This is a genomic window from Acinetobacter sp. MB5, assembly GCF_003261585.1.
Lineage (GTDB): Bacteria > Pseudomonadota > Gammaproteobacteria > Pseudomonadales > Moraxellaceae > Acinetobacter.
In genome coordinates this window covers 1-57,155 of sequence record NZ_POVU01000007.1, presented here as the reverse complement: position 1 = coordinate 57,155, position 57,155 = coordinate 1, and the positions used below count along the sequence as shown (strand labels likewise).

At 40.4% G+C, this 57,155-nt stretch carries 62 protein-coding genes and 1 tRNA gene (1 of these 63 running past the window's edge); 27 read left to right on the top strand and 36 right to left on the bottom strand.

What is annotated here, in order from left to right:
- From puuE to C1A47_RS10295, 4 genes are all read left to right on the top strand, one after another.
- Positions 1–593: the 3' portion of an allantoinase PuuE gene (gene puuE / locus C1A47_RS10310; protein ID WP_111894959.1), read on the top strand. Its footprint begins 373 nt before the window's first position; the window shows 593 of its 966 coding nt (coding positions 374–966); its start codon lies beyond the left edge, outside the window; its stop codon occupies positions 591–593.
- A gap of 82 nt (positions 594–675) precedes the next feature.
- Entirely contained in the window at positions 676–1,179 is a 504-nt protein-coding gene (uraD, locus tag C1A47_RS10305) for a 2-oxo-4-hydroxy-4-carboxy-5-ureidoimidazoline decarboxylase (protein ID WP_111894958.1), read from the top strand.
- On the top strand, positions 1,176–1,499 hold the full coding sequence (gene uraH, locus C1A47_RS10300) for a hydroxyisourate hydrolase (RefSeq protein ID WP_111894957.1): 324 nt from the start codon (positions 1,176–1,178) through the stop codon (positions 1,497–1,499). Before uraD ends, uraH begins: the two co-directional genes overlap by 4 nt.
- 347 nt (positions 1,500–1,846) lie before the next feature.
- A complete protein-coding gene (locus tag C1A47_RS10295) occupies positions 1,847–3,124 on the top strand; it encodes a hypothetical protein (RefSeq protein WP_111894956.1) in 1,278 nt (425 codons plus the stop codon).
- 112 nt (positions 3,125–3,236) lie between these two features.
- Here C1A47_RS10295 and hpxO read toward each other — a convergent pair whose 3' ends face one another.
- Positions 3,237–4,394, bottom strand: a complete 1,158-nt coding sequence (gene hpxO, locus C1A47_RS10290; RefSeq protein WP_111894955.1) for an FAD-dependent urate hydroxylase HpxO — start codon at positions 4,392–4,394, stop codon at positions 3,237–3,239.
- Positions 4,395–4,591: 197 nt separating this feature from the next.
- Between hpxO and alc the strand changes: the two genes are divergently transcribed.
- The 3 genes from alc (at position 4,592) to C1A47_RS10275 (ending at position 6,577) form a co-directional block, all read left to right on the top strand.
- Positions 4,592–5,599, top strand: a complete 1,008-nt coding sequence (alc, locus tag C1A47_RS10285; RefSeq protein WP_111894954.1) for an allantoicase — start codon at positions 4,592–4,594, stop codon at positions 5,597–5,599.
- Complete coding sequence (locus C1A47_RS10280; RefSeq protein WP_111894953.1) at positions 5,596–6,099, top strand: ureidoglycolate lyase; 504 nt, start codon at positions 5,596–5,598, stop codon at positions 6,097–6,099. Before alc ends, C1A47_RS10280 begins: the two co-directional genes overlap by 4 nt.
- A 238-nt stretch (positions 6,100–6,337) precedes the next feature.
- Entirely contained in the window at positions 6,338–6,577 is a 240-nt protein-coding gene (locus tag C1A47_RS10275) for a DUF333 domain-containing protein (protein WP_111894952.1), read from the top strand.
- Positions 6,578–6,614: 37 nt separating this feature from the next.
- Here C1A47_RS10275 and parE read toward each other — a convergent pair whose 3' ends face one another.
- Both parE and C1A47_RS10265 read right to left on the bottom strand, forming a co-directional pair.
- Positions 6,615–8,495, bottom strand: a complete 1,881-nt coding sequence (parE, locus tag C1A47_RS10270; protein ID WP_111894951.1) for a DNA topoisomerase IV subunit B — start codon at positions 8,493–8,495, stop codon at positions 6,615–6,617.
- A gap of 4 nt (positions 8,496–8,499) precedes the next feature.
- A complete protein-coding gene (locus tag C1A47_RS10265; RefSeq protein ID WP_111894950.1) occupies positions 8,500–9,096 on the bottom strand; it encodes a YqiA/YcfP family alpha/beta fold hydrolase in 597 nt (198 codons plus the stop codon).
- Between the two features lie 200 nt (positions 9,097–9,296).
- Between C1A47_RS10265 and C1A47_RS10260 the strand changes: the two genes are divergently transcribed.
- Positions 9,297–10,643: an alpha/beta fold hydrolase gene (locus tag C1A47_RS10260; protein WP_111894949.1), complete on the top strand. Its 1,347-nt coding sequence runs from the start codon at positions 9,297–9,299 to the stop codon at positions 10,641–10,643.
- Here C1A47_RS10260 and C1A47_RS10255 read toward each other — a convergent pair.
- Together C1A47_RS10255 and C1A47_RS10250 are read right to left on the bottom strand one after the other, a co-directional pair.
- Entirely contained in the window at positions 10,640–11,548 is a 909-nt protein-coding gene (locus tag C1A47_RS10255; RefSeq protein ID WP_111894948.1) for a DMT family transporter, read from the bottom strand. The genes C1A47_RS10260 and C1A47_RS10255 overlap by 4 nt on opposite strands.
- Positions 11,549–11,649: 101 nt before the next feature.
- Complete coding sequence (locus C1A47_RS10250) at positions 11,650–12,297, bottom strand: TetR/AcrR family transcriptional regulator (RefSeq protein WP_111894947.1); 648 nt, start codon at positions 12,295–12,297, stop codon at positions 11,650–11,652.
- A gap of 123 nt (positions 12,298–12,420) precedes the next feature.
- On the opposite strand from C1A47_RS10250, the gene C1A47_RS10245 reads away from it, so the two are divergent.
- The 5 genes from C1A47_RS10245 to C1A47_RS10220 all read left to right on the top strand — a co-directional run bounded on the left by C1A47_RS10245 (position 12,421) and on the right by C1A47_RS10220 (position 16,241).
- The gene (locus C1A47_RS10245; RefSeq protein ID WP_111894946.1) at positions 12,421–13,632 is read left to right on the top strand and encodes an MFS transporter; all 1,212 of its coding nucleotides are present in this window, start codon (positions 12,421–12,423) and stop codon (positions 13,630–13,632) included.
- Positions 13,633–13,641: 9 nt separating this feature from the next.
- The gene (locus C1A47_RS10240; protein WP_111895070.1) at positions 13,642–14,406 is read left to right on the top strand and encodes an AraC family transcriptional regulator; all 765 of its coding nucleotides are present in this window, start codon (positions 13,642–13,644) and stop codon (positions 14,404–14,406) included.
- Between the two features lie 70 nt (positions 14,407–14,476).
- Positions 14,477–15,022 (top strand): glutathione peroxidase, encoded by a 546-nt coding sequence (locus C1A47_RS10235; protein ID WP_111894945.1) that lies wholly within the window; start codon positions 14,477–14,479, stop codon positions 15,020–15,022.
- Between the two features lie 222 nt (positions 15,023–15,244).
- Complete coding sequence (locus C1A47_RS10230) at positions 15,245–15,538, top strand: RcnB family protein (protein WP_111894944.1); 294 nt, start codon at positions 15,245–15,247, stop codon at positions 15,536–15,538.
- A gap of 244 nt (positions 15,539–15,782) precedes the next feature.
- Complete coding sequence (locus C1A47_RS10220) at positions 15,783–16,241, top strand: ATP-binding protein (protein WP_111894942.1); 459 nt, start codon at positions 15,783–15,785, stop codon at positions 16,239–16,241.
- Here C1A47_RS10220 and C1A47_RS10215 read toward each other — a convergent pair.
- The 11 genes from C1A47_RS10215 to C1A47_RS10165 form a co-directional block, all read right to left on the bottom strand.
- Complete coding sequence (locus C1A47_RS10215; RefSeq protein WP_227539769.1) at positions 16,238–16,546, bottom strand: hypothetical protein; 309 nt, start codon at positions 16,544–16,546, stop codon at positions 16,238–16,240. The genes C1A47_RS10220 and C1A47_RS10215 overlap by 4 nt on opposite strands.
- 201 nt (positions 16,547–16,747) lie before the next feature.
- On the bottom strand, positions 16,748–17,167 hold the full coding sequence (locus C1A47_RS10210; protein WP_111894941.1) for a F0F1 ATP synthase subunit epsilon: 420 nt from the start codon (positions 17,165–17,167) through the stop codon (positions 16,748–16,750).
- A 27-nt stretch (positions 17,168–17,194) separates the two neighbouring features.
- Positions 17,195–18,589, bottom strand: coding sequence for a F0F1 ATP synthase subunit beta (gene atpD / locus C1A47_RS10205; protein WP_111894940.1), 1,395 nt, complete (start codon positions 18,587–18,589; stop codon positions 17,195–17,197).
- Between the two features lie 29 nt (positions 18,590–18,618).
- Positions 18,619–19,488 carry a F0F1 ATP synthase subunit gamma gene (atpG, locus tag C1A47_RS10200; RefSeq protein ID WP_111894939.1) on the bottom strand — a complete coding sequence of 290 codons (870 nt, stop codon included), beginning with the start codon at positions 19,486–19,488 and terminating at the stop codon, positions 18,619–18,621.
- A gap of 73 nt (positions 19,489–19,561) precedes the next feature.
- Positions 19,562–21,106, bottom strand: a complete 1,545-nt coding sequence (atpA, locus tag C1A47_RS10195) for a F0F1 ATP synthase subunit alpha (RefSeq protein WP_111894938.1) — start codon at positions 21,104–21,106, stop codon at positions 19,562–19,564.
- A 41-nt stretch (positions 21,107–21,147) separates the two neighbouring features.
- Positions 21,148–21,684: a F0F1 ATP synthase subunit delta gene (locus C1A47_RS10190; protein ID WP_111894937.1), complete on the bottom strand. Its 537-nt coding sequence runs from the start codon at positions 21,682–21,684 to the stop codon at positions 21,148–21,150.
- 11 nt (positions 21,685–21,695) lie between these two features.
- Positions 21,696–22,166, bottom strand: coding sequence for a F0F1 ATP synthase subunit B (locus C1A47_RS10185; RefSeq protein WP_111894936.1), 471 nt, complete (start codon positions 22,164–22,166; stop codon positions 21,696–21,698).
- A 40-nt stretch (positions 22,167–22,206) separates the two neighbouring features.
- Complete coding sequence (gene atpE, locus C1A47_RS10180; RefSeq protein ID WP_111894935.1) at positions 22,207–22,446, bottom strand: F0F1 ATP synthase subunit C; 240 nt, start codon at positions 22,444–22,446, stop codon at positions 22,207–22,209.
- A gap of 80 nt (positions 22,447–22,526) precedes the next feature.
- Positions 22,527–23,402, bottom strand: a complete 876-nt coding sequence (gene atpB / locus C1A47_RS10175) for a F0F1 ATP synthase subunit A (RefSeq protein ID WP_111894934.1) — start codon at positions 23,400–23,402, stop codon at positions 22,527–22,529.
- A gap of 98 nt (positions 23,403–23,500) precedes the next feature.
- Complete coding sequence (locus C1A47_RS10170; RefSeq protein ID WP_111894933.1) at positions 23,501–23,899, bottom strand: ATP synthase subunit I; 399 nt, start codon at positions 23,897–23,899, stop codon at positions 23,501–23,503.
- A gap of 170 nt (positions 23,900–24,069) precedes the next feature.
- A complete protein-coding gene (locus C1A47_RS10165; RefSeq protein ID WP_413772959.1) occupies positions 24,070–24,906 on the bottom strand; it encodes a metal ABC transporter solute-binding protein, Zn/Mn family in 837 nt (278 codons plus the stop codon).
- A gap of 125 nt (positions 24,907–25,031) precedes the next feature.
- Here C1A47_RS10165 and C1A47_RS10160 point away from each other — a divergent pair, with 125 nt between their 5' ends.
- The 3 genes from C1A47_RS10160 to znuB are packed head-to-tail and all read left to right on the top strand — an operon-like array spanning position 25,032 to position 27,097.
- The gene (locus tag C1A47_RS10160) at positions 25,032–25,529 is read left to right on the top strand and encodes a transcriptional repressor (protein ID WP_111894931.1); all 498 of its coding nucleotides are present in this window, start codon (positions 25,032–25,034) and stop codon (positions 25,527–25,529) included.
- Positions 25,502–26,293 carry a zinc ABC transporter ATP-binding protein ZnuC gene (znuC, locus tag C1A47_RS10155; RefSeq protein ID WP_111894930.1) on the top strand — a complete coding sequence of 264 codons (792 nt, stop codon included), beginning with the start codon at positions 25,502–25,504 and terminating at the stop codon, positions 26,291–26,293. The genes C1A47_RS10160 and znuC overlap by 28 nt, the downstream gene beginning before the upstream one ends.
- Positions 26,294–26,296: 3 nt before the next feature.
- The gene (znuB, locus tag C1A47_RS10150) at positions 26,297–27,097 is read left to right on the top strand and encodes a zinc ABC transporter permease subunit ZnuB (RefSeq protein ID WP_111894929.1); all 801 of its coding nucleotides are present in this window, start codon (positions 26,297–26,299) and stop codon (positions 27,095–27,097) included.
- On the opposite strand, the gene C1A47_RS10145 is transcribed toward znuB, so the two are convergent.
- The gene (locus tag C1A47_RS10145; RefSeq protein WP_111894928.1) at positions 27,092–27,337 is read right to left on the bottom strand and encodes a hypothetical protein; all 246 of its coding nucleotides are present in this window, start codon (positions 27,335–27,337) and stop codon (positions 27,092–27,094) included. The two genes, znuB and C1A47_RS10145, sit on opposite strands and share 6 nt — an antisense overlap.
- Positions 27,338–27,359: 22 nt before the next feature.
- Positions 27,360–28,385, bottom strand: coding sequence for a DNA/RNA non-specific endonuclease (locus tag C1A47_RS10140; RefSeq protein WP_111894927.1), 1,026 nt, complete (start codon positions 28,383–28,385; stop codon positions 27,360–27,362).
- Between the two features lie 260 nt (positions 28,386–28,645).
- Here C1A47_RS10140 and C1A47_RS10135 point away from each other — a divergent pair, with 260 nt between their 5' ends.
- Complete coding sequence (locus C1A47_RS10135; RefSeq protein WP_111894926.1) at positions 28,646–28,927, top strand: hypothetical protein; 282 nt, start codon at positions 28,646–28,648, stop codon at positions 28,925–28,927.
- Positions 28,928–28,981: 54 nt separating this feature from the next.
- On the opposite strand, the gene C1A47_RS10130 is transcribed toward C1A47_RS10135, so the two are convergent.
- On the bottom strand, positions 28,982–30,862 hold the full coding sequence (locus C1A47_RS10130; RefSeq protein ID WP_111894925.1) for a potassium transporter Kup: 1,881 nt from the start codon (positions 30,860–30,862) through the stop codon (positions 28,982–28,984).
- A gap of 118 nt (positions 30,863–30,980) precedes the next feature.
- Here C1A47_RS10130 and C1A47_RS10125 point away from each other — a divergent pair.
- The 8 genes from C1A47_RS10125 to C1A47_RS10090 all read left to right on the top strand — a co-directional run bounded on the left by C1A47_RS10125 (position 30,981) and on the right by C1A47_RS10090 (position 37,465).
- Positions 30,981–31,070, top strand: a tRNA-Ser gene (locus C1A47_RS10125).
- A gap of 180 nt (positions 31,071–31,250) precedes the next feature.
- Entirely contained in the window at positions 31,251–32,429 is a 1,179-nt protein-coding gene (locus tag C1A47_RS10120) for a tyrosine-type recombinase/integrase (RefSeq protein WP_111895068.1), read from the top strand.
- Positions 32,430–32,552: 123 nt separating this feature from the next.
- Positions 32,553–33,947, top strand: a complete 1,395-nt coding sequence (gene dgt, locus C1A47_RS10115) for a dGTP triphosphohydrolase (RefSeq protein WP_111894924.1) — start codon at positions 32,553–32,555, stop codon at positions 33,945–33,947.
- A complete protein-coding gene (locus C1A47_RS10110; protein ID WP_111894923.1) occupies positions 33,944–34,522 on the top strand; it encodes a hypothetical protein in 579 nt (192 codons plus the stop codon). Before dgt ends, C1A47_RS10110 begins: the two co-directional genes overlap by 4 nt.
- Before the next feature lie 139 nt (positions 34,523–34,661).
- Positions 34,662–34,988 carry a hypothetical protein gene (locus C1A47_RS10105; protein WP_111894922.1) on the top strand — a complete coding sequence of 109 codons (327 nt, stop codon included), beginning with the start codon at positions 34,662–34,664 and terminating at the stop codon, positions 34,986–34,988.
- A gap of 11 nt (positions 34,989–34,999) precedes the next feature.
- The gene (locus C1A47_RS10100; protein WP_111894921.1) at positions 35,000–36,205 is read left to right on the top strand and encodes a PfkB family carbohydrate kinase; all 1,206 of its coding nucleotides are present in this window, start codon (positions 35,000–35,002) and stop codon (positions 36,203–36,205) included.
- Positions 36,205–36,810 (top strand): 7-cyano-7-deazaguanine synthase, encoded by a 606-nt coding sequence (locus C1A47_RS10095; RefSeq protein ID WP_111894920.1) that lies wholly within the window; start codon positions 36,205–36,207, stop codon positions 36,808–36,810. The genes C1A47_RS10100 and C1A47_RS10095 overlap by 1 nt, the downstream gene beginning before the upstream one ends.
- The gene (locus C1A47_RS10090) at positions 36,788–37,465 is read left to right on the top strand and encodes a nitroreductase family protein (protein ID WP_111894919.1); all 678 of its coding nucleotides are present in this window, start codon (positions 36,788–36,790) and stop codon (positions 37,463–37,465) included. Before C1A47_RS10095 ends, C1A47_RS10090 begins: the two co-directional genes overlap by 23 nt.
- Here the strand turns inward: C1A47_RS10090 and C1A47_RS10085 are convergent.
- Complete coding sequence (locus C1A47_RS10085; RefSeq protein WP_111894918.1) at positions 37,455–38,276, bottom strand: 8-oxoguanine DNA glycosylase; 822 nt, start codon at positions 38,274–38,276, stop codon at positions 37,455–37,457. The genes C1A47_RS10090 and C1A47_RS10085 overlap by 11 nt on opposite strands.
- Positions 38,267–38,953: a DNA adenine methylase gene (locus tag C1A47_RS10080; RefSeq protein ID WP_111894917.1), complete on the bottom strand. Its 687-nt coding sequence runs from the start codon at positions 38,951–38,953 to the stop codon at positions 38,267–38,269. The genes C1A47_RS10085 and C1A47_RS10080 overlap by 10 nt, the downstream gene beginning before the upstream one ends.
- Positions 38,954–39,097: 144 nt before the next feature.
- Here C1A47_RS10080 and C1A47_RS10075 point away from each other — a divergent pair, with 144 nt between their 5' ends.
- Positions 39,098–41,011, top strand: coding sequence for a hypothetical protein (locus C1A47_RS10075; RefSeq protein WP_111894916.1), 1,914 nt, complete (start codon positions 39,098–39,100; stop codon positions 41,009–41,011).
- 12 nt (positions 41,012–41,023) lie between these two features.
- Here the strand turns inward: C1A47_RS10075 and C1A47_RS10070 are convergent, their stop codons facing one another.
- From C1A47_RS10070 to C1A47_RS10015, 12 genes are all read right to left on the bottom strand, one after another.
- Complete coding sequence (locus C1A47_RS10070) at positions 41,024–42,034, bottom strand: HNH endonuclease (RefSeq protein ID WP_111894915.1); 1,011 nt, start codon at positions 42,032–42,034, stop codon at positions 41,024–41,026.
- Between the two features lie 6 nt (positions 42,035–42,040).
- A complete protein-coding gene (locus C1A47_RS10065) occupies positions 42,041–42,616 on the bottom strand; it encodes a class I SAM-dependent methyltransferase (protein WP_111894914.1) in 576 nt (191 codons plus the stop codon).
- 119 nt (positions 42,617–42,735) lie between these two features.
- Positions 42,736–42,963 (bottom strand): helix-turn-helix transcriptional regulator, encoded by a 228-nt coding sequence (locus tag C1A47_RS10060; RefSeq protein ID WP_111894913.1) that lies wholly within the window; start codon positions 42,961–42,963, stop codon positions 42,736–42,738.
- Between the two features lie 95 nt (positions 42,964–43,058).
- Positions 43,059–43,967 (bottom strand): hydrolase or metal-binding protein, encoded by a 909-nt coding sequence (locus C1A47_RS10055; RefSeq protein ID WP_111894912.1) that lies wholly within the window; start codon positions 43,965–43,967, stop codon positions 43,059–43,061.
- A 211-nt stretch (positions 43,968–44,178) separates the two neighbouring features.
- Positions 44,179–45,225, bottom strand: a complete 1,047-nt coding sequence (locus C1A47_RS10050) for a YqaJ viral recombinase family protein (RefSeq protein ID WP_111894911.1) — start codon at positions 45,223–45,225, stop codon at positions 44,179–44,181.
- A 159-nt stretch (positions 45,226–45,384) separates the two neighbouring features.
- Positions 45,385–46,440, bottom strand: a complete 1,056-nt coding sequence (locus tag C1A47_RS10045) for a DUF932 domain-containing protein (protein ID WP_111894910.1) — start codon at positions 46,438–46,440, stop codon at positions 45,385–45,387.
- Positions 46,441–46,451: 11 nt separating this feature from the next.
- Positions 46,452–46,772 (bottom strand): hypothetical protein, encoded by a 321-nt coding sequence (locus C1A47_RS10040; RefSeq protein ID WP_111894909.1) that lies wholly within the window; start codon positions 46,770–46,772, stop codon positions 46,452–46,454.
- Positions 46,773–46,905: 133 nt separating this feature from the next.
- The gene (locus C1A47_RS10035; protein ID WP_413772958.1) at positions 46,906–47,883 is read right to left on the bottom strand and encodes a J domain-containing protein; all 978 of its coding nucleotides are present in this window, start codon (positions 47,881–47,883) and stop codon (positions 46,906–46,908) included.
- 140 nt (positions 47,884–48,023) lie between these two features.
- Positions 48,024–48,179 carry a hypothetical protein gene (locus C1A47_RS17735; RefSeq protein WP_171294371.1) on the bottom strand — a complete coding sequence of 52 codons (156 nt, stop codon included), beginning with the start codon at positions 48,177–48,179 and terminating at the stop codon, positions 48,024–48,026.
- Between the two features lie 21 nt (positions 48,180–48,200).
- A complete protein-coding gene (locus tag C1A47_RS10030) occupies positions 48,201–48,464 on the bottom strand; it encodes a hypothetical protein (RefSeq protein WP_227539768.1) in 264 nt (87 codons plus the stop codon).
- A gap of 564 nt (positions 48,465–49,028) precedes the next feature.
- Complete coding sequence (locus C1A47_RS10020) at positions 49,029–49,907, bottom strand: inovirus-type Gp2 protein (protein ID WP_162625937.1); 879 nt, start codon at positions 49,905–49,907, stop codon at positions 49,029–49,031.
- 366 nt (positions 49,908–50,273) lie between these two features.
- Positions 50,274–51,884: a hypothetical protein gene (locus C1A47_RS10015; protein WP_111894906.1), complete on the bottom strand. Its 1,611-nt coding sequence runs from the start codon at positions 51,882–51,884 to the stop codon at positions 50,274–50,276.
- 93 nt (positions 51,885–51,977) lie between these two features.
- Between C1A47_RS10015 and C1A47_RS10010 the strand changes: the two genes are divergently transcribed.
- Positions 51,978–52,751, top strand: a complete 774-nt coding sequence (locus tag C1A47_RS10010; RefSeq protein ID WP_111894905.1) for a hypothetical protein — start codon at positions 51,978–51,980, stop codon at positions 52,749–52,751.
- Positions 52,752–52,992: 241 nt separating this feature from the next.
- On the opposite strand, the gene C1A47_RS10005 is transcribed toward C1A47_RS10010, so the two are convergent.
- From C1A47_RS10005 to C1A47_RS09995, 3 genes are all read right to left on the bottom strand, one after another.
- Positions 52,993–54,156 carry a hypothetical protein gene (locus C1A47_RS10005; RefSeq protein WP_111894904.1) on the bottom strand — a complete coding sequence of 388 codons (1,164 nt, stop codon included), beginning with the start codon at positions 54,154–54,156 and terminating at the stop codon, positions 52,993–52,995.
- Entirely contained in the window at positions 54,153–55,658 is a 1,506-nt protein-coding gene (locus tag C1A47_RS10000; protein ID WP_111894903.1) for a hypothetical protein, read from the bottom strand. Before C1A47_RS10000 ends, C1A47_RS10005 begins: the two co-directional genes overlap by 4 nt.
- A 17-nt stretch (positions 55,659–55,675) precedes the next feature.
- Positions 55,676–57,155: DUF2345 domain-containing protein (locus C1A47_RS09995; protein ID WP_162625936.1), on the bottom strand; the 1,480-nt coding region annotated here is incomplete at its 5' end.

Here is a 57,155-nt window from a genome sequence, read left to right as displayed (position 1 = left end):
ATGTGGTTGAAGCCATTAAATCTGCAGGTTATGACGTTGCATCGCATGGTCAACGCTGGATTCACTATCAGGATATGCCGATCGAATTGGAACGCCAGTATATGGATCAGGCGATCAGTGTGCTTGAAAGCCTATTTGGTGAAGCCCCAATCGGTTGGTACACAGGTCGTGACAGCCCGAATACCCGTCAACTTTTGGCTGAGTTCCCACAAATTCAATATGATAGCGATCACTATGGTGATGACTTACCATTTTGGACAACACTCACCAGTGCTGAAGGCGAAAGCCGCCCACACCTGATTATTCCCTACACTTTAGAATCAAATGACATGAAGTTTTGTTCACCAGGAGGCTTCAATAGTGGCGAGCAGTTCTATCAATATTTAAAAGATGCTTTTGATGTGCTGTATGCCGAAGGTGAAACCGCTCCGAAAATGCTGTCGATTGGCATGCACTGCCGCATTTTAGGTAAGCCTGGCCGTTTTAAAGCACTACAGCGCTTTTTAGATTATATTCAGTCACATGAACGGGTTTGGATTTGTCGCCGTCAAGATATTGCCCAGCATTGGTATCAACATCATTTCCCAAAGTAAAAAAATCTATTTAGCTCTTGCTTTTTCGGGCATGAATGCACATGTTTAAATGAGTAATAGCAACAATAAACTGGACATAATTATGCAACTTTCTGAATTCAACCAACTCTCTGAGACACAAGCACAAGAATTTTTAAAACATTGTGTCCACATTTCCTCATGGATACGAGATCTCTCTGAACAGCGTCCTTATCCGAGCAAACATACCTTGATCAATACTGCTGAAATGCAAACTGAAACATGGACATGGGAAGAAATTAAAGCTGCTCTCGACACCCATCCTCGTATTGGCGAACAAAAAGCTAAAAAAGATCTATCTGCTCAAGAACAAGCTTTTTCCGAAAAAGAACAAGCTTTGGTCTATCAAGATGTCGAAACAGCCGATGCTTTATATGAAGCCAATCTGGCTTATGAGCAAAAGTTTGGTTTTATCTTCTTAATTAAAGCGGTTGGACTGACGCATATGGATGTTTTTGAAGCATTGCAGCAGCGCCTACAAAATGATTTGGAAACCGAAAAGCAAGTGGTTCACCAACAACTGGCAGGCATTGCCCTGCATCGTCTAGAACAAGGAATTGAGGCGTGATTAGTACCCATATTTTAGATACACACTTAGGCAAACCTGCTGCGGCTGTCACTGTGAAATTATTTGATGCGGCAAACCATACTTTATTGGGACAAGGGCAAACAGATGCCGATGGTCGCTTGAAAGATTTTGGCTTAACCAATTTTCTTGCTGGTGAATATCAGCTTGAATATGAAATTGCCCCTTACTTCGCAGCAAAACAGCTCGATACTTTTTTCCCAAAAGTCTGTATCCAATTTCATGTGAACAATCCCGAAGAACACTTCCATGTTCCCCTATTGATTAGTCCATTTGCTTACTCAACTTATCGAGGAAGCTAGACGCGAACTATTGGGTATTAATATGGATCCTGCCAAGTTTCAGGATCCATACCAATCAGACCAAATGGTCAAAACAGATTCACTTCTTGCACTAAATCCAAGCAGAATGCCACATAAAATGCTCTCTTTCTCGACGAGTTCCTTACATTTTATTTTTTTAAAATTTAAAAACTCATACATTATATGATTCAAAAGATAGGCATTTTTAAGCTTAGCTGCTGCTTTTCTCAACGTTTCTCTGCGCTTTTTTCTTTGCAATAACTACATGGGATAAAAATTTGTTTAAAATTGGTCAGATTTTTGCATCTTGCTTGTAAACCAATTTATTCATGTGGGGAAATTCTACAATGAGCAACATTCGCCTTAAAAAAGCGCTTCTTTTATGTGGTATCAGCAGCCTATGCTCTTCAGTTTTTGCATTGCCATTATCGAGTGATGACGCTTGTAAAGCGGCGAATGTCAGTGATTTTTCACAGATGTTTAGCTGTGGAACCATCGAAGGTAGCTTACGTCTAGCATCTTACTCAACCAACAATGCCTATTTTGCTGGAAATGATGAAGATACAACGACTGCGGGTGGCTATGTTAACTACAAAACTGCACGCTACAACGGTTTTCAAGCAGTAATTGGCGTTGAAGGCCAAAAACGTCTTGCTCATGGCGCGCATGATGTATCTGAACTTTCTCAAGATACGTTCGGAATCGGTGAAGCGTATATCAACTGGACACAAGACAAATTCTCTGTGACTGTGGGTAATCAAAAACTTGATCTGCCATTTATGGGTGATTACTCATTCTATCGTGTACAACCATGGTTATATCAAGGCATTGATATGAAATATGGTGATGCAGATAACTTTGTTCGTGCAACCTATGTCAACAAATACAAAAGCTATGGCGATGACAGTTTTGCACACCGTGACCGTTACAACGATGACCCATATTCATCTGCACAAGACACGCGCCTTGATCATGTAACGAGCTTTGGTCTTGGTAAAAAATTCAATCTGGATGATAAATACCTGAAAACCCAAGCATGGTTAGAAAGCTATGAAGATTCATTCAACTTGTATTATGGCGAAGCTAACCTTGGTTTTGACAAAGTAAAATGGGCACCAGAAGTTAGCGTACAAGCTGCTTATGCCAATGATATTGGCGATGCACAGTTCGGTAAAGTGGACAGCACATCTCTAGGCGCTCAGCTTAAACTGAAACCAACGGACAAATTAACTTGGCGTCTTGCTTACGACCACGTGTTCAAGAAAAATGATGCTTGGGGTAACGGTACTTTACCAACACCATATGCACATAACACCTCTTCTGATCCGTACTTTGCACAGCCATTCTTCACCAGTACTCAGGACTTAGGCCCTGGTGATTTCTATACCACTGAGCTTTCTTCGCCATTTGGTGAAAATGCTTTTGTTGGTAGCCGTATCTCATACACAGACTTGAGCAATACTGAATTCAATAAAGATATGTATGAAGTGATGTTCTATGGCTTCTATAACTTTACAGGTGCTTTAAAAGGTTTGAGCTTGTCTGAGTTTATTGGTTTCCAAAAACAAAAAGGCGATTCAAATGCATTCTTGCAAAACCGTTTTGGAATCACTTACAACTTCTAAGTCTCATGGTATAACGATCACTTCAGTGATCGTTACCGCCTGATCAAGTTGTTAAAAAAGATGCCTTCAAGGCATCTTTTTTATGGGGTGAATTTTTGTTTTGTGATGCTCATTAATCCAATACATTCCCCACGATGTTACTGATAATACCCTGCATAATATGCGGTCCTTGCTCCTGACGCAGTTCGCTGTACCATGTTTGAGTCGTTTCCTCATCTTTCATATGCGTCACATCGCAACGTTTGCGTGCGCGTAACACCATTTCTTTGGTGCGTTCATTGCGCTTTTCCTGATAACGTGACAAAGCATCTTCAGTACCCAAAGTATTGACCTGTAAGGCACGTGCCAGATAAATCGCATCTTCCATCGCCTGACAACCACCCTGCCCAATATCAGGTGTGGTACTGTGTGCGGCATCGCCCACCAAAACCACATGCCCTTTATAGAACTGCAAAAACGGCTCAATGTCATGAATTTCAACCCGATTGGTTTTTTGCGGATCGAGTCGCTCAATCAAGCTTTGAACCTGTGGACACCAGCCTTTGAAATATTCTTTGAGCAGACTTTGATACTGACTACGGTCATTCTCCAAGCCCACAGGTAATGGCACATCTAAAAAGAAATAGAAACGCTGATCGGCTACGGGCATAAGCGATGCGCGTTTACCCTCACCGACATAGGTTGTCCATTGTTCCGCAGGTGCGAGGTCTTCAGAAATATCCACCAGTCCATTCCAGTTGACATAGCCTGCATAACGGCGCTGAACCTGTTCACCCAGTACATAAGCACGAGTAATCGAGTGTGTGCCATCTGCCCCAATCAACAGCTCGGTTTCAACTTCGGCACCATCCTCAAATTGCAGCTTCACCTTGCCCGCTTGTTGCTCCAAGGCCACCATACGTTTACCCAAATGAATATCTTCACGACCAAATTCATCCATGAGCATGTTTTGTAAATCGGCGCGCGATACAGGATACGGACGCTGACCGACTTCCTGAATGAGCGGCTGCAAACTAAATTGCGTCATGGTTTCCCCTGTCAAACCATCGACATAAGCCAGATCATTCATTTGCCCACCCAGTTTGGCAATTTGAGCAGACAATCCTAAATAGTTTAGGCATTTCACGCCATTTGACCATAAAGAGATCGCAGCACCAACGGGAAGAATTTTTTGTGTTTGTTCATAGATGGTTACTTTATGTCCGAACTTTTTTAGTGCAATTCCTGTGGTTAACCCCCCCATACCAGCACCGATAATGACAATTTCCATCTATAGCTCCTGTATATTTATACCGTTTGTTTTATTTTTGATGCCAAAAACGTGCCATACCCAGTATTTTGCTCTGAATTCGTTCAATTCCTGCAAAACTGCCACATTTTTGCCACTCTTTTTTAAATAATGAACAGTGCTAGTATAGGCAAAGGATTTTATTTCACGACATAAAAACACCCTAATAGGAAAAATACATGGCTACCCTACTCGCGCCTGCTTTTGAACTACCAACGCATTTGACTCACCTGACCAATCTGGCCGATGCGCGTATTGGTGCCGCCATCATTGACTGTTCTGATGAATTTTTTGCCGAAGCAAAACGCATGCTGAATGCCGATGCTCCGATTTTTGTCGAAGACAAATTTGATGATCATGGCAAATGGATGGATGGTTGGGAAACTCGCCGTAAACGTCATGCAGGCTACGACTGGTGTATCGTTAAACTCGGCGTGGCAGGCAAAATCTCAGGGCTAGACATCGACACGACGTTCTTTACAGGCAACTATCCAGCATCGGCTGCTTTAGAAGCTTGCTATGCACCCGATGGTCAGCTTGATCAAGTTGAGTGGCACAATTTACTGCCCAACAGTGTTTTAGGCTCAAGTCAGCATCATATTTTTGAGATTGCATCAGATCAGGTGTTTACCCATATTCGCCTGAACATTTTCCCTGACGGTGGTGTAGCACGTTTACGCGTGTATGGTGAAGTGCAAATCCAGCTTAAAGACAGTGAACAAACTCTCGATTTACTCGCTTTAGAAAATGGTGGACGGGTGATTGCATTTAGTGATGCACACTATGGTCACCCACGTAACCTGATCAACCCAGGGCGTGGTATCAACATGGGTGATGGCTGGGAAACCAAACGCCGCCGTGCTCCTGGTTTTGACTGGTGCGTGTTGGCGTTAGGACAGGCAGGCTCTATTGAAAAGATCGAGATTGATACTGCTCACTTTAAAGGTAACTTCCCTGCCCAAGTGTCGATTCAAGCCGTCTATGTGGAAGATGCCACCGATCCACAATTAATCCCGCAAAGTATGTTCTGGCCATTTTTACTTGAAGCACAAGACATGCAAATGGATCATGTACACAGCTATATCAATGAAGTGTTGGCTCACGAAAAAATCTCACATATCCGCGTTAACATGATTCCAGATGGTGGCATTAGCCGTATTCGTTTATGGGGTAAAGTCACAGGATGAGTGAAATCACCGTTCAGATTGAACCGTTAAGCATTGAAAGCTTCGCCGAATTCGGCGAAGTGATCGGCTGTGCAGGACATGATTTTTTTCATATCAATGATGCACATACCGAGCGTTATCACGCTTTGGTACAGACTGAAAGCGATGCAGCAGGCAAGATTGGCATCAGTATTTTCCGCAATATCAAAACCACAACTTTGCCGTTGCAAATTGATATGCTGGAACGACATCCAATTGGCTCACAAGCCTTTATTCCAATGCAGGGACAAAAATTCCTGATTGTGGTTGCACCCAATTTAAATGCTGAACAGCCAGACCTACAGCGTATTCGAGCCTTTATGTCAGATGGTACGCAAGGAGTAAATTACCGTGCAGGAACATGGCATCACCCACTTCTGACTTTGGAAAGTCCAAGTGATTTTGCTGTGGTTGACCGACTAGGTACAGGTCACAACTGTGATGTATTCAAGTTCCCTGTATCGGTACTGATTCAAGAATAGGATTCTGGTTAGGCTGTTTCGGCAGCCTGTCTTATTTTTAAATGAATGTGTTTCATCATAAAAATTCAATTCATTATTTTTAAATGCTTGGAATACTCATGATTTGCTTTGACATGCTCAAAGATTCATTGCAGAAATCCACCTTCACTTTCTCTCCTTAGTCTTTGCAAAAGCATAAAACTTTGACCATCTTCATTGGTTATAGTGAAAATCCTGTTTAGTGTGCTCACTCTCGTTTATGATGAAAAAATTGATTTTACTGAGCCTTGCCACAGCAACGGCATTTTTAACTGCGTGTAGTAGTAATCCTTCGGAAAAACAGCAAGCTATGGCTAACCCTGCCAGTAAATATTGCTTAGAACAAGGCGGTAAATTACGCCCTTTAAAAAATGCCTATGGGGATGAATCCATCAACTGTAAATTGCCACATGGGCATGAACAGGATGAATGGGATTTGTACCGACAAACCCATTCATAAAAAAAGAGGGCATTTGCCCTCTTTTTTATTCGCGAAGTTAAACCACCAAATCGGCTAAATTACCCTTTTGCTCTAACCAATGCTTACGATCTGAAGAGCGTTTTTTGGCAAGTAGCTTATCCAGCAAACTTGCAGTGAATTGAGCATCATCCAGATCCAACTGTACCAAACGGCGCGTATTCGGATCCATCGTGGTTTCACGAAGTTGGCTCGCATTCATCTCACCCAAACCTTTAAAGCGGGTAATTTGCGGATTTTTGGTTTTGATCTTGGCTAAAATACTTTCCAGCTCATCTTCATCCAATGCATAAAATACGTCTTTAGCTGCATCGACACGGAACAATGGCGGCATTGCCACAAACAGATGTCCATCTTCTACCAATGCTGGAAAATGCTTCACAAACAAGGCACACAGTAAGGTCGCAATATGCAAACCGTCCGAGTCAGCATCGGCAAGAATACAGATTTTGCCGTAACGCAATTCCGATAAATCATCACTGCCTGGGTCTACCCCAATCGCAATCGCAATATCATGGACTTCTTGTGATGCTAAAACTTCATCGGAAGATACTTCCCATGTATTCAGAATTTTCCCGCGAATCGGCATGATCGCTTGGAAATTCTTGTCACGGGCTTGCTTGGCACTCCCCCCCGCAGAATCCCCTTCGACAATAAACAATTCACTTTCTTCACGCGTTTGTCCAACACAGTCCGCCAGTTTCCCTGGCAATGCTGGCCCTGAAACAATACGTTTACGCTCAACTTTTTTTGCTGCTTTGAGGCGTCGACCTGCCTTAGCAATCGCCATTTCAGCCAGTTGCGTTGCGGTTTCTGCATTTTGGTTAAACCACAAAGCAAAAGCATCTTTGGCAATATTCTGCACAATCCCTGCCGCTTCACGGCTCGACAAACGCTCTTTGGTTTGCCCTGAAAATTGTGGTTCTTGGAACTTAAGCGACAGAATATAGTTCACACCATCCCAGACATCTTCTGCGGAAAGTTTCATGTTACGTGGCAACAAATTGCGCAGTTCACAAAACTCACGCAGTGCATCAGTCACGCCTGAACGCAAGCCATTGACATGGGTTCCGCCTTGAGCCGTTGGAATCAGGTTGACATAACTTTCCTGAATCTGCTCGCCGCCTTCAACATTCCAGCACACAGCAAATTCACAACTGGCACGCTCTGCATCGCCACGCGAAACAAAGGCAGGCTGTGGCAAAATCTCACGATCTTGCAGTTCATCCATCAAGTAGTCGACCAGACCATTTTCAAACTGCCATTCGATTTTTTCGTCATTAATCTTGTCGATATAGCAAATTTTTAAACCCGCCGCCAAAACTGCTTTGGCTTTCAGGTTATGTTTTAAGGCTTTTAAAGCAAATTTCGGATTGTCAAAATATTTGCTGTCTGGCCAAAAACGTACCAGTGTGCCTGTGGCACGTTTCGGCGCTTTACCTTCAAGCACTTCAAGCGGTGCAACAGGCTCGCCATGTTCAAAGGCCATTTTATAAAGATTGCCCTGACGCTGCACATCCACTTCAACGCGGTTGGACAAGGCATTGACCACTGAAATCCCGACCCCATGCAAGCCACCTGAAAACTGGTAGTTATCGGTGCTGAATTTACCGCCTGCATGCAGCTTGGTCAGAATGATCTCAATCCCGCTTTGACCATATTCAGGGTGAATATCGACGGGCATACCACGACCATTATCTTGAACCGAGAGTGAACCATCTTCAAAGACCGTGACACTAATCTGATTGGCATGCCCTGCCAAAGCTTCATCCACCGCATTATCAATCACTTCTTGCGCGAGATGGTTTGGACGCGTGGTATCGGTATACATTCCCGGACGGCGACGTACAGGATCTAGACCAGATAAAACTTCGAGGGATTGAGCCGTATATTGTGACACGTGATTATTTTTCCTTTGTGATCGCTAAGGCTAAAAAAGTCAGCAACATGGGAATTTTATCAGCAAAATTTTCCATGGCATGATTTCCCCCCACTTCTGTCATGATCATGCTGGGGGTTTGTGCCTGATTATAATAGCGTTGTGCTTCCCGATAATCCAAGACTTCATCGCCTTGTTGCAATAACACTAACAATTTGCTGGCATCTTGAGCAATAGGCACATCCATTGTAGCCAACTGTTGTAGCTGGGGTTCATCCAGTGCCCAGTCAGGCGTGACCTGCAACGGAATTTGTCCATGGCCAAACAAACGCATAAACAACGCATAAGGATGCACGGCGGGATTAATCAATACCGCAGGACACTTGTGTTGCAAGGCTAGATGTGTCGCATAAAAACCACCGAAACTACTGCCTACCAAAGCCACATCTTCAAGCGATTGTATATCGCGGGCAACTTGGGCAAGTACTTCTAAAGGTGGCTTATTTAAATCTGGTAAATACACATGATGATCTGGGCAGTGTTGCAGACAATACTGCTTAAGCTGCTGCCCCTTAATCGAATAAGAATGACTGCGAAAACCATGTAAATAAATAATATTCATATGAAATCAACCATCAATTTTGTATTAAATCTACGTCATTCCCTGCATGACCACCATGCAATGATTTAAACTGATCTTGTAGGACAAAAGTCCTCTCAGTATGCTCCAAAATTACGTATGTTAAGCATAGAAAAACCATAAACTATTGCTGTAACATCAGACAATACTTGGTTAACACAGTTATAGAGAGATCAAAGACTATGCCAAGTTTAACGCCACTACACGAAACTTATTGTCGTTGGGACGATACGCCACCAAGTCAGGCCGACTTGATGGAAGGCTTTGCTCAACTGATGACAACCCCAAAACAAAACTTATATGGCTTAATGCATGACATTCAAACCGAGCTATTATCCAGTTTTTTGAGGTTAAGTGAAAAACGTGTACAGCGTTTACAGCATACCTGTGTGATGAACCAGTTTAACCATGCCGTTTATGAAGTGATGAACAAGTCTGGGAGTCATTTGTTTGCACCACTTCTTAGACAAATTTTAGAAAAATACCCAAATCTTAGAGAAAAATCACTCAGTCCCATCACACAAGATGCTTTAAGTATTTTAAATGGGGTTGCAGGTGACTACTTTTTACTACAACAGAATCCTCTCGCCTTGCCGATGGTTTTATATGATCACTATGGTGCAATTCAAAAGGGTGATGTCGGTGGACGTATTGTGATTTTCGTCCACGGACTCTGTTTAAGTCATCGTGACTGGTCAAATAGCCGATTTGAAGGGATTGGTGAACGCTTACTGGCACAGCGCGACTACAACACCATGCTGTATCTCAACTACAACACTGGACGGCGTATTTCAGCTAATGGCCGCAGCTTGTCCAATTTGCTTGAAGACCTGATCGAACGCAACCCGCGCATCCAATCCATTGACCTGATTGGGCATAGCATGGGGGGCTTAGTTTGTCGTAGTGCCTTATTTTATGGCAAACAGGATTTAAAACACTGGTTTCACCGCACCCAAAACTTGGTATGCATCGGTTCACCACATCACGGCGCAGCACTAGAACGCTTTGGATTTCGGTTACAGGAAAGTCTAGGGCATTTTCCTTTGGTGAAAATTGCCCGTCATATTGTCAACTTTCGCAGTAACGGCATTTTAGACTTACGCTATGGCAGTGTGCGTGATGATGACTGGGAACACATGCCTGCACGAATTGGCTCAATGGATGACTGCCGTAAACCTGCACCATTGCCATCTCATATCAGTGCCTTCTTTATTGCTGGAACCATGGAATTCAAGACCATCAAAAATAAGACCTTGTCGATTATTGGTGACTACTTGGTGAGTGTACAAAGTGCATTGGGCGAACATCCCAATCCGCGCTTTAACCTCAATATTCCAGATTCACATAAAGCGGTGTTCTATGGTCTGAATCATTTTAATATTCAGTATCATCCAAGTGTCGCAGAGCAGATCACACGCTGGTTATATCCAGATCCTGAATTGCCTGAACAAAACTTCTTGCATCGTCATGTGGTGGATTTGGGTATCTACGAACTCGATACCCTGCTTGAAATGCAAAGTGAAGATTAAGCCTGTTTCAGCACGTTGCTCACGGTTTTCTTCTGCGCCAGTGCAATGCCCAACAAGATCATCATGCCACCTAGCGTATGGTAAATCGTCCATTGCTCATGCAACCAAATCAGCGCAATCACTGCGGTAAACACAGGCACAAGATTCATAAAAATACTGGTTCGATTTGGCCCTAAATGTTGCACTGCCAACATCCATAAAATCGGTGCAAACAAGGATGGAAACACACCTGCATACACTACACTTAACGCATTTTTGCTATTTAAGGCATCCAATCCCAAATACACAATAAATGGCAGATGAAACAGCAAAGCAAACGCAATTTGCAGATAGACACTGACCATCAAAGGCAAATTCAAACGCCATTTTTTCAGAAATACACCATAGAATGCATAGAAAAACACGGCGACTACCATCAGCGCATCACCAAAATGATGTCCTGATGTCAGCAAAGCGGAGAAATTCCCTTGTCCGATCACATACAGCAATCCAAAAAATGACAAGGCACTTCCTATCAACGCAAAACGATTGGGAATATCTCGAAGCAACAGCATCGACACAAAAATGGTAAACACAGGAATAAAGGCATTAATAATGCCCATGTTGGTCGCAGAGGTATAATGCGATGCGGTATAGGCAATACCCTGATACAACACCATACCAAATGCACCCAAAATCGCCAGTTGCCCCAAATGCTGACGGATCTGCGCTCGCACATGCCATGCCCGATGTAGCATGAACGGGGTCAGTAACACGAAAGCAATCAGCCAGCGATAAAAACTAATACTGACAGGTGAAATGAAGTCTGAAACATACCTCGTCACCACAATATTCAGTGACCAAATCAGCACAGCCAATAAGGGCAGCACCAATGCCCACCACGGGATTGTTTGGCGTTGTTGCATCACATTTTCTCTTCATCATGGATCAGACGACTATTGTGCCGAGCAGCGGATTTGATTGAAATACTGCAAACCCGACATCAATATCGCAAATACGACATGGCTTAAAATAAGTCCCAAACCCGCATCGCATGCTCAACCACTTTATGCAATTGTTCCTGTGTCGAGCCATCACGCGCTTGCAGGGTCAGACCTTGAATCACAGTGGCATAAAAATCAGTCATTTCATCAATCGGTGTATCGGCCGCCAAGTCACCATCCACAATGCCTTGTTGTAACCGCTGCTGCAATTTCTGCTTTTCTTTCAGGCGCTTCTCTAAAACTTTCTGCTGTACATCATGGGTTTGTTCCGAGCAATTGACAGCAGCAACAATCAGCATGCACCCCGCAGGTTTATTGGGCTGCAACAAGCGTTGTAAGTGGTTATATAAATAAATCTCGAAAGCGACTTTTGCTGTTTTTGCCTGCTCAAAAATCGGCACAATCGGACAGGCTTCATGTTCCAAATAATAGTCAATGCAGCGATAAAACAATGAAGCTTTATCACCAAAGCAACTGTATAGACTCGGGGCAGTAATGTGTAGAGCCTGTGTTAAGTCACTAATTGATGTCGCCTCATAACCATGCTCCCAAAACAACAACATGGCTTTTTCCAATGCCTGCTGTTCGTCAAAACACTTTGGTCGACCACGTTTTTTTTTGATTTGGACATCCGTGTCTTGTATCGCCAAATCTGTAGGGTGTTCTGTCATACAGGGAATAACCATTTTTATAACAACCGTTATAAATTAATTGACGGGAGCAATTTCTTCAACTATTTTATTTTATAGTGATCACTATAAAATTAGTTCTTATTGTTAAAACAGGATGCCTTTATGCCCACTTCCGTGGTCTCAGAACAGCAATCTTCCCCCACTCAAGGCAGTTGGCTCGCCATTTTGACGGTTGCCATTGCTGCTTTTGTGTTGGTCACCAGTGAATTTTTACCCGTTGGCGTTTTAAATAATGTTGCCAGTGATTTACAGATTTCAACAGGCACAGCAGGTTTGGTGATTACCTTACCTGGGGTAATGGCTGCCTTTGCCGCGCCACTGCTCCCTGTTTGGTTTAAGCAGCTCGACCGTCGCTATGTGTTGATTGTGCTTACGGCAATTATGGTAGTTGCCAATACCATTACCGCACTCGCCAGCAATTTTCATATTGTGTTGCTCAGTCGTTTGGTTTTAGGGATCTCGATTGGTGGTTTTTGGGCAACTGCAATCGCCTTAAGTGGCAAACTTGCACCTGCACAGTTACCGATTGCCAAAGCCACTGCGGTGGTCATGACTGGTGTTACTTTTGCAACTGTATTGGGTGTGCCAATTGGGACTTGGTTAAGTGGCTTATACGGTTGGCGTAGTGCCTTTGCCATCAATGCTGCAATTGGATTTTTAGTCCTGATTTTACAAGTCTTTTGCTTACCTAAACTGTTACCAGAATCAGCAATTCGTTTCAGCGATTTACCCGCCTTACTTCGGGTCAGCAAGGCACGACGTGGTATCGTGATTGTGCTACTAATTGGTTTAGCCCACTTCTGTGCCTATAGCTATCTCGCACCGTTCTTCAAACATATTGCAGGTTTTAGTAGTTCAACCATTAGCAGTCTATTGTTGCTCTACGGTATTGCAGGAATTTTTGGAAATGCCTTTGCAGGTTATAGCGGAAATCTCAATATTCGTTATACCCTTGCCTTTGTGGGTTTATGCTTTGCGATCGTCTTCTTCAGTTTCCCTGTATTTGCAACTGGCTTATTTGGAGCGCTGACTTTAACGGCATTATGGGGCTTTGCGTTTGGCGCATTCCCGACCACAGCCAATATCTGGATGTTCCTGCACGCAGGTGATGCGGTAGAAAAAGGTATGCCTTTATTTGTGGGGATGTTTCAGGTGATGATTGCGGTCGGTTCATTATTTGGCGGCATCGTGGTTGATCTCTATAATGAAAGTACCCTGATCTACAGTGTGCTCAGTTTTATTGTCTTGGCACTGATTGCCTTATTTACCCTGACCCGAGGATTAAACAATCCTAAAGTGAGCTGCGAATCCTGAGAGTAAATGATGAATCATCCATCAAATCTGAAAAACTTAAGTGACCTGATTGAAATTCATGAATTTTTCTTTCAAGCCAATGAACAGATTTCGATGCATTGCTGTCTGTGGGGCGACTTCAATTTTAGTCTGGATGGCATTTTACAACTGCAAATTCGAGATGAACTCTACCTAGCCCCACCCAATTATGGGCTGTGGCTACCTCCACAGACAGAACATGGTTGTCTTGCGGTTCATCAGGATGTCACGCATTTTATCTGCATTCGTATTCATCCTGATCTGGCGCAACACCTCAGTCCACAGTGTCAAACCTTGGTCACTCTCCCCCTGCTACATGCTTTGGTCAAGGAAGCACTGCTGATCCGCCACAATTACCCGCAGCAATATCAGCATCTATTACAGGTGATTTTTGATCAACTTCGCTTTGCCGACAGTTATGATCATTATCTCCCGCAAAGTAGCCACCCTGTTTTACAGCCTATTTTGGCAAAGCTGAATGAGCTATCCAATTTTCAGCATTCAATTCAAAATCTGCTTGCCCCTTTTCAAATCAGCGAACGACATTTATTACGTTTAAGTCAGCAAGAACTGCGATTATCCATTTCCGAATGGCGTAACCGTGCCAAAATTATTCATGCGGTATGTTTGCTGAAACAAGGGCAAAGCATTAAACAGATTGCCTACTTGCTTGGCTTTCGCCATAGCTCCAGTTTTATTGCATTTTTTCGACGTTATATAGGAAAAACCCCTACGGAAATGCGCGTGGAACGCTAGTCACGTAAATCTGCTTGTTTTTAACAAAAAATCATTTTAAAACATTAGTCTAATTTTTAAGGATTGCACCATGAACCAGTCTATTTATGAAATTCCTGTAAACACCATTACAGGTGAAGCAACAACGCTTGCACCGTACCAAGGCAAAGTCTTGTTAGTCGTTAATGTTGCATCTAAATGTGGTTTAACCCCTCAATACGAAGGCTTGGAAAAACTGTATCAGGCTAAACAAGCTGAAGGTTTAGAGATTCTGGGCTTCCCTGCGAACAATTTCTTGGCACAAGAACCAGGCACCGATGAAGAAATTCAACAGTTCTGTTCTGTTAATTATCAAATCGATTTTCCATTATTTGCGAAAATTTCAGTTGCTGGTGAAGATAAACACCCACTTTATCAAGCACTGATTGCGGCACAACCAGAGCGTATTGGTGAAGGCCCTTGGTGGAAAGATTTGGTTGAATATGGCTTAACACCAAATCCAAAGCCTGAAATTCTTTGGAACTTTGAGAAATTCCTGATTGGCAAAAATGGTGACATCGTGGCACGTTTTGCACCAGACATCACTGCCGATGATGAACGTATTGTCAGCGCAATTGAAGCTGAACTTGCCAAATAAAATTTTTAAATAGAGTAAATCCAAGCAGATTTACTCTATTTTTTATTGATTTATACTTTCATAAATACTAAAGAATTAATCTAAGTTTACATTTCTCGGCCATGTTTTCATGGTCTGTTCATGGTTTTAAAACTGTTCCAACATAATATTCATTGGCATCTGCCATAAATCTGTTTAAATAAAACTGTCGAAACAACAGTAATAAAACAAGTGGAGAATTCTATGAAACGTTTAGTCCAAGGAATCATTTTAACCGTATCTGCAACTTTAGCTGCTGGTTCAGTGTTTGCACATCCAAATGACCCACACTATGTCAAAAAGACCGTCACTACTACAGAATGGCGTGTTGGACATGCTGCACCACCTGCTCACTTTAAACGTGCGCACGCAGTAGATTACCGTCACTTCAAAAAATTACCACGCCCTGGACGCCATCAGCAATGGTATAAAGTCGACCACAAATATGTATTAATCAACGTTCACAACCATCATGTTGTAAGAGTAGTTCATTATTAATCTATTCTCTTAAAAAGAGGGCATTAAGCCCTCTTTTTTTATTCTGTACATCACGATTGATCTCAAAAATTTCAAATAGGCCAAGCCAATAATAAAAAGCAAATAGTCCCTCTAGAATTTTATTTGCCCTAGCAACAACCTTAAAAATTACAAGCGCCCCAACCAAAAACCACTTTAGATTTATGAGCAAAAAACTGCATAATTCCTTACATTAAACTTAATATGCCCTATTCCAACTTCTTATATGCAACTTATTCTTTTTATTGGCATTCAAGCCGCTGGAAAATCAACGTTTTATCAGCAATATTTCTATCATACACATTTACGTATTAATTTAGACATGCTGAAAACTCGGCATCGGGAAAAATTGATTTTTGAAGCTTGTCTCGCCTCTAAAACAAAATGCGTGATTGATAACACCAATGTTTCTGCTGAAGATCGTGCTCGATATATCCATCAAGCTAAACAGGCTGGCTTTCAAATCATTGCCTATTATTTTCAAACTTCTCTGGAGAGTGCTTTAATGCGCAATCTGCAACGTCAAGGCAAAGCTTGTATTCCAGAAAAAGGCGTGCGAGCGACTCATCGGCGTTTACAAGCACCTCAGTTGAGTGAAGGATTTGACGAAATTTATCAGGTGCAAATCAGCAGTACGCATGGAGAATTTTTGATTCAATGCAGACATGAAATTCCCGAAAATTAATCCTGCTTCTGCGCCTCTCGCCATTGTTTAAAGGCGGCGAAAATCGCTGCTTTTTCTTCTGCTGTCGTGTCATGCTTTTCAACAAATGAAAAGTCACCACGAAAAACTGCTGCAACAATTTGTTTGGCAAGCTCCACTATACTTTCTCGCCCCTGTTGCTGGTAAGCTTGTTGCTGCGCTTCAGTCAAATGTAAGTCCCAATTATAAGTGACAGCACTATTGTCCACGCTCACACTCAAATACAATTGTTCTTGATTTTGGTACAGTTCCCAAAAATGAGGTTCGATTTCAATAAGTTTCATCATGTTTAACCTGCCAGCATAGACTTCTCTTATACCATAGAATGATACAAATTCAGGCTCGACCTTGGCATAACACATCTAAAATTCTGTACTTAGAAACCCAATGCACCCGTGAGTGAAATCTGTAAAAATCACCAGATTTCGAACAAACGCACATAAAAAAAGCCACTCTTTCGAGTGGCTTTTTCAATCTCAAACCGCTGCTTATTGAGCGCGGTTTTTGATTTTACGGATAGTTTCAAGCTGAGCAGCAGTTTCTGCAAGTGCAGCCAATGCAGCAGCCGAGTCCAAATCACTTTTTTGGTTCGCAAGCAATTGTTCAGCGTTTTTACGCGCTTCTAAAATTGCAGCTTCATCCAAGTTGTCAGCACGGATTGCAGTATCTGCAAGCACAGTCACAACATGAGGTTGAACTTCTAAAACACCACCTGATACATAGACGATTTCTTCTGTACCATTTTCCAACTGAACACGAATCGGGCCAGGTTGGAGTAAAGTTACAAGCGGCGCATGTCCAGGTAAAATACCTAGCTCACCACCTGCACCTTTTGCGATTAACATCGTAACTTGTCCAGAGTAAATCGACTCTTTCACACTTACGACATCACATTGCATAGTCGCCATGAGAATCTCCTAAATTAGAGTAGCTAATTAAAGTTTCTCGGCTTTAGCAATCACTTCGTCAATACCACCAACCATATAGAACGCTTGTTCTGGGATGTGATCGTATTCACCAGCTAATAGACCTTTAAAGCCACGAATCGTTTCTTTAAGTGGTACTAATTTACCAGGAGCACCAGTAAATACTTCAGCTACGTGGAACGGTTGAGAGAAGAAACGTTGGATTTTACGCGCACGGTAAACAACCAATTTATCTTCTTCAGCCAATTCGTCCATACCCAAGATCGCGATGATGTCTTTAAGCTCTTTATAACGTTGCAATACGTTCTGTACAGAACGTGCAATTTCATAATGCTCAGCACCAACAACTAATGGGTCTAACTGACGTGAAGTTGAGTCAAGTGGATCGATCGCTGGGTAAATACCAGAAGATGCGATGTCACGGCTCAATACTACTGTTGCATCTAAGTGAGCAAATGTCGTTGCAGGCGATGGGTCAGTTAAGTCATCGGCAGGTACGTATACCGCTTGGATCGAAGTGATCGAACCAGATTTAGTCGACGTAATACGCTCTTGAAGAACACCCATTTCTTCTGCAAGTGTAGGTTGGTAACCTACTGCAGATGGCATACGACCTAGAAGTGCAGATACTTCGGTACCAGCCAATGTGTAACGGTAAATGTTGTCAACGAACAACAATACGTCACGGCCTTTACCGTTTTCATCTTTCTCGTCACGGAAGTATTCAGCCATGGTCAAACCAGTCAACGCTACGCGTAAACGGTTACCAGGTGGCTCGTTCATCTGACCGTAGACCATTGCTACTTTGTCAAGAACGTTAGAATCTTTCATTTCGTGATAGAAGTCGTTACCTTCACGAGTACGCTCACCAACACCAGCGAACACAGACAAACCTGAGTGCGCTTTTGCGATGTTGTTGATCAATTCCATCATGTTTACGGTTTTACCAACACCCGCACCACCGAATAGACCAACTTTACCACCTTTAGCAAACGGGCAAAGCAAGTCGATGACTTTAATACCAGTTTCTAGAAGGTCAGTAGAAGCAGCTTGTTCAGCATAAGAAGGTGCTTGACGGTGAATCGGCAAACGGTCTTCAGTTGCAACTGGACCTGCTTCATCAATAGGGCGACCCAAAACGTCCATGATACGACCAAGCGTTGCTGGGCCAACAGGAACAGAAATCGGTGCATTTGTGCTGGTTACTGTAAGACCACGTTTAAGACCTTCAGTAGATCCCATTGCGATGGTACGAACAACACCGTCACCAAGTTGTTGCTGAACTTCTAATGTAGTTTCAGTACCATCAACATGGAGAGCGTCATAGATCTTAGGAACGCTAGTGCGTTCAAACTCGACGTCGATAACCGCGCCGATGATCTGAATGATACGACCGCTACTCATTGCTGTCTCCTCAATTCAAACTAATAATGTTAAACGGCAGCGGCACCGCCAACGATCTCGGAAATTTCCTGAGTAATCGCGGCTTGACGCAGCTTGTTGTAAATGAGTTGTAGGTCTTTAATAAGCTGACCTGCGTTATCGGTTGCTGCTTTCATTGCAACCATACGTGCAGACTGCTCACAGGCAACGTTTTCGATCACGCCCTGATAAACCATAGACTCGATATAGCGAACCAACAAACCATTTAACAATTCTTCTGCTTCTGGTTCGTAGATGTAATCCCAACCATATTGACGGTTGAGGTCATCGCTTTCTTCAGCTGGTGCTAAAGGAACTAGTTGTTCAACTTTAGGCTTTTGTGTCATTGCGTTGACGAAACCATTTGAAACGAGGTAGATACGATCTAATTCGCCTTTATCAAATGCATCAAGCATGATTTGCACTGAGCCAGTTAACTGTTCCAAACTTGGTGCATCACCAATTTGGGTCGTAGCACCGAGCACTTTACCGCCGTAACTCTTAAAAAACGAAACCGCTTTTTGACCAATCAAAGCAAATTCAACTTCAATTGACTGCTCTTGTTGTGCTTTGACATGCTGCACAACTTTCTTGAACAAGTTAATGTTCAAGCCACCTGCCAAACCACGATCCGAAGACACAACGATATAGCCAACACGCTTAACTGGGCGGTCAACCATATAACGGTGTTTATATTCAGGATTCGCTTGTACCAAGTGAGCAATTACACGGCGCATATTATCGGCATACGGACGGCCCTGAGCCATGCGCTCTTGCGCACGACGCATTTTAGAAGCAGCTACCATTTGCATCGCGCGAGTAATCTTTTGCGTGCTCTTGATACTAGCTACTTTGGCGCGAATTTCTTTTAAATTTGCCATACGCTTAACCTAGTAATCGAAAGCCCTTTCGGGCTTCCGAAGGTTGATCCGTGAACCAAACCTAACTAAAAACTTAGTAAGTTTGAGTCGCTTTGAAGCTCTCAATACCTGCTTTGAATGCAGCTTCGATGTCTTTGTCATAATTGCCAGTTTCATCGATTTTTTGCATTAACGCAGCATGTTCTGAACGGAAGTAAGCAATTAACGCAGCATCAAATGCAACGATTTTCTTCACTTCTACGTCAGCCATATAGCCTTCGTTAGATGCATAAATTGAAACAGCTTGGTCTGCAATTGAGTAAGGAGCATATTGTTTTTGCTTCATTAACTCAGTTACACGTTGACCATGTTCAAGTTGCTTACGAGTTGCTTCGTCAAGGTCAGAAGCGAACTGAGCAAACGCTGCCAATTCACGGTATTGTGCCAAAGCAGTACGGATACCACCTGACAATTTTTTGATGATTTTGGTTTGAGCAGAACCACCAACACGCGATACAGAAATACCCGCGTTCACAGCAGGACGGATACCTGCGTTAAACAACGAAGTTTCAAGGAAGATCTGACCGTCAGTAATCGAAATTACGTTGGTTGGTACGAATGCTGATACGTCACCTGCTTGCGTTTCAATGATTGGCAATGCAGTCAATGAACCAGTTTGACCTTTAACTTCACCTTTCGTGAATTGCTCAACATAGTCAGCAGATACACGAGAAGCACGTTCAAGAAGACGTGAGTGAAGATAGAATACGTCACCTGGGTATGCTTCACGACCTGGTGGACGACGTAAAAGCAATGAAATTTGACGATACGCAACTGCTTGTTTAGACAAGTCATCATAAATGATCAACGCATCTTCACCGCGGTCACGGAAGTATTCACCCATTGTACAGCCAGAGTACGGAGCCAAATACTGCATTGCAGCAGGATCAGCAGCCGCAGCAGCGACAACAGTGGTGTACGCCATAGCGCCAGTTTCTTCTAGCTTGCGTACTACGTTAGCGATAGTCGATTGTTTTTGACCAATTGCTACGTATACACATTTAATGCCAGAGTTTTTCTGAGCGATGATCGCATCGATCGCCATTGCTGTTTTACCAGTTTGACGGTCACCAATAATCAACTCACGCTGACCACGACCAACAGGGATCATGGTATCAACTGATTTATAACCAGTTTGAACAGGTTCGTCGACAGACTGACGCCAAATTACACCTGGTGCTACTTTTTCAACAGCATCAGTCAGTTTTGCATCAATAGGGCCTTTACCATCAATTGGGTTACCCAAAGCGTCTACGACACGGCCAAGAAGTTCAGGACCAACTGGAACTTCTAATACACGACCTGTACAACGAGCTTTTTGACCTTCTTGAAGGCTTAGGTAGTTACCTAAAACAACGGCACCCACTGAATCCTGTTCTAGGTTCAGTGCCATACCAAATAAGCCGCCGTCAAATTCGATCATTTCACCGTACATTGCATCAGCAAGACCGTGAATACGCACGATACCGTCAGACACCATAACAATGGTGCCTTCATTTTTAGCGGTCGCGCTGGTGTCCAGATCGCTGATACGCTGTTTAATGAGCGCACTGATCTCGGATGGATTCAGTTGTTGCATTGCGCTATTCCTCAATCTTTTAATAGTTCAGTCTTTTTGCTTTAGGCAAGAAGACGAGTCCGCATTTTTTCAAGCTTGTTAAGCGCAGAGTCATCTATCACTTGATCGCCTGCACGAATCACAACTCCTGCAATGAGCGCAGGATTTACTTCAACAGAAACATTAACTGCTGCGTTAAAACGTTTTTCTAACGCATGTGCAAGCAACTGTTCCTGAACAGAAGTTAACGGGAATGCCGATTCAATTACGACATCAACCGTGTTGTTATTCTGTGATTTAAGCTGTTCATATTCTGCTGCAATTTCAGGAAGCAACGCCAAACGGTCGTTGTCCGCAAGCAATGTCAAAAAATTCGACACAGCTTGCGTTTGTTCTTCAACTAAAACTTTAGCAAAAAGCTCTACTTGCTCCACTGGAGTAAGCTCAGGGCGATTTAAATAAGCGGAAAATGCTTCGTCTTGCACCGCAGCACTGAGCACTTGTAACGCATTCGACCAATTGTCAGTTGCACCTTGCTCAGAAGCGTAAGCAAATGCTGCTTTGGCGTACGGGCGTGCCAACGTCAAGAGTTCAGCCATGTTTCCCTCGCTTAAAGTTTAGCAGCCAGCTGAGTCAGCATGGCATTGTGAGCTTCTGCGTCAACTTTCTGGTTAAGAATTTTCTCTGCACCATCAACTGCCAAAGCAGCAACTTGTTGACGTAATTCTTCGCGAGCAGAATTGATTTCTGTATCAACAGCTTCTTTCGCTTGTTGACGAATACGCTCACCTTCAGCAGATGCTTGAGTACGCGCTTCTTCGACCAATTGCGCTGCACGACGGTTCGCTTGTTCGATCAATTGAGCCGCTTGTGCTTTCGCTGCGTCTAATTCTGCCTTAACTTGTGCTTGTGCATCAGCAAGGTCAGCTTTAGCTTTTTCAGCAGCATTTAAGCCATCAGCGATTTTACGCTGACGCTCACTAATCGCATTGATTAGTGGTGGCCAAACAAACTTCATGCAGAATGCGACGAAAATCGCAAATGCAATCGCTTGGCCAATCAATGTTGCGTTAATATCCATTACTATTCCTCAAAGTTCTATGGGTTTAGAAATGAAGCTATTAACCTACAAATGGATTAGCGAAGATGAAGAACAAGCCAATACCAACACCGATCATAGGCACAGCATCAAGAAGACCTGCGATTAAGAACATACGAGTTTGAAGTTGTGGAGCCAATTCTGGTTGACGAGCAACAGCTTCCAAGAAGCGACCACCTAAAAGACCAAAACCAATCGCAGTACCCAAAGCACCGAAAGCGATTAAGATAGCAGATGCAATTGCAACTAGACCTAATACCATGAAAAATTCCTCAGAGGTTAGTTATACCAAACTAAAATATAAAAATTCGCCTAACTGTACATGACAATTAGGCAATACCATTAATGTTTTTCGCTTGCCATGCTCAAGTAAACGATGGTCAGCATCATAAAGATAAATGCTTGCAACGTAATTACGAGAATGTGGAAGATCGCCCAAGGCACAGACAATGCCCATTGAATCCAGAACGGTAATAATGCGATCAAGATGAAGATCAACTCACCCGCATACATGTTACCGAAAAGTCGCAGAGCCAATGAAACTGGTCGTGCAAGGAAGGTTACTAATTCCAAGATTAAGTTCACAGGAATTAGACACGCTTTTGCAATTGGATTACTTGGGTTAAATGGGTTAAGCGCTAATTCGCCAACAAAACCACCAATCCCTTTCTCACGAATGCTATAGAACAAGATCAACACAAATACAGATAATGACATACCAAGGGTAATATTAGGATCTGTAGATGGAACAATCTTGAAGTAAACGTGATGAGGGTCCATACCAAATACGCTTGCACCAATGTGTTGAGCTAGATAAGGAATCCAGTCAACTGGGATCAAGTCCATTAAGTTCATGAGGAAAATCCACATGAAAATGGTCAGTGAAAGTGGTGCAATTAAACGTGATTTACCATGGAAGGTATCGCGAACGCTTGAGTCAACAAACTCGATAACCATTTCGATTGCCGCTTGGAATTTTGTAGGCACGCCAGAATTGGCTGCTTTAGCAACACACCAGAAAAGCAAACAGAAAATGATACCAAGGCCGATTGACCAACCCATTGAGTCCAAGTGAATAGCAGAAAAACCCATTTCATGAGCTTCTTTCGCATTCTCAGCCAATTTCCATGTACCGTCTGGCATTTTGCCATAGGTCAAATTGGTCAAGTGATGCTTAATATACTCTGTCGAAGTAAGGGCATGTTCTTCAGCAGCCATAAATCACACCTGGTCAATGTCAATTACTAAAAAGAGTAGATGAATATCGCACGCTGCTAGATATCTCACCTTGCTCTATATATTCAATTTTTATGCGCCTATACTCGTTTTTGTTGACGTGACACCCACCAAGGAGCAACCCACGACATGGCTTGAACGAGAATAAAACCACAAAACAATGCTACCGGTGACAACGGCTTAACATTGCTTAAAATCAAAATCAGTCCAACGATCACGATAGTAAACTTACCCATCATGCCTCGATACATATTGGAGAGCACCTGCTTTGAGGCACGTGCTCCTGCAACCCGAAAAGACTGCCATGCAAAATAACTATGTGCCAGCCAACAAACCAGTCCGCCTAAGGCGACACTTTTGGCTACCACACTATCTTTCAGCACCCAAGCAATCAAAGTTGCAACAGGTATCGTCAATGCTTGCAAGAAGACCAAAGCTTTCGCCAATCGTCGGTCAATCATGCGACTTGGTCGGCTCATTATTATCCACTCACAGCATAAAAGCTTGACAAGTTAACCTGATGATCGTTTTTAATCGGTGGCATTATAGAGTCCCCCCCCTAAACATGCAATCTTTTCCCGACTTAAGACGTACGATTTTGAAATAATCTGTAGTTTTTTAATTTTCTATTAAGATTCTCTTGATTTGATTATTTATGCATATTTCTTGCACAGTTTTGGATTTTTTGCGCCAAATCTGCCCAACCTGAAATAAAGTTATTTTCACCAATCATACTTTCGTCTACCGCTTGAAAACGGAACGGTTGCAACTTCTGATACTGGCTATTCGCCTGCCCTTCTGCCAACAAACACATTTGTGGATATGGACGGTTATCACTCAAATATTTGATTTGATTGACCGTTGTTGGAATATTCGGCTCAGTACTCAGTGCACCCGCAAGTCGAAGATTTAGAGATCGCTCTAAATATTGATAAGCATCATGATATGACCAATACATGACTGTATTGTTATATCGACCAACCTGTTTACTTTTTACAAGTAACTGGTGTGCGAAGTTTTTGGCATTTGCCCAATATTCGGCTTTATGTTCAGGATGTTGCTTCGAGCGTAGTGCCGCAATAAAAAAACCAATCCGTACAGCATTATTTGGATCTAACCAAACATGGGTATCTACACTATTTGCGATTGGATTGGCCCTGACATCTCTTAATGGCAAAGTTGCCAACACGCCTGAATTCAATAATGAAATCGCTTTTGGATTATGACCCAACAGCTTATCTAATGGCGCTTCATGCGCTTTGCCCAACCAGATTACCAATTCAGCATCCTGAATTGATTTACGATCTTCTGGTGTCAACTGAACATCATGCCCTGTTTGATTGCCTAATAATAAAGTTGGTGTTTCAACCCCCTTCGTGACTTCTTTAGCAATTAGGTATAATGGATGAATAGATACAACTAAGCCTTGTGCCCATAAACTGCCACTGATACACAGCAAAGCACATGCTGCAAAAAAACGCGCCATCATGTTCAAACGATCTCTATATAGCATCACTTCGGATTTAGTGTTACACTATAACACTAAAAATAGTGATATTGTTATAAAAGAGTTAACTGATCCTGTTTTGAAGCACCATAAGTGAGATATTTATGAGTTTATGTTCGCATTCGCATGCCAATACCTTACATGAGGTACATGATCACGGCGATATTCAAGCTCGTCTAGATCAGGCTGAGGCACTATGTCTTGCAACTGGTGCACGTCTTACACCTTTACGTAAAGAAGTCCTTCACTTGATTCTAGATGCCTCTGGACCAATTGGTGCTTATGATATTTTAGCTAAAATAAAAAACACGTCAGATAAACCAGCAGCTCCACCAACGGTTTACCGTAGCCTAGATTTTTTGCTGGACAAAGGTCTGATTCACCGACTCAGCTCAATTAATGCCTTTATTCCTTGTTGTCACCCACGTGAGGGACATCAAGCTGCATTTTTAATTTGTGTGAGCTGTAAAGCCGTTAAAGAAGCATCCGCTGATGCCCTCATGGCACATCTCAATGCTCTCGCACATTCCGATGAATTTAGCATTCATCACACCATTATTGAAATTTCAGGAAAATGCCAACAGTGCACACAACGTCACTAACGCCTGCGCTCGTCTCACTTCAAAAAATTTATGTACGAATTGATGAGCGAGACATTCTCAAGCAAGTCGATTTTGAGCTATATCCTAGTGAAATCGTGACACTCATCGGCCCAAATGGTGCAGGAAAATCAACACTCATCAAGGTACTACTTGGAATTGTAAAACCCAATTCAGGTAAAATTTTAAAAGATCGCCACCTGAAGTTTTCTTATGTTCCACAAAAGTTCAACCCTTCGCATAGCCTGCCACTACGAGTTAGAGATTTACTGGCACTAGAAGTGTGTGATGCTGTAACCAAGCAGCAAATTATTGATGATACAGGCATTGAAAAACTGCAAGATGCCAAGGTTCAACAACTCTCAGGTGGGGAACGGCAACGTGTTCTTTTAGCACGTGCATTACTGCGTAAACCACAGGTTTTAGTTCTTGATGAACCCATGCAAGGTTTAGACATTCAGTCTGAAGCAGAATTGTATGAATATGTCCGCAGCCTACCTGAACGCTATGGCTGTGCAGTTGTCATGGTGTCCCACGACTTGCAATGGGTCATGCAAGGGACTCATCGTGTCGTATGCCTAAATAAACATATCTGCTGTAGTGGATCTCCTGAAAATGTACAACAACATCCTGAATACCAAGCTATTTTTGGTACGCAGCGCGCATTTTATCAACATCACCATGACCACTGTGCGCATGGTGACAGTCCAACGACTGCCTGTGAACATGACAGTCGACCTCACATTCATCCAGAACCGGAAGCTTAACCCATGATGGAATGGTTTCAACTTTTACTTCCTGCATGGGTCATGGGTGCTTTACTCATTATTTTAACCGCACCCCTCGGCTGTCTGATGCTATGGCGCAGAATGTCCTTTTTTGCCGATACCATGTCACATGGCACACTACTGGGTGTTGCCGTGGCAGGTGTTTTGCAACTGCCAATGTGGATTGGTGTTGCAGGTCTTGCCATTTTACTGGTCTGTGTTTTATGGATTTTGCATGACCGCCGATTACCCAATGATGCCTTGCTCGCACTTTGCGCCGCAACCCTACTCTGCTCAGGGCTCATGCTGATCCAAAACCTACCTGCACTACGTCCTGAACTACTCAGCTATTTATTCGGTGACTTGTTGACGATTAGCTGGTCAGACTTGCCTGTGTTTGCCGTAATTATTGTGGTTGCCGTCGGTATTTTATGGAAATTCTGGTCTGCACAAGTTCAAATTGCGATTGACCCAGATATTGCAATTAGTGAAGGAGTGAATGCCAAATTACAGCGTTTTGTGTTTATGCTGCTTTTAGCATTATTTACTGTTTTGGCGTTGCGTGCTGTTGGTTCATTGCTCATGGGTGCACTTTTGGTGATTCCAGCACTTGCTGCACGTTTGCTTGCTGACTCTCCAAAACAAATGGTGTTATATGCCTTTGTGATTGGTCAAATCGCTTTGGGTGTAGGCTTATGGGCAAGCGCCCTGCTCAACATTGCCAGCGGCTTAAGTATCGTGCTGACCATGTCGAGTATTTTCTTTGCCTTATTTTGTTTCCAGAAGATCCGTCATTCTTCATAAAAATGGATTTTCAATCTCTTGCTCGGGCTGATGTTCAATGTGCTCGGGCAAATGTTCTTCCTGCTCCAAAACCTCAACGACTTGATTAATCAAGGCCTGTAAAGCTTTGGCCGCAGCTAAGCCATGTTGATCCTTGGTGATTTGCAAGTTGCCATACAAATTGACACGGTCAAACTGATTCTCTAAAGTTAAATCGTAAATTGCGGAGGATGACTGCTCTTCAGCAAATGGTTTAAACATATCTAACTCCCTGAAAATCGATTTAAGATTTAAATAACTTTAATAAAAATTCCAGTACACTATCAAGCAATGCTTTCAACAACTTTTTGATGAAGTTATCTCCATCCTGCGTTACGGTTTTGGCCACATCATGAGTCACCTGTTGAGTCACTTCTTGTACCGCTTGCCCAAATGATTGTTGTAATGAATGAATATCTGAAGAAGCAGAAGGCCCACCACATTCACTTTGCTGATCTGTTTCTAAAAGTGCTGGTGTGCGTCCTGCTTTCACGTCCGTTGATGTCAGAGGTAAATCATAGACTTTACGCTTTTGGTCAATTGAGAGCTGTGGAAACAGGTTTAATCCTGTTTGCTGTTCAATCTTACAAACACTCACCACCTGTACCTGTTGAGAGTTATTATTTGGGGCATAATACGCACTCACCACCCCAGTCTTAGGCATGTAAATTGCTTTAAACACCGCAGTTGGCACAATCACTTTGCCCTTTCCGATTGTTTTCAAACGCTGGCCCGTAAAAACAGGGCCTGTCACTACATAAACCTCTTGTTTTTGTTTTTTAACCAGACTACGTGTTGCCTCTTCTAGCTTACGCCAAACTTCCTGATTATTTTTTGGCGCCTGTGGCACCATATTGGCTAATGAAAAACTATCATATTGCGATGTTTTAGTTGGCATGTCTGCATTTGGCGACATATGACCACGGTCATAACCCGAACCACGATAATCCGCGAGCGTTGCTCGAAACTGTTCTGGAACTTGTTCCTCTTCATGGAACTGATCTTCACGTTTAATTTTTTGACTTAAACGCGCTACAGTTAAATGCTCTGCACTCCATAAAGCTGTCTTTGACACACCTGAGTACATCACGCTGAAGCCACTAAAACACAAAGAAAATGTATTTTTATTTAAACTCTGCTTCAGCAATACAGGCGGAGTTTGTTGGTAAAACTGAGATAAACATGAATCCTGTGCAAAAGCCATATCCGCCATACCTGTTGCACATAATAAAACTAGCCCTTGAATACTGCGGTTAAGTTTCTGAGTCATATTGGTTTATCCTTGATCACTGCAAAACAGCTTAACAAGCTCATTTAAGAAAGTATATGTCGTCAATTTCAAGTGACTAATCCGTATGCTTGTAGGCTTTTTCTTTTAATTTTTACGTAACATTTTGTTGTACTTATACCATATTTATACTCATAATTTATTGATATTCCGTATACTCGATTGCAAGCGTTACTGAACTATGGGATGTTAGTAACGATTAAAACTCACACAATTTTTTTTAATAATATTGGAGTCCAAGTATGCGTAATATATTCATTGGCGTTGGGTTATTTATGGGGATGTTGACAACAACTGCCGTGTTTGCAGAGCCTGCTGTGCAACCAGGAGAAACTCTAGAAAGTTTATCTCAAGTTAAAGTAAGTACGACAGTAAACGGTCAACCAGGATCATTGGCTGATTTGATGAGTAGCGGTAAATATACTCCTGTTGCTGCGCCACAACCGACACAACCAATGGCCGATAGTTCTGCGCCAGCAGCGACACCAAACATGACTGCACCTGCACCAACTCCAGCACAATAAGAAACAATATCCTCCAAAGAAAAAACCAAGGTTTAAACCTTGGTTTTTTTATGACTAGATCTCAATCTGTCCGCCTAGCTCAACCACACGGTTGGTTGGAATTTGGTAGAAGTCACTGACAGGACTGGTATTTCTCTGCATGGAAATAAACAGCCGTTCACGCCATGGTGACATACCATCTCCCACTTTATGTACCACACGATCTCGAGAAATAAAGAAGCTAATATGCATCAGATCATATTCAAAGCCCAATTGCTCATAAGCTTGTTTTAAATCACGTGGTACATTCGGTTCATCTTTAAAACCATAAAACACTTGAATCCGATAAAAATGCTCATTCAACGTTTCGACCTGAATCCGTTCTTGCTGAGACACATAAGGTACATCTTGTACAATCACGGTGATCAGGATATTACGTTCATGTAATACCTTATTATGCTTAATGTTGTGTAACATCGCATGGGGGACAACATTTGGCGTGCCTGTTAAAAATACGGCATCGCCCTGCACCCAATGAACTGCATCTGAGCCAATACTTTTCACAAAGAGATCTATTGGTAAAGTGTCATGTTCAAGCTTGGCAAACATCAACTCTCGACCACGCTTCCACGTCATCAGAATACCAAAGGCAATACCACCGATCAGTAATGGCACCCAACCGCCTGATACAATCTTCAAAGAAGTTGCCGAAACAAGAACTATATCTAAAATTAAAAATGGGGTGATTAACAGCAAAAGTTTTGGCGCACTCCATTTCCAAGCATAAAAGATAAAGACACCAATTAACAAAGTGTCACACAGCATGGTTAGTGTTACAGCTAAACCATATGCACTTGCCAAGTTAGAACTAGTTTTAAAAATCAGGATTAAAATAATAATCGCAGCCAACAATAACCAGTTCAGGAAAGGCACATAAATCTGTCCTTCTTCAGACTCTGAAGTATGCTTAATTCCAAAACGTGGCAAATAGCCTAGCTGAACAGCCTGACGAGCCAAAGAAAAAACACCAGAAATGACTGCTTGAGATGCAATAACCGCGGCTATCGCAGCTAAAACAATACTTGGATACAATGCCCATGATGGCACAAGCAAGTAGAATGGATTTTCAATCGCGTTCGGGTCACGCAATAACAATGCACCCTGCCCCGCATAGTTCAACACCAAACACGGTAAAACTACGAAAAACCAAGCAAGGCGAATCGGTAAAGGTCCAAAATGTCCCATATCGGCATAAAGTGCTTCGCCACCAGTCACCGTCAATACCACTGCACCCATGACAAAGAAAGACATCACAGGATGAGTAAAAATAAACTCAACGGCCCAATGTGGACTAAACATACCCAATACTAATGGGGTTTTGACCACACTGATAATCCCAAAAATGCCAATGGTGATAAACCAGATCAAGGTCAATGGCCCAAAGAGCTTCCCTACAAATGCTGTACCATGTTTCTGAACCAGAAATAGCGTCACTACGATTACAATCGCGATCGGCATAATATAAGGGTCAAAAACATTGGTCGCGATAGATAAGCCTTCTACTGCCGAAAGCACTGAAATGGCAGGGGTAATAATGCCATCCCCAAAGAACAAAGATGCTCCGACAAAGCCAATCGCAATTAAATAAATTTTTTTATTTTCAGCAATTTGGGCTTTACGCAAGTTCAAGGCAAGTAATGCCATGATGCCGCCTTCACCATTATTGTCAACACGCATCACGATGGCCACATATTTGATACTAATGATCAGCGTCAAGCACCAAAAAATGATCGACAAAATACCCAAGACATTTGCAGGGCTAATTCCAAGTCCATGCGCTTCATGGAATGATTCTTTAAGTGCATAGAGTGGGCTGGTACCAATATCACCAAACACTACACCCAGCGCTGCCAGAGTCATCGCAGGCAATTTTGTCTTTTGGGTCATATTTTGCATCGCATAATTAAACCAAGATGATTTTTAATGCAATCTTAGCATTTAAATAAAATTTTTTCTGTAAAGCGGTGATTAAATCTTGGCAGCCTGCATTTTTTTGGTTACTATCGCACGCCTTGGTGAGGTGTCCGAGTGGCTGAAGGAGCACGCCTGGAAAGTGTGTATACGTTTGCGCGTATCGAGGGTTCGAATCCCTCTCTCACCGCCATTTTCTATTCTTACAATATCTCATGATGTCTTCAAAAGCTTAAACTTAAAGGGTTTAGGCTTTTTTTATGTCTAATACTATCCATTCCATCTATTGCAATCCCGATATAGTTGGGGGTATAACTGGGGGTATAATAAATTACCCCCAAAATTATACCCCCAATTCTACGGAAAAATAGCAATGCTCACAGATGCTCAAGTCAGAAAAATCAAGCCATTAGAAAAGAAAACCAAGTATTCTGATGAGAAAGGTATGTACTTGGAGGTCACACCATCGGGGGGGATGCATTGGCGAATGAAATTCCGCTTTAATGGTAAAGAAAATATTTTCAGTATTGGCACATATCCAGAAACCACACTAGCTCAGGCTCGCCGTGCCAGAGATGAGGCTCGCTTACGGCTGAAAGATGGGATTAATCCCAATGAAGCAAAGAAACAAAAAAAAATACAGGTCGATGAAAATACACTTTTTAAAGCGCTTGCTATGGAATGGATGGAAGATCGCAAAGCTGTTATTAAAGAAACGACTTACTTACGGGATTTATCTGTTTTTGAGAAAGACCTTTTCCCTGCTTTGGGTAATATGCCAATTGATCAAATTAAAGGGAAAGATGTTCTTGCCTGTGCAAAAAAAATTGAAGCGCGTGGTGCACAAGAAATGGCGAAGCGTTCTATTCCTCTAGCTGGTCGTATTTTTCGTTTTGCGATTCGTAAAGGGCTAATCGAGAATGATCCGACCCCTCACCTTCATGAAGCCTTAAAGCCTCGCAAAGTAAAACATATGGCTCGTTTGGATATTTCTGAATTTCCACCGTTTCTTGAGAGAATGGATCGCTATCATGGTAATCCAATGATCAAGACTGCTATTCAGCTGATGACTTTAACTTTTGTACGCACAGCTGAGCTTAGAATGATGGAATGGAATGAAATTGATTTTGATAATCATTTATGGCGCATACCTGCTGAAAAAATGAAAATGGCACAACCTCATATCGTTCCATTATCTAGACAGGCTATTGAACTCATTGAGGGATTGCGACCTCTGACTAGCAACAAGCAACACGTTTTCTATAATCACAGTACAGCCAAACCAATGAGCAGCAATGCACTACTCTGTGTCATTCGCACTATGGGTTATAACGGTAAAATGACAGGACATGGATTCCGTGGTTTAGCATCAACCACATTACATGAACAAGGCTATATGCATGATGCGATTGAAATTCAGCTAGCACACCGAGTTGGTAATGCTGTATCTCAAGCTTATAACCATGCTCAGCATCTAGAGTATAGAACTAAGATGATGCAGGAATGGTCTGATTTTATAGATAGTTTAAGGAAAATAATGTTACCAAAATAAATAGAGTACTTTAAACTCAAAGTCTTTACAGATAAAACAGCCTTTAAACGATGACATCAATAAACTATACTCTACGTTAAAATTTATCGAAGCAAATCTTTTCTTTATAAAACTAAATGACTTATGAATAAAATATCTAAAACTCAAATTGACAATTTACTTGCATTCATCCAGCCAATACGCTTAAGAGAATCTAGCAAAGGTGTCGAAACTCTTTTAGAAGCAACTGAAAGTGATAAAGGTCGAGTTATTAACTCCTCTGCATTTAGGAGATTACAACAAAAAGCTCAAGTTTTTCCACTAGAAGCAAATGCTTCAGTTCGCAGTAGATTAACCCACTCAATTGAAGTATCACATATAGGACGCTATATCGCACAAGAGATAATCTCAATTATTCAAAATGATCACGAAATAAAAGACTTAGCGTTTGATAAAATAATCGCCTTCATAAATACAGTGGAAACCGCCTGCTTACTACATGATATTGGCAATCCTCCATTTGGACATCTAGGAGAAACAGCAATTCAACAATGGTTTGACAAACCTGAGATTAAAAAAATTATAGATCATGATTTACATGAATTTGATGGCAACCCACAAGGCTTTAGATTAATTAGGCTTTTAAGTGGCAATGATTCATATGGATTAAATTTGACCTGCTCTTTACTACTATCTACAGTTAAATATCCATATACAATAGATGAAAAAGTAGATGGAAAAATTGGTCTCTTTAAACTTTGTAAGGCAAGCTATGAAGATGCTTGTAAAGCAATAAAATGGGGATATGGAAAATACTTTCCTTTAATGTTAATTATGGATAGTGCTGATTCAATTGCATATTCAATGAGTGACTTAGAAGATGCTATAGAAAAGCAAATTATATCAGAAGAAAAAATAATCACTGATTTCTCTAGTTTTTTTGCTTCCGCTAACATAGACACTCAAAATATTTTTAATATTCCTATTCAGGAATTCAACTCAGAGCATATTAAATTCCTCAGTTTTAAAACATCAATTATTAACGCTGCTGTAAAAGAAGCAGCAAAAAACTTCTGCTTAAATCTCAATGAAATCTTAATAGGTGATAATCGCACAGACCTTATCACAAAAGATTCTGATATATATAACGTTCTCAATGAAGTTTTTTCTTTTGCAAAAGAGAATATTTACTCTCATGAATCAGCAGAAAAAATTGAATTAGCTGGAAGAAATATTATTCAAGGCCTATTAAAACACTTTGAATCACTAATGCATTTATCTCAAGATCAATTTAACTGTTTGATAACAGGTAAAAATTCCGAAGGTGTAGGCCCAAGAAAGTTAAAATTAGACTTTGAGTTGCGATTATACAGATGCTTACCTAAAAATCATGTAAAAAAATATACATACTGTGTCACGATTGATAAAACAAATGAAATTCTATACAGATCACACTTAATTGTTGATTATATTTCAGGTATGACAGATGACTTTGCATTGGAAATGTACCAACTATTAGAAGGAATAAGAATTCAATGATAAATGATGATCATCCCTATTTTTTCATAAATTCATTTTTAGATAATGAGTCTACTTACTCATTATCTAAATATATTTATTTACCAGATAGTCTATCTGATGAAAGAATCACTCATCAAGTAGATGGTCTTAATTTTAACTTAGAATATTTAGCTAATACACTTAAATCATTAGAAAAAAATCAAGAATTAGCCTTCCACTCTATTATTAAAACAAAATATGGAAAAACCTACCATATACCAATGATTGACTTTTATACTGAAAAATTAAATATTGATGTCTATTATAGGCTTAAGAATTTTATAGATTATAAGATATTATCAAATATGACATTTTATCGAAGTGGAAATTCTTTTCACGGATATTCATCCAAACTTTTAACTCAAAAAGAATGGTTAAATTTTATGGGTTCTCTATTGCTAGTCAACCCTCCAAAATTAACCAATCTTATAATTGATGATCGCTGGATCGGACATCGTATTATGAGTGGGTTTTCATCACTAAGGTGGTCTAATAACTCTGGAATATACAAATCAATCCCCCAAAAAACCAATCTCGAACTATCATTAAATTAATATAAAAATCAAATAAATCCATAAAAAATAATATTTATTAAAATACATTAAAAATTAAAATTATAAAGATTGTATTGAGAATAAAAAATAAAGTATTATTTGTACACATTTAATACTATTTTAGTGAGAGTTAATCTATATGTCTGGTTCAGGTGGTGGGGGTGGAACACCTATTATTCAAGATTTTGTTTCGTGTGAAAATTTAGTGATTACAGTACAACTAAGTTCACCAAAAGAAGCTGTCATTTCAAAATTAGAAAAAGACTCTATTTTAAATATAGATTTTATCCTAGATGACATTACTACAGTTTATGCAATTTATAAAGGTGAAGTTGCTGGTGGAATAGCATCTCCCTCTCTAAATAAACTACGAGAATGTCTCAGATCAGGCACAAAATACCAAGGAAAAGTATTAGAAATAAACTTAGGGCAAGTCCGAATTAGAATATCAGCAATTACGCATTAAAAGAGGTTTATATGATAACGATTGCAGGCGGAATATATGAAGAATATTGTATGCATCCATATAGATATAATATTTTTGGTTCTGGTGGGCGAGCGGCATCAGCCATAGCTGCTATGGGAGGGGATGTAAAGCTCATATCTTACTGCTCTGACAAAATCTTAGATGTAATTAGTACTCGCGCTAAATTAGACAATTTTATATTAGAAACAATTCATACTTCAGAAAACATTAAATTTCACTATACTCATGGCCTTGCTGAACCCTTAATTTACAATAAAAACTCTGACAATCCACCTATAGAAATTAACTCAGAGAATATTATTAGATTTGGTTTTATGGAAGGTACAGCAATAATAAACTGTGAATATGCTGTCTATGATCCTCAAAATGTCATTTCTGCGGAGTTGTTCTATTCAAATGGATCAAAAGCTAAGCATTTAGCTATTGTACTCAATCAATATGAAGCTAAATCAATGTTTCAAATTGATGATATTTCAGAGTTATTATTACAGATAGCTGTATCCCAACAAGCCGAGATAGTAATACTTAAAAAGGGTCCTGATGGTTGTTTAGTTTACGACCACAAAACCAATAAAATTAACCACGTCCCAGCCTTTAAAACAGAAAAGGTATCTAAAATAGGCTCAGGAGATAATTTTGTAGCCCATTTTGGATATGCTTGGATGGAACAAAAAAAGAGTGCATATGAAGCTGCTTTACAAGCGTCAAAAGCTACCGCATATTATTGTGAAACTGAAGGATTTATTAATCCTGAACGGCTAAAAGAATATTCCCCTCCCCCTATAGTACTTTCTGAAAAGTTTAAAAATGGCTTTAAACCTAAAATTTATCTAGCCGGACCTTTTTTTACACTAGCACAACTATGGTTAGTTGAAGAAGCCCGAAGAAACTTAATTGATTTGGGTCTAGACGTTTTTTCCCCTTATCATGATGTAGGTAAAGGAAGTGCTGAAGATGTTGTTCGAAAAGATCTTATAGGAGTTCATGAATGTGACATTTTATTTGCTATAAGTGATGGAATGGACTCAGGAACAATATATGAAATTGGATATGCTCGAGCAATTCATAAACCTGTAATAGTCTATGCAGAAAGTGAAAGTGAAGAAAATCTAAAAATGATGGAAGGTTCTGATTGTAAAATCTATAAAGATTATGTCAGTGCTATTTATCAAACTCTATGGTTGGCAATTAGTTAATGAAATCAGTTCTTTTACTTTCTGGTGGTATGGATTCTACAGCAATTGCTTGGTGGAAACGTCCGGATTACGCACTAACCATTGATTATGGTCAACTTGCTGCAGAAGCTGAAATTTCTGCTTCTCGATCAATATGCCAATATTTAAATATTCCACATCACGTATTAAGAGTTAACTGTAGAAATATTGGCTCTGGTGATATGGCTGGTACCCCTGTTAGTGAACATGCACCAGCCACAGATTGGTGGCCATATAGAAACCAGCTTTTAATTACCTTAGCTGGTATGAAGATGCTTTCCTTAAATGTTTCAAAAATTATTATTGGGACAGTACAAACGGACAATGGACATACTGATGGTTCGTTAGACTTTATTAAGACAATAGATCAACTAATGTTTTTACAAGAGGGTAGTTTAACTGTAGAGGCACCAGCAATAAATTTATCAACTAGTGAGCTTATCCAGATTTCTCAAATTCCAGCTGATCTTCTAGCGTGGGCACATAGTTGTCATAAATCTGATGTTACTTGTGGAAACTGTCGCGGCTGCAATAAATATTTCGAAATCTTCGAGCAAGTAGGCTATGACTTGGATAAACTTAGGTAATCCTATACCCAAAAATAAAGTAGATAAATACTCACCATATAAATGGAGTACTAATAGTGAATTTATTAACTTAAATGAACCTTTAGAATTTTTACCAACTGCGTTTACTAAAGTTTTATTTGAACGAAAATCTAAAAGGTGTTTTAACCAAAAACCTATAGAAAAGTTATCCGATCTTCTTTGGCTAACAAATCGTGTCAAAGATGCAGTGAATTCTGAAATGGGTTTTCCTATATCTCTCAGGCCTGTTCCATCTGCTGGAGCAATTCACCCTATTCATATTCTAATAAACTCACCAAATCTAGATATGTGGTGGAGGTATGATCCATTTCAACATTGTCTACTACCTATTCTCAATGAAAACCATTACTTTAATAATGTTAGAAATGATTGTGAAAAGATATTGGATTGCAGTAAAGCAAGTCTAATGATATTGATTGCAGAGCCTCAAAAGACTCTTTCTAAATATTCTAAAGGTACAAGTTTAGTATGGAGAGATGCTGGCATCCTACTTGGAAATCTTGCATTAGTTTCAAGCTATTTGGATATCAATTTCTGCCCTATCGGTGCACTATTACCAACAAAGATAGACAAAGAAAATCAACTAGTTACTGTTGGAATGGCTGCATTAGATGCTATTGATATTAGATACTAATTTGTAACTGAATAGTTTGCAACCTGCTTTTTTTCATTTTGAAATCAGCATTAATTAAACTAGTTTCTATAAGCTCATGTACAATTGAAGAGGAAGACATCATTTCTAACCAAATAACAGCATCTAATTCTGAGGCTTTTATTCCAAGCCCACTACTAAACTTTAGGAATTGCTCTTCTAGTTCTAGATAATTCTTATCTACACTTAAATTACTGCTAAAAAAACCACCCAATATCCCTGCTCTAAGTATATGAATATCTAAGATGGCCACATCATCAGCATCCAACCAATTCCTTGCTATCCATGAAGCAGTTTTAAAACCAATTCCTGATATTTTCATCAACCAGTTTCTTAATTCCTGACCTGTTTTAAATGATGGAATTTCATGAGAAAGCTGCTCTAATGCATTAGCCAAATATTTAGCTTTTTGCTTAGCAAAACGATACTTTATTTTTTTCCCATCTAAATTAATTGGCTCAGATAGTAATTTATAAATATAATCTTCTGTTGAATTAGTGTTATTAAATATACCATTATTTTTCAGATGGTTAAAAGCACAAATTCCAACTTGAGCAGGAATACCATGCCCTCCTAGTAAACAAGCTGCTGTTTCCTCTTTCAAGGTTGTGCCTAGTTTATAATTAATTTTAGTACCGCATAATCTCTGAGAATAAACTTGAAAAGCCCAATATGCTGGTGTAAGAAATGTTTCAATAGCTCCCCACTTTACCCCAGGCAGAACATAAGAATTAGCGTCAGGAAATTCCAAACTAATGTTAGTATGTTCCAAATAAATAACACCTAATTGCATGAGATTTCTCCTAACTCTTCTGAATATTCTGTATTTATCCAGCGAAGTAATTCATTTCTCTCAATTGAATTCATTTCCCGAATTTTTTTATAGAGACGTTCTTGACGTCGCTTTAATGTCTGTCGCTCACGGAAATTTTTTCCATAATATCTACTATCATGCAAAATTTTTGGCTCGTCAAAATTGAACCAGACTGTCTCCTCTCTCGTATCTGCATGTGTTTTCGCTTGAAAACTTATTTTTTTCCAGCCTTGTAGTTGCTCATTATAAAAAGGATGATCATAACCAGAAATTATAATTTTACAGGGAAGTATCTTAAGTAATGAAAGAAGTTTCCCATGATCATCATGAGTATACTCATGAGTATATATCTTTGTATTGCGCCGAGTATCAGGATAATAAGGAGGGTCAACATATATAAGCTCATTACCATCAAAGCTATAATTTTTCAAAAAAGATAATGCATCACCTAAAATTAACTCACATATATTTGGAAAATTTTCTTCCCACATGCCAATTACTTTTGAATCAACATCAATACCAATATTACGTTGAGCTGGTTTTTTATTACGCATGACTGAACCACCACCTAAATGTGATTCAATATAGGTATCATGCACTGGCATTAAATTAATGATGTGCTGATAGCACTTTCCTTTTCCACCTGGATATTTCATTTTTAAAGTATCGTCATTTTTGACTATGTTGTCAATGACAAGTAAATGTAGAAATCCACATAACGTCTAATGATATTTTTACAAAAAAAATAGTAATAATATATATTTAGACTAATTATCAAACATTAGTTTTAGTACAAATTTATGAAAGACTATATACCAATTAACGCTATAAACTTGCCTTTTACACAACTTACAAGTGAACAATTTGAGCAATATTGCGTATGGCTACTTCACAAAGATAAAGAAATAAATAATGTACATCGAATTAAAGGAAATGGGCACTACCAAGGTGGGCTTGATATATGCGCAAATTTTTCCACTTCCTCTAACAAGCTTGTTGCATTTGAATGTAAACGTTGGAGAAATTTATCAATTCAAGAGTTAGATAACACTATAAAAAAGTTTAAACAAAATGATTTAATCTCAACAATAACAAAATATGTAATTATCATTGCACAAGAAGAAGTACCAAGAAAGATTTGGATGAAATGGGATGAAATACACCAAGAACTACATGCTTTAGGAATTGAAGCAGAGTTATGGACTGGTGAAACATTAACAATTAAGTCACAGCCATATCCAGATATAATCAGTAAATTTTTTCCAATGGCTTTAGAAAGTCACTTTTATAATGAATGGATGTTGAGGACACACTTCATTGAGACCTTACATAAAGCCATAATCGACCCCAATGAAAACAATCGACAATCTGCCAATGAATTCCTACACTATTCTTCAATAAATTATTCAGATTTTGACGAAATATTTAATGATAATAGAAATTGGAAAATTAAAAAGAAATGGGTAGAAATTTCGGCACTATTGCCAACCCAGAGTCATATCGGCTCCGCAAATATAACAATTAAAACTCATGATTCTCATGGGGTAGACGTTATTCTTGAAAATAAATGGATGCTAGAAAACTTCTTAGGAAATTCAGGAGAACCTATCAGTTCTCGCTATAGACCATTTTATATTCATGACCAATTAAACGAATCTACAATTATCGATTTACAAAATTGTCGTTTCAATCTCCCAATTGAAGCTATTAAGCAAGTGGCACAAGTCTCAGACATTATTAGCGCCGCATACCTCACAGCTATACAAAAACTTGAAGATGAGTGGCAAGCTTTTAACTTTCCTTTTGTGTTATGGCATGGTCAAACACACATCGCCTTATGTACTGTATCTCAAGAAATATGGGACTTAATGATTAAGTTTACAAATGTACATGATGTCGATATGGGAAGTACTGAATGGCATATATTTTCAGCATCTAGGAATTTTATACAACTTTATACAGGAGAAAAAAATAAACCTATAGAAGATGTTTATCACGGTATGTTTTGGGCAGAAAATATTGAAAATCTGAATGGAGATGATGAACTAACCTTATTATGGCAACCTCCAATTTGTAAAACTCCCATTTCTCAAGAAAAGTGGTGGTCTTGTCAAACTTCATTCGAATGGATAACGAAAAAATTTATCCCTAAAGTTATTGAATGGCGTAGTAAGAAAAAACTTATTACTTATTTTATTAGTTTTTGCAAAAAAAATAATAAAATAAGTAATTTAGAAGATTCTGGTTATATTCGAGATATTCGTGAGTTTTCCTTACAAAGAGATTATAATTTTCGTAATTTAGGCATCTTAAAAACTATAGAAGTACTACAAGAATTTTATATCTCACCTAGAAGTAGCCGAGCTTATTTCACAACTGATGAAACTGCACAACTATATCTATGCCTTATTTCTTTAGTCGAAAAAGAAAGAGGGCATTTTTCATATATTTCTTCTAAGCTTGACTTTTATAATGAAAATTTTTCTAATTTAAAATCGCTACTTAGCTCTCTTCAGTGTAGAGTTCAAGAGAAAATTTTTTTAATGAACAATCATGAAATTGAACATATTTTTAGAGTAATGGCGGAATGCATTTCTTTCGATGAATCATGGATAGACTTCAGATTGAAAGAAGAAATCTTTTCAACTCTCGAACCTTTTATGAAATTTCATGATCATCAGCAGCTTATAGATAGGTATTCCAGTTTTATGTAAGATTAATACTGGCTACTTATTAACCCATAATAAGTAGCCATTTTCTTTGGCTTGCCCATACGCCCAATCTGCTACCCGATGAGAACGGTTGATATCAGTAAGAAAGCCAAGCCCTGATAATTCCTCAGTAATTACTATATCAAAATTAGTATTACGCTCTTGCCATCGCTGCAAAAACTCATCTGAAGCGAGAAAATCACTTTTTGAAGAATTACATTTCTCATCTGCTAGTACAAAATTATGTCCTGTATCGGCAGGATACATCGACCAAGGAATGAAATGATCCACAGCCCACTTATTCATTTTGATTGGTTTCTGACAGTAGAAACATTGGCATGACTGCAAATCAACCAAGAACTTAGCAACTTGATTGAGTTGATTCCGACTAGGTTCAAACATAAATCTAGCCAAGTCCGGCAATCCATCGAGTACCAATAAGTTACTTTTATTCAGACGAACAAAATCAACCCACTTCTTTTGACACAACTCTTCAATAATTTCACTGAACTGACGTAAGCAATACATCACTTGTGGAAGCAGTACTAGTTGTTTTTGCGAATCATCTAAACAGTAAAGAAATTGGATATTTTGACCTTTTATATTCTGTAAATATGTCACTGGCATTTTCTTTACAATGTCAGCAACTTTCTTCTTGAGCTTCGACCAATAAGCACGATCTCGCCTAGCTAAAGCAATCGACTTAAACCGCTGTTGAGCATTATGTATTAAGCTAACAACCCCTGCCTGTTTCCCATTATTTTGATGTAAAAGAAATGGCTCATTCTCATTGAAGTGAAATGGTAAGGTCTGCTTCCAGTATAAATCTATAAATTTTTCAGCAATATCTAAATAATCTAAAGTCAGTCGATCCCCAGTATCTTGACCTTGTTCAATCGCCAAACGGCATAGACTCATCAACAATGCAAACTTATAAGTTGATGAGAAGCTACCTGAATGCAAGATTTGCTGAATCTGCTTCAGAAATCTTAATTGAACTTGTGGGCTTGGGATTGAATCTGACATATTGAATTAATTCTGCTTTTTAAAAATAATATTGAGCCATTCTTCATTTCGATCTGGTCGTTTATCTACAGTAATCCACTGTTGTAGAAGAAGTATATTCTCAAATTGGTTAAATAATTGATGTGCCTGAATTTCATTTAAATCAGTAAAATGCCGCCCGTCTACTTCACGATCATTTTCGCCATATTTAAATGACATATAACAAATGCCGTTTGACTTAAGTGCTTGTAATATTCGGCTAAATACATCAGGCAACTTCTCTCGTACACAGTGTAACAGTGAAGCACACGCCCAAATTCCATCATATTTTTCATGTTCAGATAACTCATAAAAGTTCCCTAGTCGAACATTTAAACCCGTATATTCATGTGCTAGCTCCACAAGTTGCTCTGAGTTGTCAATTGCTTCTACTCGATAATCCTGCTTCATAAATGCCAAAGCATCCCGGCCTGAGCCACAGCCCAGATCGAGAATCAACGACTTTTCTGATAGATATCTTAAAAATGGCTGATACAAACTTTGCATATCTACATCATAGGTTTTCTGAAAAAAAGCATCGGAATTTATATTGTAATAATCCATACTATTCTCTGTTTCTAAATTTAATTAACGCCAAACCTAACGAACGTTATCAGCTATAACTCTATATAAAAGTTTCTGCTTGTTGCGAAAAAATAAGGGAGCCAAAGCTCCCATCTAAGTTAGCGGTTTGCTAACTTAGATTCAATCCATTGATTCACTTCCCATGCCACCCAACCAATACGTGACTCACTTAAACGTACTGGTTTTGGAAAGGTTGGATCATAGTACTTAGAATCGATATTAATCATTTCATAGATCTTTGCTCGACTAATACTTGTGAATTGAATTACCTCTTTAATATTAATAATTTGATTCATCACAAAAGTTTGACCTGTAATCGCATTCATGATGTTTACTCCTGATCATTGATGCGAGCGGGTATTCGCTCAAATGATAAGCAAATCCAATAAAATTTTATGGAGTCTCATGCTACCCACCCCATCTAATTCACTGCCCTCACACTTCTTTGTAAATCCTGCTGAATGTTCTGAGCAAAACCATCTCCCTGATTGGATTTAGATCGTATCTGTTCAGAAATAATAGGGCCATCTGGAAAAAACTCCTCTACAACCTGCATCCCATCTTCGCCCTCATCCCGATCAAACACCGCATTGGCATAACCTTGCCGTGCCACCTGATCCAGTAACTCCTGTTGAAAGCCACAGGCTTGGGCTTCCTGCTGCAATTGCTTTGCTTCGACAATCGCTTGCTGCAAACTGATACCATCTCTGAGTGTTAGATCGACATAGTAGATCGGTGTGCCATAGCTTTGACTGGTGCTTTTGCCTCTTAAGGTCAGTTGTAACGGCAAACATGAAAGCAAGCCATTCACCGCAGCATGGTAATAACGCAGACGTGCCGTTAAGGTACGAATGCTGTTAAAGCCTGTGGTTCTCAGTACAAAGCTACCCAGTTCATCCTGCTCATCCAGATTGACGTATAAACGGGCATAGGGCTTGCACTGCCCACCTTGGGCTAGTGGGCACAGATCAGGCGATGGGCACGGATGTTGTTCAACTCCATTACCTGTTCGACGCTGACAGCTTTCACCATCACCAATACACACAGGTCGTCCGGTCTGACGGTCAAACAACGTGTATTCAGCACGAAGATTCAATTCAGGATCATCAAACAGCATTCGCACTGGAATGCTTCTAAGTTTCTGATTGGGCGTTTTGGCGCGAAGCTGTTCATCTAGGGGATGTTTCACCCAGCCTTCTTTACTGTGAATCTGGCTGGTAATAGTAAATTGATCGTCTTTTTCTGGTAGGCGTTTACCATTTTTCTCGACCAATTTACCGATGCTGATACGACCCAGCACCGGTGGAGTAATGATTAGACCTTTAATCATGGGCATCATCTCACTAATTAATTATAGAACTCGGATTGATATGAGAACCTGAGTGAACGCAGTCATGAACATCTAAAGCGGATGACATACACTGCGTCATACAGTAGGGTTCGATAAGATTGATCAGTCCGCAAAGCTGTCCACATGCCCCTTCCTTTACGGGAAGGGGCGAGAGGGCGACTTTGCGCGTTTTTGACTTCTATGGGTGTTTTTAGCTGCCGGAGGGATACAGGCTAAAGCGGCGTGTACCTGCTTTGTGTTGCGGAAACTGCTCTAGATATTCAGGATGCTGTTGCAGTAAGGCTTTGCTATCCAGACTGATTGAATCTTTGGAACGCTTCCACGTGACCGAACCACCCTGAAATACCGCACGTTCTGCCTCCTGCATCTTGGCTTGTAGTTGATGTTTCAGCAGATCGAATTGCTCTTGATGTTGCTCAACCAGATTGCGCTGTTGAATCAGCTGCTCAAACTGTTGATTGGCTTCAGTATCTTCAGATAGATCAGCAGTCATTAGGGGCACATGCTCGGGATAGAGCAGTTGTAGGGCTTTGGCAGCCGAGGCACTGGCATCCACTGAAGGCGGAATGTCCTGTTCCACACAGTCCCAGAACTGACGCTCGGCTTGAATGATATGACGGATCACCGCTTCATTGCGGGTGACTTTAAAGATTTTAGTTTCATGCCCACACAGCAACACACAGACATGTGCAGCCTGTTTGCCGGTTACCGCCAGTTGATGTTGTACCTGACACAACACATAGAGTGGAACCCCATCCCGCCACAGTTTTGCCCCATGTTCGCCTGCGGTTTTACATTCCAGAATCTGTACTTCAGGAGTGCCCACCACCGCATAATCCAGATTGGCCAGCATAAAATGCTTGTCCGGATCAGGGTGTTGTAATACGGCATTGACCCGTCTGACTTTATGTTGGGTATGCAGGCTGTAGTATTCCGCGACCAAGGGTTCCAGTTGTTTGCCCCAGTACAAGGGTGCATGCCCTTGATGTTCCTCCTCAATGTTTTGTTGGATGCGTCCAGTTTTAATCATCCATAGCTCCAACATTGACATGTAGGGATTGAGTCCACAGGCGGCAGCACAATCACTGCTGCCAATGCCCTTCCGGCGCACTTCTAGCCATTCGGCTTGGCTAAGCTTTTTGGTATCGACAAAGCGTTTGGCAGTAAACAGTTTCGGACGTTGCTTATTCAGGGTGGCTTGAGTTGATGCAGATGGATTTAAAATTGCTGTATTCATAGGAATTTCCTGTAGGTGTTAAATTTTGGGCATAAAAAAAGCTGTGTCCGAAGACACAGCCTTGAATGCAATTTCATGTGTAAAAGAGGTTAAAGATCAGGGTTAAAGCACTTGTACGCTAACTTGAGCGGTCACTTGTACGGTGGACAGCGATCAAGCTTAAGCAATCAAACGTAAAGCCTGTGCCAGTCCCCGTTGTTTGAGTGCTGCGCCTGCGCCAAACCATGCCGAATCCAGACGGTGATCCTGACTCATAGCTCGACGTTCATGATCTGCGAATTCCGTGATACTGCACAGCAAGCCATAGGCACTGTCTTTGGCTGAGCTGAGTTCTGCACCCCGTCCCTGACCATTAAACATGCTCATGACTTTGGACATGGCTCGCCCATTCGGTTCGGTTTTATTCTCGGCTTTGTTGGTAGTTGGGTTACTTTGCGCTTGAGTCGCAACATTACGATAGAACTGAATAATGCTGTCGTCCTGATCGGCAATACTGAGACTGCTGTTGTTAAACACGGCATCAAAATAGGCTGCTGCTTCGGTTTGGCTGACTTTACGTTGGCTAAGCTGTTTCATTTCATACATGTGTTCATCCCATGCACGGACTGAAATCCCCAGTTGCTGTTTAACTTTTTCGGCATCAAACTTGGTGCTATGCGGGACTTTGACCACGCCTGCACTACTGTTTTGCCCTTTCAGGGCAATCGCCAAAGTGTTGTTACACACCACGCGAATCGAGGTAAATTGCGCAGTGGTGGCAAGCGTTCCATCACACGCGGTTGCTAGCAAGATATAGCCATTGCTGACATCCTTACCTTTCAGCGCTGAGGTTTGTCCCGTTTTTGCCAAAGCCCAGAACTTTTTACCGCCTTTGAGTACCCCTGCGGTTTCCAATTCAAAGCCTGCCTGTTCGGTTAAGTCACGATAGAACTCTAGAATCTCTAAAGGCTGAACTTCCTGATAACGCTGACTGACCACCGAGAGAGGTGCATGAGTATCAGAACGATATAAGACGCGTTGTTCCTCGAATAGCAAGATCAGGCTTTGCCCACGTTGATTCTGTGCCATATAGCTGACATTCGAGGATTCAATCCGCCAGTCCATCCCAGCCTGTTGTGCCCAGACTTCAATCGGCTGATTTTGAGTAAGTTGGTTGCCTAGACCATGCCAAGGGGTTGCACCAACATAGGCCATGTTTTCGATGAGATGTGCCATATCCAGACTCCTTAAGACCAAAGCGGCTGCATGGTTGCAGGAAATTGCTGCTGACATTCCTGACAATGGTAAATAGGATGAGTATGGTTGTTTTGTTGATTGAGATAAGTGACGACACATCCCATGACACCACCCACAGCGACGCCAGCTAAAATGACCCAAGGTTGACGGCTGGCTCGGAATTTTTGCGCGGTGGCAGCTCCCATCAGGGCATAACTCACGATATTCTGTAAAACCTGAGGTGCAGTGTAGCTTGATGTAATCCCAGTGGATGGGGATTGTGGAATGTGAATTCTGTGGCTGCCGCAATATGGGCAAGTTGGTTTTGACATTAGATTCTCCTCATGATTCAACATCATGTTTAGACCTATGCTGATGTAGGTCTAAATTGACTATTTAGTAGCAGCGCAAGGCTGCTACGGCTTCATGATGAGAATATGTAGGTCAAATCTTTTGAATTGAGATTTATTGGGCGTGTAAGTAGCTTCGTAACAGGTCGCGTGCCTGGTTCAATTGCTGGGCCTGCTGCTCAATCAACTGACGTACCGCCTGAGGTAAGTTTTGATATTGATCTGGATGAAATTCAGCCATCTTACGTCGATAGGCATGTTGTAGGTTGTCTAAATTCAGTTGTTGAGTCGTGATGCCAAGTAATTGACAAGCCTGCTGCAACATCTCGCTCAGCTCCTGATCTTGGAGTCCTTCCTCCTGTTCATAATCCTGAGTTTGCTCCTGCATGGCTTCTTCAATCGCCTGTTCCAAGTCAGGCAGGCGAATATTGAGGAGATAAGAGACATCCTCAATCTGTTTCTGGATATCAGCATAACCATACTGGTTAATCCACATCAGTTGCATGGCAGATTTAACAATCAGTCGTTTTTGTAAGGCAGTCAATTGTGCTGAACCTTGCTGCAGTTGTTGAACCACAGTAACAAAAGCGGGTTGAGCACCATCAATCAAATGCCGTAACTGAATATGCTGTTCCAGTTGTGCCTGACCCAGCAAGTGTTGAAGTTGAGCACGACTTTGACTTGAACATCGCCCAGTGAACTTAGAGGACAGATAGATTAAGAACTGTAAGGCGTGTTCAAAGACATGGATATTGTGCTGTGGATTCTGTTCATGTTGGGTATGAGAGGACTGGCGTTGGAATTGTATAAACTGCCACAGCATTTCTGCCAGCATCTGAATCTCTTTACGATCCAGTTGAGTCAAGGTGATCACAGCATGAGAATTTATCATCAGGTCAGTATTCATCATCCCTGAGACAGTATCAACCTGATTGATTTTGTCCAGACGATAACACTCCATCTCATCAAAGTCTTCACGAATGAAGAGATGTTGTGCTGTGAGGCACAGACCTGCTTTGGCGCTACCAAATACAGTATTGTCGACCAATAACAGAATTTCATCTGATCGAATCTGTGCAGGTAAATAATACATTGCTCCCTGAATCTTTTTAATCGGGATATTGGGTTGCAGGTACAGACTGTCGACTTGCTGTAAAAAGGTGGTGAGATGATGCTGTTGTAGAAACTGTTGAAATAAAGATGGCATCTCAGAGGTTTCCTTATTGTTCGGGCTTAGGCAAAAACCCATTGCAGAAAATGAATAGGCCAAACCAGCGCCCAGCCAAACAGGTAAGCTGCACTGGCCCCTGAACTATGAAAGCGCCACAATAAACTGATCCAATACAAGGCCAAAATCAGGACATACACGCTCAAAATGATACGTTTCATATAGATTCATTCCTCTATGTACTAAAGCTTGCTGCTACATTGTTGTCCCGCATGTTGCAGGGTTTCAGACCAGTCATTCGGCAATAAGGCATGCCCTTCACCCACTTGAGCAAGTCGGTCTTTACCATAATGTTGTTCGACTTGTTTATAGGTACAGCGACAGAAACCACTGGAGCCACCCCAACCACGACAGCCCTGTTTAAAATCGTTTTCGAATTTGCTTGAACAGGCGCTGAATACAGTAAAGCCCAGCATTAACAGCAATTTGCAGATAAATTTATACATATTATTTTCCCTTGCAGGATACTGAAGTGACACGACGTCAGGACACTCAGCCAAATACCAGTATCTTGGGGTAATGTTTTATTTTAGAAAAATACATACACAGCGCTGATATCCCCTAAGAACTTGTCAAAGGGAGCAATAAATGTGCTGTGATCAAAAAATAAAGTGTTTAACTGCTTGGGTGCAGAATGGCCTGTGTGCTGTAGACAACACTACTTAATGCTGTGCGCGAAAAGAGATCGAGGATCGAAAGAGAAATAGTACGCATAGCGGACTCCTTAGGTATTTAAGAAGTTTCACCATATTACTGCTAAATAATGGTGGCGAAACAGAAGAGAGGTTAGCAGACTGAACCTAAGAATCAGCACACCCGAAGGTGTCCCCCCTCCCGCTCCGCCGCAAGGGGGGCACGTAGGGATACCCACCAAAAAGTTAGACTTTTTAGTGTTCTTAGGAAACGGTCTGCTAAAACCGACTGACAATGTAGGTCAGCATGCCAAGGATAATCACAAGCCTATGAATCGTCAAGCATTCTACGGTTACAGTATCAGCCATCTAAGTGAGCTAGACTTTCAGCCCACGTCGTCTGTTAACATCTAGTTGTGCAGTACCGAAGGTTCGCATATTCGGCAGTTTGACCCGTAGCATCTGCTGATTTTTTTCAGAGCTCACCAGATACCTCGCAGCAGCCAAGGCATTATTGACCTCAGTCGGACAATTCCGATGAATCATGCCAATTCCTAAACTACCCATTATTCGAAAATGTGCTTTGACATGCTTCTGATTTGCAGTATAGAACTCACCTTCTCCAGCCGTTAATTTTTCTTTCCAGTAGAGTCCAACCTGTAAGGCAAGGTATTCATCATTTTGGTGTTTATTCCCATCGTAGACCAGTAGCAGATGGATGTGATAACCCCGTTGCGCTCCTTGCTCTAATGCCCATGCCCACCAATGCAGATCTTGAAAACAGCCATCCCGGTTTGAAAGACGGTTCAATAGATTTTGCAGGTACTGATGACAACGATGAATAGTTAGATCTACCTGTGCCTCAGCTGAAAAGTACAGATCCATCCGAACAAAAAGCAATTTTGCATAATGCTCCATCAATCTATTTAAGCTGTTCTCTAAAGACTGGCAATTATGTTGCTCATTAGAGCGATGCAGTTGCTGTTCCAGATTGGATGGAGCGAAATAGTTGTATCGCAGTTGCATGCTAAAAGTACGGAGCATGTGTGAAGTCAGCTCCTCCTGCCTAAATTGTTTAGGTAGACTCAACATTTGGATTGTCTGGGCAAAGGCTTGTATCGCATGACTATACTGATATTGCGGATTATGCTGAAACCAGAAAGCTGGAATGAAAATGCTAAGTTGTTGGCGAAGCCAAGAAAAGTTAACGTCCTCCTGATGGCAGACATTTAAAACAAAGTTTTCAATCTGAATCATACAAGCAGATTCATTATACATATGGGATTGAAGGATCATAAAGTAACTCACTGTTTCGATTAGATTCATAGAAACAGTGATATCTATATTTTTTTAAAGCCCCACCGTACAGTGAATGGTAGGAGTGTATGCAGTTTAAATTGGTAAAATAGATACTGAATTCAATCACTCGTAGAGTAGGTCTAAAGATTGTTCACACTGGACTAACCTAATAATTAATAGGTATAACCATTTGATATAAATAAAATATATATACCTGCTAAGCTTATCTTTAATATAACTCAGCGTTATCGAGCGTTTTGAGATCAAAAAGCCTGCAGTGAGCCATGATAAATGAAGAAATAGTGAAGTATTTCAAGGCTAAAGTTATTCATTTTTTAGTTCAAAGCTTTTGAACTTTGCACCGAGTAGACCATACTGCTTTTGTTCTTCTAGGTTAAAGTCTTTTTTAAGCGATTGAAAATGATAGGGCTGATCATCACCTACGGAGTGAATCACCGTATAGCTATCAGAATTAAGTCGGGAGTTGGGAATACAATAGATCTGATATTCCTGTTGTGTATTTTGTGGTAATAGCAGAATGTTTAAAGCAGAATTTTGATAGCTTGAAGGGATATAGGGCATGATCAGCTTAATCTCACTACGAAAAATGGCTTGTGTAATCACAAATAGTAAATTATTGCGAAGATTGGTTAGAGCTTCTTGCTGATCCTCTAGATATGATAGCTTCGAAGAACAATGAATTTGGATTGGCTTAAGATATTGATTAAAATGAAGAGGTGCCTCCCAAATAGTAGGTGTAATTTCAAAAATTACTTGGTTATATAAAGAAAATTTGCTCTTTATAAAACAAGAATGAAATAAAAAATTCATCCGTTCCAGATTATCAGTCAAACTATTCATTAGCTTAAATTTCGATTCTTTTGGCTCATCTGGATTATCAGTCAAATTATTTGACTTAAATTTCGGTTCTTTGAAATTGTCTTGAATCCAGCGGAGATCATCAGCAATCTCAGGCTTACATTTGTACATCGCTTGATAGTAATAATTGATCCAACCGGCTAAAGGGCTCTTGATTAAGGTATAACTATCTGATGTGTTTTCCCTCTGAAACTCATAAATTGGATATTTTTTTATAAGTGCTGCTTGTTGATGAGATCTGAATGGTCTATTCACAACGAATTTTTCAATAAAATTGAATGCCTGATTACTGATACGTGAATAAGTAGAGGGCAACTTTAACAAATAAAAATCTGTATAAATTCGTGCCTCTTGCCAAATTGGATGTGACAAGTTTAAAAAATAAATCGCAGACACAGACTTAAGTAAATTATTATTTAAACTACCATTGAGTTTGGATCGAAGAATCCCGAACTCAAATAATCCTGTAATTGCACGTAATAAAGCATCTCGACTCAGACCAGTATGATTGGCAAGCTCATGTGTACTGGCTTCAAATATCACACCATGGCGATCACTGCGCCAGACCATATTCAGCAACACTAGCCACTGCTGATAATTCAACATCAATAATTGATTGGCATTCTTTTGCTTATGACTGATTCTAATCCGAAACAATAAACGAAAAAGCTGTACTAGAAAGTCAGCTCGAGGTAACACATCTTCTGGGCTAGACCTAGCATATTTTGCATGAAAAATTTGTCGCTTTGTTGCAGTAAGACCTAATTTTAACAACCTTATTGAAATTCGAATCTGTCCATTTTCGACTTCATATAACATTGCTTTTTCTAGCAATACAGCTACTGCTTTTTTGAATATGGGAAGACGAATATCAATCTGCTCAGCGACAGTTTTTAGATCTTTTTTTAGAATTCTAGCAGAGCCATAGCGTAGTAGTAATCGCAAAAAAATAATACGCTCTAGTGCAGTTAACGAAGAATCTAATCGCCTAATAACCTGCATACCTAGATAGGGTAATTTACGAGAATTAGAGCCATTTTTTAACGTCTTATACATAAACGCACTATTAAATGAAAAATAACAGTTAATTTAATATAATACATAACGTTTAATAATAAAAATATTGAAATTCAGTATAATTTTAATAAAATGAATGAAATTCAAATTTTATACTTGATTGAAAAAGATACTGGAATAGCCATGAGTCGACCAAAAATTTCATTACAAGAATGGTGCAATGCAGACCAAAAACTTAAACTGGATTTTATTGAAAAAGAAAGTCAGCGATCAGGTGGCTTAATTCAGCGGAATGGGGATTACTATACCCCTAGAGTAATGGCATCATGGAGAGAAGAAATTAGTGCACAACTCAGTAATCACAGAACAATTCAGTTAGATTCAGCATGTTTTGAAAAATTAAAAAGCCGATACCGTACCGTTAAGAAGAACCAAAAAGATCATCACTTAACTAAAAAGCAATATATGCTCAATTCACAGACAATCCAGCAGATAAAAAGAATCCAAGAACAAAACACATGGGCTAGAGAAGAAGCAGTCATTGAACATGTGATAAATTTGTATACAAATGGCAATACTGCTTACAAGACCAAAGAGCAGCTAAAAACCAGACCAATCAAATTAAAGCTTTTAGAAGATGAAATTAAGGAAAACCTAGATCAGATCAATCAATTAAATACAAAAAATCATTTTTTAAAACAACAATATGAAGAAAATATCAAGCTAGTTGCAAAGCTAGATTTAATTAATACGCAATATAAAGAGCTTCTTAAAACACATCAAATTGATGTATCCAGCTTAACAATTGATGAAGCTATTCTTCATGCTAGGATTCAACAAATAAAAGAATTATTTGAATCGCAAGATGAAATTTTAAGATTCAATTTTCCTATGGATTTATCCTAAACAAAATAATGTGACACACAAAATCCTCTAAATCTTATATGGTGTTAACTTTAGAGAAATACATATGGCTAGACGCTTTTATTTGAACGGCAATTACACAATTTAATTTACAGTCTCGATCTCTATGAATCACACAAATCAGACCATAAAAAACGCCCTATCAATTTTTGTTGATAGGGTGCGATATGCAAAATATTTAGTTTTTAATGGGTGCCAAAGTATTTAGACGAGATAAGGAAGATCAATCCTCACCATCAAATTGCCAATACACATCACCCCAAGCTGAGTCAAAATCAGGGAATACGTCACCTTGTTTAAAGTATTGACGAGAATTTTCTTTAGCAACAGTAAACCAATAGCCTTGTTGAGGGCATTTCTCTCCTGCCCTTATAGAAATAAATACATTTTCATTAGTAATATTGTCTGGGTCTACAATGATGTCCCAATGATTACCATCAAATCTGTAAATTTCTTTATCTGTTAATGCCCATAAAACATTTGAAGTGGACTCAACAGTATTTACTTCAGTTCCCAAAGGTACGATATCCAATAATTCAAATTTTCCATCTGAAAATTTATAAAGACCATTAGATGATGCTAAATATAACTCTTTTTTAAAGTAACACGATTGATAAAATGAATCATTAATTGATATATCTTTTAAATTTACGAATCCAGAAGAATAACTTCCATAAAAAACAGTCCCATAATCACCAACAGCTATAACACTTATTCCGTCAGGACATAATTCGATATGGTGGAGGCTAGATGGTGTCCTTTTTTTATCCATTATCCATTCCCCATTAATGTGGTAAGCAATGAAGCCTCCTTCATTATCTTCCCCACAACAATAAAGGCTATTTAAATTATGTCCATTAATGTCATACACTGAGCGAAATGGTGCTTGATAATTTAAATCTAAGATAGTAGCTGAATTAATTTTGTTATATTCATTTTTTGGCAATAATAAGCCTTTATCAAAATGTAGCCAATTTTCTCCACTTTTCTTATATATTTGACCACTAGTTCCACAAGTGTAGAGATTAGAATGAATATTACGAATTTTATTTAGAGTGCCATAGTAGAAGTTGGGATTGCTAAATCCAGCATCTTCAATTTTTTCATAGTACGTATTTTCTGATGAATAAAATTCAATATTTCCATTTAAACTAGCAGAAAGCATAACTCTTCGAGAATTTTCTGTTTTCGGAATAAGAGCTACAGAAATAGATTTAAATTCAACATTATCATGATAGTACCATTGTCTCTCCAAATGATCATAGATACTCATTCTGCAACATTGTATTTCCGAATCAAGATCATCAAATGTTGATGCAATATAAAACATATCATCATCAATTAAACAACCTGCAATAAACGACATATTTAGATTTTTTAAATTCATTCTCTTGCGCTACCATTATTTTTATTGGATCTTGGATTACCAAAAATATTAGGGTCTGCTTTCTTTGCATCGGTAGCAAAAACACCAACACGAACACGATAATTCATATTTATACCCTTAGATTCATGATAAGTTCTTAATTGGGCTGCTATTCTAGCTGCAGAACACTTTTTTAACACTTGTTCTACAGCTTTAGCTCCAATAACTTCAACTTCAGCGATAGGAGCTGTCCCAGTTGGATTAAAAAAATCTTTTAAACCAGCTTCTAGTAAAGAATAGGCAGCATGAATTTTTCCATGCTCATTTGTTGGTTTTGGTGTAGCCCCTATCACACAAATCACCAACCCATCATTGGTAGATAACCCACCTCTTAACTGATTTCTTCCCTCACCAGTTCTAGACCCTAATCTAAAGCATCTGTCTGGAACAACATGATGACCTGTTTTACCTAAAGGTTTACAAGTATCTGGCTTATATGGTCTTAATATACAAGGATCATCTAATTTGTCTTTTTTAGGCTTATCTTTCTCAGGTGCAGTTGCTTTTTGATGATGACCTGCTTCTGTTTTTTTCCCAGAATTGACTGAAACTTGATAACGACCTGTTGGAGGATGTCCACCTGCTGTTGCAAGATGTGATTGCTGAGATAAACCACTCATTGTGGCATGAATTTCATCAGCTAATTTGTAGAGATACGTTTTTATAGAATCTCTAATAGCAATTAAAGTGCCTTTTAATTGTGTGAGTGCACTCTGCAATGAACCTTTGAACTTCTTAATGAACTCATCAATCACCAATATCATTCGGTTAAAATTGTTTTTGAGCGCATTAAGTGCTTGATCAGCTATACCTTTCCATGGATTGGATTTTAACCATTTATCTGGTGCTCTACCCCATGGGCATTTGATCTTGAGTTTGGTTAGGGCTGTCTCAAAATGCTCCATCGTTTTGAGAACATCTAATTTGGTTGCCCCTTTTTTTCGAATTGCTTTGACAACTGTTTTGATGGCTGAACCAATCTCAGGAATGATACCCACGCCAGTTATAGCAAGTGCCATATAGTTATCTGTTGTACGGTTTTTTGCATCAGACAACGTTACAATGTTAGCAATTAAATCACGCACATCACAAACCTGATCCACAACAGGAATTAGACTGATTAAACCACCCACAATAATTTGTGACATTGAGGGATCTTTATTGAAATCACCTTTCAACATCCCCCACAACCAACTTCCTTTTTCCAAAATAACTTGGCTTGTATTGTAGCTCGTGACACTTTGGTTATATTCAGACTGCCCTACATAGAACATCCACTTTTTCCAAAATGGCCAACTTGGATCAGGTGTGCTCGTATCATAGGACATATAGCGGCTATATTCGGCCGGATTATCATTTAAATATTTCGCAAGCTTTTCAGCACCATACCAGAACTGTTGTTGTATATCTGTTGATCGTTGCGCGATTTTATTCCAAAACTGTTGGTTCTGAGGATTCGACATTCTTTTAATTTCCGTTGTTATTCTTGGCCAGTCGATGAATCTGGCTCATTGAACCAGTCATCAATAGCTGATGCAGGGAAATCTACTACGCTTTGATCTTCACCATATTGAACAATCGCTTTACCCGGTGGAACAGATCGAACAATGGCTTTACCTTGATCATCCAATTTCCCTTTTCTAATCGATCCATCTGATAATTGAATTTCAAATTCTGCACCCTTTACAGGTAAACCATCACTGTGCAAATACTCTAGGATAAGGTCATCCGTTTTCACATCTGTTATAGGTAGATGTGGTAGCACTGAATTTGCTTTCTCCCCACCCGTAAACACATGCTGCCCCGCCTTCACCTCAAACTTACTGCCCGTGGTGACAAATACTCCACTGCCGTTAATTTTCACCTGTGAAGTATCACTGATCAGAACGATTTCTTTAGAGGCCGTGATGTAAACGCTGTCTTCCGTCGAGGTAATCTGAATGCCCTTACGTGCAATCGCATCCAGTCCGTCATTCTGTGCCTGTAGTTCTACCTTGCCTTTGGCTGCCACCTGTTTGATGCCCCCTTGTGCCGCAAACTGACTGATCTTGTTCTGGGCATGGGTAATGAGGTTATTTTGGGTGCTGAGGTTAATGCTATCGCCTGCCACATGGTTAATCTGGGCATCGGCAGAGAGGTGTATGTTTTCGGCTGTTGAAAGACCGATACTGCTCGGGGAACTGAGTAAGATCAGTGCCTGTTTGAATTTGGCAACGTCTTTTTCCAGTTGTTCAGCAAACTGTTGTAGCTGTTCTACTGATTCAATCGCATCGGTTTGTTGGTTTTTGGCAATGTCACTTAATGCTTTGCTGTTGCTGGCTGTGCCTTGCAGTTGTTGTTGGGCAACTTCTGCATTGAGGTGTTGTCCTTCTGCCTGGTCTTGGGCATAGCTTGACAGCAGTAAGCCTTGTCCCGCGCGTACGGCACCATACTGATCGGTTCTAAGTTCAAAGCCTTCCCCACGTCCATCACTGGTTGCCTGTTCTTTGGGATGGCTGAGATTCCCCAAGTTCAGTTGGGTGGCTCCATGGCTGCTGTGTAATTGAGTGCTGATTTGCCCTGCGGTGTCATCAAAGCGTAGTTGGTTGAATCCTGCACCATCAACTTCCTGTGAACGAATGCCACTGAGTTGTTTGGTGTCAGGCAATTGTCCTTTAATGTCGAATTTGGTCGGGTTGCGTTCTGCTTCGTGGATGCGTCCTGTGACGAATGGACGGTCGATGTTGCCATCAAAGAAGTCGATCACCACGATTTCACCGATCCGTGGATGAAAGCGTGCGCCATAGCCTTCACCTGCCCATGAAGTCAGCACATCCACCCAAGCCGAGTCGGTGTCGTTGTCATTGGCGCCTGCACCGCCATCATGGCTATGGTCATCGGTTCGGGTAAACAGGAAGCGGACTTTGATGCGTCCCCATGCATCGACATGGATGCTTTCACCTGAAGGGCCGACTACTTTG

Excerpts from the sequence above, each read along its gene's own strand:
- uraD (WP_111894958.1), top strand. The coding sequence starts at position 676 with ATGCAACTTTCTGAATTCAACCAACTCTCTGAGACACAAGCACAAGAA.
- C1A47_RS10295 (WP_111894956.1), top strand. The coding sequence starts at position 1,847 with ATGAGCAACATTCGCCTTAAAAAAGCGCTTCTTTTATGTGGTATCAGC.
- hpxO (WP_111894955.1), bottom strand. The coding sequence starts at position 4,394 with ATGGAAATTGTCATTATCGGTGCTGGTATGGGGGGGTTAACCACAGGA.
- alc (WP_111894954.1), top strand. The coding sequence starts at position 4,592 with ATGGCTACCCTACTCGCGCCTGCTTTTGAACTACCAACGCATTTGACT.
- C1A47_RS10280 (WP_111894953.1), top strand. The coding sequence starts at position 5,596 with ATGAGTGAAATCACCGTTCAGATTGAACCGTTAAGCATTGAAAGCTTC.
- C1A47_RS10275 (WP_111894952.1), top strand. The coding sequence starts at position 6,338 with ATGATGAAAAAATTGATTTTACTGAGCCTTGCCACAGCAACGGCATTT.
- C1A47_RS10265 (WP_111894950.1), bottom strand. The coding sequence starts at position 9,096 with ATGAATATTATTTATTTACATGGTTTTCGCAGTCATTCTTATTCGATT.
- C1A47_RS10260 (WP_111894949.1), top strand. The coding sequence starts at position 9,297 with ATGCCAAGTTTAACGCCACTACACGAAACTTATTGTCGTTGGGACGAT.
- C1A47_RS10255 (WP_111894948.1), bottom strand. The coding sequence starts at position 11,548 with ATGCAACAACGCCAAACAATCCCGTGGTGGGCATTGGTGCTGCCCTTA.
- C1A47_RS10250 (WP_111894947.1), bottom strand. The coding sequence starts at position 12,297 with ATGACAGAACACCCTACAGATTTGGCGATACAAGACACGGATGTCCAA.
- C1A47_RS10245 (WP_111894946.1), top strand. The coding sequence starts at position 12,421 with ATGCCCACTTCCGTGGTCTCAGAACAGCAATCTTCCCCCACTCAAGGC.
- C1A47_RS10240 (WP_111895070.1), top strand. The coding sequence starts at position 13,642 with ATGAATCATCCATCAAATCTGAAAAACTTAAGTGACCTGATTGAAATT.
- C1A47_RS10235 (WP_111894945.1), top strand. The coding sequence starts at position 14,477 with ATGAACCAGTCTATTTATGAAATTCCTGTAAACACCATTACAGGTGAA.
- C1A47_RS10230 (WP_111894944.1), top strand. The coding sequence starts at position 15,245 with ATGAAACGTTTAGTCCAAGGAATCATTTTAACCGTATCTGCAACTTTA.
- C1A47_RS10220 (WP_111894942.1), top strand. The coding sequence starts at position 15,783 with ATGCAACTTATTCTTTTTATTGGCATTCAAGCCGCTGGAAAATCAACG.
- C1A47_RS10215 (WP_227539769.1), bottom strand. The coding sequence starts at position 16,546 with ATGATGAAACTTATTGAAATCGAACCTCATTTTTGGGAACTGTACCAA.
- C1A47_RS10210 (WP_111894941.1), bottom strand. The coding sequence starts at position 17,167 with ATGGCGACTATGCAATGTGATGTCGTAAGTGTGAAAGAGTCGATTTAC.
- atpD (WP_111894940.1), bottom strand. The coding sequence starts at position 18,589 with ATGAGTAGCGGTCGTATCATTCAGATCATCGGCGCGGTTATCGACGTC.
- atpG (WP_111894939.1), bottom strand. The coding sequence starts at position 19,488 with ATGGCAAATTTAAAAGAAATTCGCGCCAAAGTAGCTAGTATCAAGAGC.
- atpA (WP_111894938.1), bottom strand. The coding sequence starts at position 21,106 with ATGCAACAACTGAATCCATCCGAGATCAGTGCGCTCATTAAACAGCGT.
- C1A47_RS10190 (WP_111894937.1), bottom strand. The coding sequence starts at position 21,684 with ATGGCTGAACTCTTGACGTTGGCACGCCCGTACGCCAAAGCAGCATTT.
- C1A47_RS10185 (WP_111894936.1), bottom strand. The coding sequence starts at position 22,166 with ATGGATATTAACGCAACATTGATTGGCCAAGCGATTGCATTTGCGATT.
- atpE (WP_111894935.1), bottom strand. The coding sequence starts at position 22,446 with ATGGTATTAGGTCTAGTTGCAATTGCATCTGCTATCTTAATCGCTTTC.
- atpB (WP_111894934.1), bottom strand. The coding sequence starts at position 23,402 with ATGGCTGCTGAAGAACATGCCCTTACTTCGACAGAGTATATTAAGCAT.
- C1A47_RS10170 (WP_111894933.1), bottom strand. The coding sequence starts at position 23,899 with ATGAGCCGACCAAGTCGCATGATTGACCGACGATTGGCGAAAGCTTTG.
- C1A47_RS10165 (WP_413772959.1), bottom strand. The coding sequence starts at position 24,906 with ATGGCGCGTTTTTTTGCAGCATGTGCTTTGCTGTGTATCAGTGGCAGT.
- C1A47_RS10160 (WP_111894931.1), top strand. The coding sequence starts at position 25,032 with ATGAGTTTATGTTCGCATTCGCATGCCAATACCTTACATGAGGTACAT.
- znuC (WP_111894930.1), top strand. The coding sequence starts at position 25,502 with ATGCCAACAGTGCACACAACGTCACTAACGCCTGCGCTCGTCTCACTT.
- znuB (WP_111894929.1), top strand. The coding sequence starts at position 26,297 with ATGATGGAATGGTTTCAACTTTTACTTCCTGCATGGGTCATGGGTGCT.
- C1A47_RS10145 (WP_111894928.1), bottom strand. The coding sequence starts at position 27,337 with ATGTTTAAACCATTTGCTGAAGAGCAGTCATCCTCCGCAATTTACGAT.
- C1A47_RS10140 (WP_111894927.1), bottom strand. The coding sequence starts at position 28,385 with ATGACTCAGAAACTTAACCGCAGTATTCAAGGGCTAGTTTTATTATGT.
- C1A47_RS10135 (WP_111894926.1), top strand. The coding sequence starts at position 28,646 with ATGCGTAATATATTCATTGGCGTTGGGTTATTTATGGGGATGTTGACA.
- C1A47_RS10130 (WP_111894925.1), bottom strand. The coding sequence starts at position 30,862 with ATGCAAAATATGACCCAAAAGACAAAATTGCCTGCGATGACTCTGGCA.
- C1A47_RS10120 (WP_111895068.1), top strand. The coding sequence starts at position 31,251 with ATGCTCACAGATGCTCAAGTCAGAAAAATCAAGCCATTAGAAAAGAAA.
- dgt (WP_111894924.1), top strand. The coding sequence starts at position 32,553 with ATGAATAAAATATCTAAAACTCAAATTGACAATTTACTTGCATTCATC.
- C1A47_RS10110 (WP_111894923.1), top strand. The coding sequence starts at position 33,944 with ATGATAAATGATGATCATCCCTATTTTTTCATAAATTCATTTTTAGAT.
- C1A47_RS10105 (WP_111894922.1), top strand. The coding sequence starts at position 34,662 with ATGTCTGGTTCAGGTGGTGGGGGTGGAACACCTATTATTCAAGATTTT.
- C1A47_RS10100 (WP_111894921.1), top strand. The coding sequence starts at position 35,000 with ATGATAACGATTGCAGGCGGAATATATGAAGAATATTGTATGCATCCA.
- C1A47_RS10095 (WP_111894920.1), top strand. The coding sequence starts at position 36,205 with ATGAAATCAGTTCTTTTACTTTCTGGTGGTATGGATTCTACAGCAATT.
- C1A47_RS10090 (WP_111894919.1), top strand. The coding sequence starts at position 36,788 with ATGACTTGGATAAACTTAGGTAATCCTATACCCAAAAATAAAGTAGAT.
- C1A47_RS10085 (WP_111894918.1), bottom strand. The coding sequence starts at position 38,276 with ATGCAATTAGGTGTTATTTATTTGGAACATACTAACATTAGTTTGGAA.
- C1A47_RS10080 (WP_111894917.1), bottom strand. The coding sequence starts at position 38,953 with ATGAAATATCCAGGTGGAAAAGGAAAGTGCTATCAGCACATCATTAAT.
- C1A47_RS10075 (WP_111894916.1), top strand. The coding sequence starts at position 39,098 with ATGAAAGACTATATACCAATTAACGCTATAAACTTGCCTTTTACACAA.
- C1A47_RS10070 (WP_111894915.1), bottom strand. The coding sequence starts at position 42,034 with ATGTCAGATTCAATCCCAAGCCCACAAGTTCAATTAAGATTTCTGAAG.
- C1A47_RS10065 (WP_111894914.1), bottom strand. The coding sequence starts at position 42,616 with ATGGATTATTACAATATAAATTCCGATGCTTTTTTTCAGAAAACCTAT.
- C1A47_RS10060 (WP_111894913.1), bottom strand. The coding sequence starts at position 42,963 with ATGAATGCGATTACAGGTCAAACTTTTGTGATGAATCAAATTATTAAT.
- C1A47_RS10055 (WP_111894912.1), bottom strand. The coding sequence starts at position 43,967 with ATGATTAAAGGTCTAATCATTACTCCACCGGTGCTGGGTCGTATCAGC.
- C1A47_RS10050 (WP_111894911.1), bottom strand. The coding sequence starts at position 45,225 with ATGAATACAGCAATTTTAAATCCATCTGCATCAACTCAAGCCACCCTG.
- C1A47_RS10045 (WP_111894910.1), bottom strand. The coding sequence starts at position 46,440 with ATGGCACATCTCATCGAAAACATGGCCTATGTTGGTGCAACCCCTTGG.
- C1A47_RS10040 (WP_111894909.1), bottom strand. The coding sequence starts at position 46,772 with ATGTCAAAACCAACTTGCCCATATTGCGGCAGCCACAGAATTCACATT.
- C1A47_RS10035 (WP_413772958.1), bottom strand. The coding sequence starts at position 47,883 with ATGTATTATTTACCTGCACAGATTCGATCAGATGAAATTCTGTTATTG.
- C1A47_RS17735 (WP_171294371.1), bottom strand. The coding sequence starts at position 48,179 with ATGAAACGTATCATTTTGAGCGTGTATGTCCTGATTTTGGCCTTGTAT.
- C1A47_RS10030 (WP_227539768.1), bottom strand. The coding sequence starts at position 48,464 with ATGTATAAATTTATCTGCAAATTGCTGTTAATGCTGGGCTTTACTGTA.
- C1A47_RS10020 (WP_162625937.1), bottom strand. The coding sequence starts at position 49,907 with ATGATTCAGATTGAAAACTTTGTTTTAAATGTCTGCCATCAGGAGGAC.
- C1A47_RS10015 (WP_111894906.1), bottom strand. The coding sequence starts at position 51,884 with ATGTATAAGACGTTAAAAAATGGCTCTAATTCTCGTAAATTACCCTAT.
- C1A47_RS10010 (WP_111894905.1), top strand. The coding sequence starts at position 51,978 with ATGAATGAAATTCAAATTTTATACTTGATTGAAAAAGATACTGGAATA.
- C1A47_RS10005 (WP_111894904.1), bottom strand. The coding sequence starts at position 54,156 with ATGAATTTAAAAAATCTAAATATGTCGTTTATTGCAGGTTGTTTAATT.
- C1A47_RS10000 (WP_111894903.1), bottom strand. The coding sequence starts at position 55,658 with ATGTCGAATCCTCAGAACCAACAGTTTTGGAATAAAATCGCGCAACGA.